The sequence below is a fragment of the Desulfovibrio sp. X2 genome, from assembly GCF_000422205.1.
Taxonomy (GTDB): domain Bacteria; phylum Desulfobacterota; class Desulfovibrionia; order Desulfovibrionales; family Desulfovibrionaceae; genus Alkalidesulfovibrio.
Genome location: NZ_ATHV01000065.1, coordinates 169,989 through 227,659 on the forward strand (window position 1 = coordinate 169,989; position 57,671 = coordinate 227,659).

The following is a 57,671-nucleotide window of genomic DNA, read 5'->3' on the forward strand; positions in this document are numbered from 1 at the left end:
GGGCTGCTTCGCGACCTCGCGTCGCAGATCACCAAGCTCGCCCTGGAGGGCGCCATGGGCGCGGCCAACGCCCGCCAGGTGAGCGCGCTGCGCGTCTTCAGGACCGAGCTGCGCGCCGCGTTCGCCGACTACTGCAGCCCGACGGTGAACATCGACGTTCTCCTGACCTGGGCCACGACCCGCTTCTCCGCCGTCCGGGTGCGCCACGAGCCGCGCAGGTTCGGCGAGTCCGGCTACACGCCCCGCAAACTCGTGCGCCACGCGCTGAACATGATGACCGGCTTCACGACGAGGCCCTTGCACATGGCGAGCATCATGGGCTTCGCCTGCTCCCTGTTCGGCCTGACGGTCCTCGCATACGTTCTGCTCCGCTGGCTGGTACAGGGAAGCACAGTTCCGGGTTTCGCCTTCCTGGCCTCGATCATCGCCGTCTTCTCGGGCGCACAGCTCCTTGCCTTGGGCAATCATCGGCGAATACCTTGCACGGATGCACTTCAGGACCATGGAGCGTCCGCCGTATGTCGTCCGCGAGCACCTGTCCACGGACCGCTGAACGGCCGCCGCTCCGATGCGGCCATCTGGGAGGAAAAGGAAAGAAGATGAGCGAACATATCAAGGACTACTGGGAATCCCAGGGGAAATCCCACGGCGCGTCGCACTGGGCGTCATGGGGCGACAACTGGATGATCGACCTCGAGATCGAGACCATCGGCGCGCATATCAAACCCGGCGACACGGTGATCGACGTGGGCTGCGCGAATGGCTACTCCACGTTCCGCCAGTTAGACGAGCGGAAGCCTGCTGCCATTGTCGGCGTGGATTTCGCCCAGAACATGATCGATGCCGCACGTGGCGTGCTGGCCACTCGTGCATCCACGGAGAACGTCTCCTTCCAGGTCGGGGACGTACGCGATCTTTGCTTCGAGGACGGACGGTTCGACGTCGCATACACGACGCGAGTCCTTATCAATCTGCCGACCTGGGAAGAACAGAAGAAGGGAATCCGGGAATGCCTGCGTATCCTGCGTCCGGGAGGAAAGCTGGTGCTTTCCGAGGGCTTCTGGGAGCCGCTCTGCCTGCTGAATGCGATGCGCCAGCTAAAGAGCCTGCCTCCCCTTGTTGAGCACGATTTCAACAGGTATCTCAAAAAATCGAATGTCGAAAAATTTCTGGATGATCTCGGGGCCTCTTTCGAGTTCGAGGATTTCTCGTCCATCTATTATCTCGGATCTCGATTCCTGCGTGAGCTCGTCACGGACCCTTCGCAGTATGAAGGATTCACGAATCCCATCAACAAGATATTCTTCGAGATAGAAAGACAGTATTCCGGAGGTGGTTTCGGCATCCAGCAGGCCGTGGTGATCACCAAATAACTGGCAGGCCACGGCACGCCGTGCGCTTCTTTCTCCGAGGGGCAGCAATGTGCAACGATGAAGTGATTCCGTTCAACCGGCCCTACATGACAGGCCGAGAGCTCTACTACATCGCTCAGGCGAACTTCGGCCACATGCTCGCAGGCGATGGACCGTACACAAAACGTTGCCACAAGTGGCTCGAGCAGCGAAGCGGCAGCGGCAAGGCCCTGCTGACCCACTCCTGCACTGCTGCCCTGGACATGGCGGCGATGTTGCTGGACATACGGCCAGGCGACGAGGTCATCCTGCCCTCCTACACATTCGTCTCCACGGCCAACGCCTTCGCGCTGCGGGGCGGGGTGCCGGTCTTCTTGGACATCCGCCAGGACACCCTGAACATGGACGAGCGGCTGATCGAAGACGCCATCACGCCGCGCACCAGGGCAATAGCTCCCGTGCATTATGCCGGCGTGGGCTGCGAGATGGACACGATCATCGACATCGCTCGACGCCATGGCATCAAGGTCGTGGAGGACGCGGCCCAGGGAGTGATGGCCACCTACAAGGGTCGCGCCCTCGGCAGCATAGGCGATCTCGGCGCGTACAGCTTCCATGAAACCAAGAACGTCATTTCCGGCGAGGGGGGCGCGCTCCTGGTCAACGATCCCGAACTGTCGCTGCGCGCGGAGATCATCCGCGAGAAAGGCACGGACCGCAGCCGCTTCTTCCGGGGCGAGGTGGACAAATACACCTGGCAGGAGGTGGGCTCATCCTTCCTCCCCGGAGAGTTGATCGCGGCCTTCCTCTGGGCGCAGCTCGAGGAGGCGGAGCCGATCACCGCACACCGCATGGCGAGCTGGGATTACTACCACGCAGCGCTCGCGTCCCTGGAGGAGAAGGGTTTGCTGCGCCGCCCCATCGTCCCTCCAGAATGCCTGCACAACGCGCACATGTACTACGTGCTCCTCGCACCGGGCATCGACCGCCAGACAGTGCTCGACACCCTGAAGCGGAACAACGTGCATTCCGTCTTCCACTACGTGCCGCTCCATTCCTCGCCGGCAGGAACGCGCTACGGCAGGGTCCACGGCGACATGCACGTGACGGACGCTATAGCACAACGGCTTATTCGACTTCCGCTTTGGGTCGGCTTGACAGAAAAACATCAAGATAAAGTCATCGCTGTGCTCTCAAAAGCAGTCAGCACATTTCAAAAAAGATCGACATAATTCGCTAATGAATCATCAATTTCTATCTAAGGCCCTATTCTCTTGCCATACAAAAAAACAGCAATGAAACAGAACTGTAACTCGCAGCTGAATTCCTACCGCATGAAGGATCCTAGGAACTTTTACAAGTTCGTATTTCTTTTTTTCGCTGCTGGCTACATAGCAATATACTATATACTTGGGGAAAACACCCGCATCACGATGTGGGACGGACTGGACTTTCTCAATCTCCCTACCCTCGTGGCATCGGGAAAACTTTTCGCTAGCAATAGCGTGCGGGTTGAACAATTTTTTAATGGCATCCCGAGAAGCTGTTTTCCCTCTGAACTTTTCATACCTACATTGCTATTTGAAATAGCAAGTCCGTATTACGCAATCGCTATCAATAAAACCATTGCAGTCTCCATAGCATTCCTCGGCATGTACTGCCTCCTCACTCGCCACATTTTGGACGATCAAGATCAAGAATGGATATCCATCGGGGTGGCCGCCAGCTTTGCGACTCTGCCCCTTTTTTTCTGTGATATTTCCAGTTCCACAGTACCGCTTCTCATATATGTAATCCTCAATATACGATCTGATGAAGGGTCATACAGAGATTGGCTTATCGTGGGACTGACTCCCTTCCTCGCTTCATTTGTCTTAATGGGTTTTTTCTTCATTCTGACAATGGGCGTTCTTTTTGTGTTCGATCTCATTGAAACACGCCGGGTTAAATGGAAATTCTTATTTTCGATTTTTCTTTATACGGGGATATCGCTCGTCTGTGAATATAGGACGCTGCTTCAACTTTTTGAGAAACATGCCTTCATTTCCCATAGAACTGAATTTGTATTGCCGACGGAGAAATCGCTCCTCAGAGTTGTTTATTATTCCGCGCGATCTTTCATTATTGGAAATAACAATTTACCGACATTGCAAGGTACTATTGTAGTTCCTACCATTATAGCAGCATATTTTTTAAGAAAAAGATCCCAAAAGTTAATTGCAATTTTAACAAAATTACTTGGCTACATTGCCGCTACAACTCTCCTTGAAGGACTTCTCACCTGGAAACCGATTGCGCATACTTGCATCGCATTCTTTTCCAAGTTTCCCCTTCAACTCCGATTTTATTGGCTCTATGGCGCGTTCTGGTTCATCGCATTTGCAATTGCATTGTCTATAATTTCAAGGACGAACAAGAGAACACATTTTCTTATTTTTATTGTTATTACAGCTCAATTGTTGATCAATTTTAGGCATCATGAAGAATTCAGAAACACCAGCACCCCAACATTCAAGGAATTTTTTGCTGAAAAACAATTTTCAAAAATTCGCTCCTTCATTGCCCTGCCACAGTCGGAATACCGCGTTGTCAGTGTGGGCATATTCCCATCGGTCGCCTCGTATAATGGATTCTATACTCTCGATGGTTATTTTCCCAACTATCCGTTGTCATACAAACATCGATTTCGCAGAATAATTTCCCCCGAGCTAGACAAATCAGCACGGGCAGCGGCTTACTTTGACGACTGGGGTTCCAGGGTCTATATTTTTTCTTCTGAAATCTACGATGAAACAATAACGCCGAGATATGCACAAGAAAAAACTATTCATCTCGATCTAAACTATTCAGTACTTTACAACATGGGTTGTCGCTATATTATTTCAGCAACTCCAATATATGTCGCGCAAAACAAAAATTTAGTCTTTTTACATCAATTTAACGACCCAGATTCCTTTTGGAATATCTTTCTTTACAAGATTATCCCCAGTAATTAACTATTCAATTTTTATAATATTTAAAAAATTAACGTTACTCGTCGCCATCTATAAAAAGTTACATTAATATCTAGAGAGGAGCACTATTTGCTTGCCTTGGCATCTCGAGCTTGCTCCCCTTTCCCAAGAAGCCGAGCATATAAATCTGTCTCTTTCCTGATCACTGCGCTCAATGAATAGTTGTTTACCATATCATTTGTTGCGTTGAGCCCCAATTCCTTCAAATCGGATTCCGAACGCAGACGGCGCAGACCTTCCGCCAGCGCCTCGGCAGAGGTATCCCGCGCAAGCACGCCGTTCTCGCCGTCGCGGATGACCTCGGAAATCCCGGGGACATTCGTGCCTAGACAGGCGCATCCGCAGGCCATGGCCTCGAGAAGGGCCTTGGGCATGCCCTCGAACAGGGAAGGAAGCGCGAATATTCGGTAGCGGTTGAGAACCCCGGGCAATTCGGCATTCGGGACAGTGCCCAGGAAACGGACATCCGCCGCCAACCGCGCCGAGAGGTCACGCAGACTCGCTTCCTCCGGGCCGACGCCGTAAAGATCGAGCCCCATGCCTGCCTGCGCGGCGCAGGCAACGAGCGCGGGCAAGTTCTTCTGCGGGTGCAGACGGCCGATGAAGACCATGCGGTCGTCCTGGCGGGGCCCCCCCAGGGGGCGGAAGAGCGAGACGTCGATGAAGTTCGGCACCACATCCACATTCCGGGCACCCAGGACCGTCTCCAGGTAGCGTCGGTCGTGCTGGCTGGCCACTGTCGCGGCATCGGCGAAACGGTAGCAGAGACGCTCGATACAGCGGAAAAGGCGGATGCGCAGCTGGCTGGCCTTGCCTCCGTTCGCCTCGAACTGCGAAAGCGTGAAGCCGGTGCGCACGAGAAGGGGGCGGCGCAGGAGAGCCTTGCCCACGAGCGCGGTCCACGCGCCGTCCATCTGGTTGGTCTTGAGGATGTCGGCGCGGCGCAGATCGCGCCAATGCACAAGGGGCGCGACAAGGGACCAGAGCATGCGCCCGGGGTAGGAGGCGAGGAGGCGAGGCATGCCGAGTACGCGTATCCCGAGGGGGAGCTCGCCCGAAGCGTGCAGGCGCGCGGCGAGCTCCTCGTCCTTGTCGCCATACGTCACCCAGACGATCTCGTCGCAAATTCCGCGTTTGAGCAGCTCCCCGTAGAGCAGCTTTTCGCGGCCGAGGAGTCCGCCCTCGACCCAGGCCGCCAGCGAGACGCCCCGGGTGAAGAACAGGGCGAGCCTCATGCGCTCTCTCCCGAGGTCCCCGCAAGAGGCGCGATCTCGGCGAGTTCGCCGAGGCGGACCTCGGGTCCGCGCACGAAGGCGAAACCGGCGGCGGCAAGCTCTTCCTCAAGCCCGGCCCGGGTGTATTCCACGAAGTGCGTCGGATCGAGCCGCCGTTCCACGCCGATCTTCTCCTTATACAGGGCGGGCAATCCGCGGCCGATCATGGGCGCGCGAAGGAGCAGACGCGGCGGCGCGCCGTTGCAGCAGCCGATGTCCAGGCCCTTGGCTCCCTCCGGCGGCCAGTCGAGAAGCCATTCCTGGTTGCGCCGCCCCCTGTGCCTCGAGAGCAGGACGTCCGGCTCCACGCGAGGCGCGCGACTGCCGGGCCCACGGAGGGAGAAGTCAGGAGGGCACGGGGCCAGACGATACGGACGCCTGGCGACGCTCCTGTCGGCGCCCGGGGGACGCAGAATGCTCATGGCCATCGACATGGGATATCCATTTTCGTTAGTGCAGCAGGACGCTGGGTTCTCTTGCCGCATCTTCGACGCCGACGTCAACGAGCGAACGGACGACCACCACCTCCGCGACGTATCGCCGGACAGGGAGCGTCCGGACAGCGCGGGGCAGGAGAGATTGCGCCCCACAAGGCAGCTTCCGCACGGTGCCGTGGCGAGGGAATCAGCATCGTGGCGCGCATTCAAGCCTGGACGGGCGAACTGGGAGCGTGTATCTGTGGCCACATTTACGACTCTGGACTCCCCTTTCGCATGGAATCCGGCAAAGCAGCAGCGAGTGGTCGCAGAAAAGCAATGACAAGATATACCTTGGAGACTGTTCCTTGCCTGCTGTGTGGAAGCACGCAACATTCCTTGTACATACAAGACGCTGAAGAACTCTACAACGGCACGAAAGAAAAATTCAACGTCGTGCGCTGTGACGAATGCGGACTAGTTTACACGAATCCACGGCCCACCGCTACGTCGATCTCTTTTTTCTATCCAGACAGCGCGGGATATTACATCCCTGTACGTCAGCAGTCGAGCACGGGGGGCATGGACCGGATGAGGAGCCAGCTCCTGCACCGTCATCTGGGATACCCTCTGCCGCCGCATGCGACAGACATTTCCGCCCCCCTGCTCGCGGCAATGTGGGTGCTGTTTCGCAGACAGATATTCCGCCAACACATCCCCCCCTTCATTCCGGGTGGAAAGCTTCTGGACATCGGCGCGTCCTGGGGATGCTACATGGCGCAGATGCGCGATCTGGGATGGGAGGTGCACGGCGTCGAACTCAATCCGGCGGCCGTCGAGCATGGACGTTCACAGCTCGGACTGGACAGGTTGCAGCAAGGTTTCCTCGATTCCGTCGACCTGGAGGAAGGGACCTTCGACGTCGTCCGTATGGGGATGGTCCTCGAGCACATGCACGATCCCCTGGCGACCCTGCGTCGTGTCGCGACCCTGCTGCGCCCCGGAGGACGCCTCCTCCTCTCGGTGCCGGACATCACGGGGCTCGAGGCCAGGCTCTACGGCCGCCATGCATACACGCTGCAGGTCCCGCAGCATCTGGTCCACTTCTCGCCGCGCACCCTTTCGACGATGCTGCGCAAGGCCGGATTCAAAGACATCCGCACCGTCCATCATGCCTTCGACCGCGACATGGTCTCCTCCGCCGAATATCTGCCCGGCAAGCGCCTGAGCCGGATCCTCCACAATCCGATGATCCGCAGATGCCTCGTCCGCCCCTTCATCCGCGGGCTCGCCCTGGCCGGAAAGACAAGCCGCATGTCTGCGAGCGCAATAAAACCGACAGACGCGCCCTCGTGAACACGCAATGCGCCCTGGCCGTGGAGCTGACGAACCGCCGGTCACGACTCTTGCATCCCTGCGGCCAGATCCGTATGTATAGCCTGCTTCGACGGCGAACACGCCGCCTCGACGGGGCCTCCCGTTCAGGATGGCGGCGCGGCGATTTTTCCGGACCGGACACTCGACCGGTCGCGCTTTGAGCACGACAAACCCCAGTGGATTTTTCCCTCGGCATGAAAGAAGCCCTGAACACCGTCGTCACGGTGAACTACAACACCGCCGATTTCGTGGAGCTGATTCTCTTCAGCGCTGCCAGCCTGTGCGCCCACCCCACACGCTTCGTAATCGTGGACAACGGATCGTGCACCTCCGATCTGGCGCGCCTGATGCGAGCCGCAGCGTCCCACGACAACGTCACTGTCCTCCCCAGGCAGCAGAAGGACACGCCGAGCCTCTCCCACGGCAAGGCCCTCGACTACGCCTTTCAGTACGTCCAGACGCCTTACGTGACCGTCATAGATTCGGACGCTGTCTTCCTGTGCAACCACTGGGACGTCATGCTGATGAACGCCATGACCGATCGGGTGAGGGCTGTCGGCACGCCTCCGACAGCGCATCCCCAGGGTCGCAAGCCGAGGGATTTTCCGCTGATGTTCGCCTGCATGTACGACGCGCACGCCATCCGTGAGCTTGGATGCAGCTTCCTGCCCGTCGAGGGCGCCGAGGCTTTGGGCAAGGACACCGGCTGGGAGATCCGGGAGGCCTTCCTCGCGCGGGGATACGAGGGCGCCGTCTTCGAGCTGCGATCCACGCGGTGCTACAAGGAAGGACACTTCGCGCCGGTCATCTGCGACGAATATTACAACGGCTCCGAGCTCGTGGTCAGCCATTTCGGCCGCGGAGCGACCTTCGGGTCCTGCAAGTACTTCGGGCGCTGGCAGACCTTTCTTCCCATGGCCTCCAAAGTCTACCGCCGTTTGCGTGGGCTGACCGAGAAGCGGCGCTGGATCGGCCTCGCGCGGGCGTACATGGAACGGCAGGCCGCGGAGAACGCCCTTCTGCGCCGCGGGTGATGCAGGCGAATCGATCACACACAGCGTGATGCGCGGCAACGGCGGTACGATCACGAACGCATGGCCGAACGCCAAGCCGGCGAGTCATCTCAAGAACAGCAGGAAGCCCAGGTGAAGATCGCGTTTCATATAGGCAGGGCGAACTATTTCCGTCCTCTCGGCCCCCTCATCGATGCAGCGCTGCACGACCATGAGGTCGAGCTCTGGGTCAACGAAACCAGAGATGCCCAAATCCTCAAGGGCAACCCCCCCCTGTCCAGGGAGAGCGTCCCCATCACCGGCGGGCAGTTCGCCTACCGCCCCTACTGTGACAAGGCAACCCTGCGCGACATCCTGGAGAGCAGTCCCGGAACCGCGATCGTGGACATAGCCCCGCTGCCCTACGGTCTCAGGAAGCATGTCCCGGCATCGAGCACCTTCTGCTATCTGCAGTGCGGCATGGACATCATTCCTGATATCATGCGCCCGGACTTCGAAAACCTGAATCCCGACCTGATCCTCTTCTACTCCAAGCATTGGCAGGATACGCTGACCAGTATCCTGCACGATCGTCGCTACGGCAATTTCTCGGACACTCTGGCCATGCTGACGTGCTCCAGTGCCTGCGTCGGTTGGGGACAGATGGATCAGGTGGTCTCCTTCGACAGGGAGCGCATCCTGGAGAAGTACGACCTGCCGAAGGACAAACCGATCGTCGTCCTGGCGGCCTATCCATACGCCAGCAACCCGAGGACCGCCTGGGACTTCTGCTACAAGCACGACAACCAGCTCATAAGACACCTGTGGGGCCTTGCCCATGGCCGACTCGGCCGCGTCCTGGCCCATCCGGACCAAACGACGGACCGACGTGTCGCGGCGGCTCTACGCGCGTTCTGCGCCCGTAACGACGCGGTGCTGATCATCAAATATCGCACGAAGGACCCCGTTCCCGGATACTTCGCCGAGGTAGCGCACCGCTTGATAGGTGACGAATCGCATTACCCCTCCAATTTCATGGAAGTGCTCTCGGTCGCCGACCTCTCGCTGTCCTTCTGCAGCACGAGCGTTCTGGAGTCCTCGGCCTGCGGCTGTCCGCACATCTGCCTCGACATCTCCGAGGACCCGGAATTGCGCGCGAGGGTCCCGTTCTTCGAGTCCTTCTGGCCACGATCGGACTCCCAAGGCATCTTCAATTTTCCCGGAGTCTGCTACGCCATGAATATCCGCGATGCCGTCACCGAGCTTCCGCACAAATCGCTCGACGACTTCCCGCTGCTTTCACGCCAGCATGAGCAATACTGCCGCGACTATCTCGGATCGACAGACGGCGGGAATTGCGCGCGCATCCTCGAGGCGATCCGACTCCACAGGGAGAGAACTTTGCCCAGAGATGCCGAGTCTTCGGGCGAGGCCTGATCCCGGTTTCGCACTTCCGGATGCTCGGTGCGCCTCGAGCACCGCGTGACGATAGGCATGGCATATCTTCGTTGCGTGAGCGCCTGAATGGAGGCATGGTATTGCACCGCCTCGGCTGCTATCGTGCCGTCAAGAAAGTTGTAGCTCCCCGGTAAGTCGAAGGTTCCCCCGTATGGACGCTCCGAGGGCGGTGAACCAGAGGGAGCGGGAGCAACGGATCTCATCACGTCGACAGGGGCCGCGGAGACGATGGATCATTCGCCACGCCATCCGTTCCTTGACGAGGATGCTGAGGATTCGCTAGACAACGCTTCCGCCCAGTGTTCCTGATACCACGCGCAGTAGAAGAAAGGCGACGACACATGGATGTCTTGCGCCACGGCACGGCGCAGACCTCTTTCATTTTGGCAAGCACACCGACACGACTCGAACAGAGAGCTGAGAATGGGAATTTTTGACGGAAAATCTGTCCTGATCACCGGCGGAACCGGGTCATTCGGCAAGAAGTGCGTCGAAGTGATCCTGCGTGACCATTCGCCCAAGCGACTCATCGTCTTCTCGCGCGACGAACTGAAGCAGTTCGAGATGGCGCAGCGTTTTTCCGACACGGACCATCCCTGCATGCGCTACTTCATCGGCGACGTGCGGGACAAGGAACGCCTCTACCGTGCCTTCCGGGGGGTGGACTACGTCATCCACGCCGCCGCCATGAAGCAGGTTCCCACGGCGGAATACAATCCGACCGAGTGCATCCGCACCAACATCAGCGGCGCGGAGAACATCATCAACGTCGCCGCCGACGTCGGCGTTTCCCGCGTGGTCGCCCTGTCCACGGACAAGGCCGTGAACCCCATCAACCTTTACGGAGCGACTAAGCTCTGTTCGGACAAGCTCTTCGTGGCCGCCAACGCATACACCGGCAGCCAGACCATCTTCTCCGTGGTCCGCTACGGCAATGTCATGGGAAGCCGGGGGAGCGTCATTCCGTTCTTCATCAAAAAGCGGACCGAAGGCGAGATTCCCGTCACCGATCCCCGCATGACGCGCTTCTGGATCACGTTGGAAGAGGGTGTGGAGTTGGTGCTTCGCGCCTTTGAACTTTCCGGAGGAGGCGAGATCTTCGTCCCCAAGATCCCGAGCATGAACATCATGGACCTCGCCGCCGCCATCGCTCCGGGCGTGCCCACCAAGGTGGTCGGCATTCGTCCCGGCGAGAAGCTCCACGAGATGATGATCACGTCGGAGGACTCCCGCAACACCATGGACGTGGGCGATTACTACATCATAAAGCCCGACTCCCTCGTGCTCAAGTACAAGGGCACGCTGGACGGTATCCCCGTGCCGGAAAACTTCGCGTACTCCTCGGACACGAACTCCTCCTGGCTCTCCGTGGACGAGTTGCGCGCGACGCTCAAGGCCCAGGGCTTCGACGTGCCGTGACCCTCGTCCTCGGCACCGTCCAACTGGGCATGCCCTACGGCATAGCCAACACGCAAGGACAGCCGGACCAGGCCGCAGCGACGCGCATCGTGAGCGCCGCGCTCGCGGGCGGCATTGTCCTTTTCGACACCGCGCAAGGGTACGGCGAGAGCGAGACAGTGCTCGGCCGGGCCTTGGCCGCCTGCAGCGCAACGAACGTCGAAGTCGTCTCCAAGCTCTCGCCGTCTCTCGCCGAGGACGATGCGCCATTCCTCGAGAATTCGGTGCGCGACTCACTCAAGCGTCTCGACGTCCCGACCCTCACCTGCCTCATGCTGCACCGCGAGGAGCATCTGAGGCTTCTCGACGGAGCGCTGGGGGCCGCTCTTTCGGCCATCCGGGACAAGGGCCTTGCCGCCCGCCTCGGCGTCTCGGTCTACACGCCCGAGGCAGCGCTCTCCGCATTGCGCCACCCCCTTCTCTCCGTCGTCCAGATTCCCACAAGCCTCTTTGACCGTCGCTTCCTGAACTCAGGAGTGATGAGGGTTGCCCGCGAGATGGGCAAGGAACTCCACATCCGCTCCGCCCTCCTGCAGGGCGTGCTCTGCATGGAGCCGGCCGACCTTCCGGCCTGTCTCGACCCGCTGGCTCCGGCTCTTGCCGCCTTCCGCGCCGCCTGCGCCCGTTTCGGCGCCTCTCCGGCCGGCGCGGCCCTCGGCTGGGCGGCACGCGCGTGCCCTGACGCGGGCATCCTCTTCGGGGCGGAAACCGTGGAGCAGGTGCAGGAAAATCTGGATTTCCAGGCCCAAAGGCATACCCTGCTCCCTGCGCTCTGGGAGGAACTGGACGGGATCGTGCCGCCTCAGCTTCCGGAGTTGCTCAATCCTTCCTTGTGGAAAAGGTGAACCGTGATCAATAAATCCCTCGCCATGCAGGAGCGCGGCAGAAAGCGCATCCCCGGGCTCACACAGCTGCTCTCGAAGCGGCCGGACATGTTCACCCTCGGCGCCTGGCCCGCCTACTACAGCAAGGCCAATGGCGCCCGGGTGTGGGACCTGGACGGACGCGAGTACCTCGACATGTCCATCGGCGGCATCGGCGCGTGCGTCCTCGGCTACGCGGATGAGGAAGTCGACGACGCCGTGGTGCGCGCCATTCACGATGGCGTCGCCTCCTCGCTCAACTGCCCGGAGGAGGTGGAGTTGGCGGAGACGCTCTGCTCGCTGCACCCCTGGGCCGACATGGCCCGATTCGCGCGCGGCGGCGGCGAGGCCATGAGCATCGCCGTACGCCTGGCCCGGGCCCACACCGGGCGGGACGTGGTGGCCTTCTGCGGCTACCACGGCTGGAGCGACTGGTACCTGGCCGCCAACCTCGGCGAGACCACGGCGCTCGACGGACACCTCATCCCCGGTCTGGCCCCGGCCGGCGTGCCGCGCGGCCTCGCCGGCACCGCCCTGCCCTTCCGCTACAACCACCCTGAGGAGCTCGAGGCCATCGTCGCCCGCCACGGCGGCTCCCTCGCCGCCGTGGTCATGGAGCCGCTGCGCTCCGAGATGCCGGAGCCGGGCTTCGTCGAGGCGGTGCGAGCTCTGGCGGACAAGTGCGGCGCGGTGCTGATCATCGACGAGATATCCGCCGGCTTCCGCTACTGCACGGGCGGCGCCCACCTCGTGCTGCATCCGGTCGCCCCGGACATGGCCGTCTTCTCCAAGGCGCTCGGCAACGGATACGCGATCTCCGCCATCATCGGACGCCAAGAGGTCATGCAGAGCGCGCAGAAGACCTTCCTCTCCTCGACCAACTGGACCGAGCGCGTCGGCCCCACGGCCGCCCTGGCCACCATCGCCAAGCACGGCCGAGAGAAGGCCCACGAGCAGTTCATCCGCCACGGCCAGCGCATCAAGCAGGGCTGGCTCGAGATCGGCGAGCGCCACGGCTTCTCCATGCACGTCGCCGGCATGGACGCCATGGCCCACTTCTCCTTCGAGTCGCCGGACTTCCTGGCCTACAAGGCCTACTTCGTGCAATGCATGCTCGAGCAGGACATTCTGGCCTCGAACCTGTGCTACCTCATGCTGGCCCACACCGATGCAGACGTGGAGCGCTACCTCACGGCCTGCGACGCCGCCTTCACGCGCCTGGCCGAGGCCCGTGACGCGGGAGACCTCGCACAGCGCCTGCAGGGGGCGCCTGCAGTGTCGGGTTTCAAGCGCTTCGCCTGAGGACGGATCATGCGCAGCATCGCCATCATCACCGCGCGAGGCGGCTCAAAACGCATCCCGCGCAAGAATATTCGCGAATTCCGCGGCCGCCCCATGATCGCCTGGCCCATCGCGGCTGCCCTCGAATCCGGGGTCTTCGACCACGTCCTCGTCTCCACGGACGACGCCGAGATCGCCGAGGTGGCACGGGCGTGTGGAGCCGAAGCCCCCTTCCTGCGCCCGGCCGCGCTCGCGGACGACTTCGCCCACGCCCACAAAGCCGCTCGCCACGCGCTCGAATGGGCCATTGAGCACTTGGCCTCGTCCGAGCGGCCCGTCGAGGCCTTCTGCCATCTCTACCCCACGGCGCCCCTCCTCTCGGCGGCGACCGTCCGCGAGGGGCTGCGCGTCCTGTCCCGGAAGGGCGTGACCAACGTCTACGCCGCGCAACGCGTGCCCTTCCCCATCTACCAGGTGGTGGAGCGACGCGCGGACGGCGGACTCCGGCCCCTCTTCCCGCCCGAGAAGTTCATGATGCGCTCCCAGGACATGCCGGCCTGCTTCATCGACGTGGGACAGATGTACTGGTTCCGCACGGCCCACTTCCTGGAGCACGAGACGCGGATCGGCTCGGACACGGCGCTGGTGGAGGTGCCCCAGGAGACGGCCCTCGACATCGACACCGAGGACGACTGGAAATTCGCCGAGAAGCTGGCCGCATTGGCGCGACCGAGAGGATGACACTCCCCATGTCCCAGGACGAAAAGGCCCCCTTCCTGCCCTACGGGCGGCAAATCATCGACGACGACGACATCGCCGCCGTGGTGCGGGTGCTGCGCTCGGACTGGCTGACCACCGGCCCGAACGTGGAGCGCTTCGAGGCAGATGTCTGCGCCTTCACCGGGGCAAATCACGGCGTGGCCGTGTGCAACGGTACGGCCGCCCTGCACGCAGCCGTTCACGCCCTAGGCATCGGACCGGGCGACGAGGTCGTGGTCCCCCCCATGACCTTCGCCGCCTCGGCGAACTGCGTGCTCTACTGCGGCGCGACACCGGTCTTCGCGGACGTTGACGCGGGCACACTGCTGCTCGACCCGGCCGCGGCCGAGGCGGCGATCACGCCGCGCACGCGGGCGATCATCGCCGTGGACTACGCCGGGCAGCCCTGTGACTGGGACGCCCTGCGGGCCCTGGCAGACCGCCACGGGCTGGCCCTAGTGGCGGACGCCTGCCACAGCATCGGCGGCACGGACAAAGGCCGCAAAGTGGGCACCCTGGCCGACGTCACCGTCTTCAGCTTTCATCCGGTCAAGCACGTCACCACGGGCGAGGGCGGCATGTGCCTGACCGACGACGCGGAGCTCGCGCATCGGATGAGGACCTTTCGCAACCACGGCATCACCACGGACGCGCGCCAGCGCGAGAAGGCCGGCGGCTGGTTCTACGAGATGACCGATCTTGGATTCAATTACCGCATCACGGACATCCAGTGCGCGCTCGGCTCCTCGCAACTCGGCAAGCTGCCCGGCTGGCTTGCGAGGCGCAGAGAGCTCGCGGCGGCCTACGACGCGGCCCTGACCGGTTCGTCGGCCCGCCCCCTGGCGCGTCGCGCGGACACGGAGCACGCCTACCACCTCTACGTCGTGCGCCATCCCGTGCGGGACGAGGCGTTCAAGCGGCTTCGCGGAAACGGTGTCGGGGCAAACGTCCACTACGTTCCCGTGCACCTGCACCCCTACTACCGGGAGCGGCTCGGCACGCATGAGGGGCTCTGCCCCGCGGCCGAGGCCGCCTATCGCGAAATCCTGAGCCTGCCGCTGTGGCCGGGCATGAGCAGGACGGACGTGGGGCGCGTGGCGCGCCTTCTCGACTGAGGCCGAGCGGAGCCGGAACGGAGATGCCCCCCCGTCGGCACATAGTCATCCGCGCCGATGCTGCGCCGCGCATGGGCACGGGCCACGTGATGCGCTGCATGGCTCTGGCGCGGGCGGCAAGGGAGCGTGGCCTGGACGTCCTCATCGCCACGCGGACGACCGTGCCCTGGCTCAGACAACGGCTGGCGCGCGAGGGTGTCGCGTTCTATGAACTCGAGGGAAATGCGCCGGAACGCGAAAAACCCGGCGCCCTGCTCGCCCAGATCGCGACCTGCGACCCCGACGGCAGCGCGGCATGGTGCATCCTGGACGGCTACCACTTCACGCCCGAATGCCACCGCGCTGTGCGCGCCGAGGGCTATCACCTCCTGGTCGTCGACGATTACGCCCACCTGTCCGAATACCACGCGGACATCCTGCTGAACCAGAACATCGGCGCTGAAAGCCTCTCCTACCAGGGAGAGATCGGCTGCCGCCTGCTCGGTCCGAGGCATGCGCTGCTGCGCGCGGAGTTTCGTCTTGCGCGCGACGCTGCCCGGAAGCGCAATCTGGCACCACATCTCGAAAATCTCCTGCTCACTCTGGGGGGGGGCGACTTCTCCGGCCATCTCACGCGCATCGCCCCGTTTTTCGCCCAGGAGGAACTGCGAGGTGTCGAACTTCGCGTCATTGCCGGAAGCATGGCACACGACCGGATACGGGCGGCACTGGCCGACACGCCCGCGCGGCTCGAGATACTCTCCGGCGTGAACGACATGCCGGGACTCCTTCTGCAAACCGACTTGGCCGTGAGCGCCGGGGGCTCCACCTGCTGGGAACTCTGCTGCCTCGGCGTGCCCTTCCTGACCACGGTGGTGGCAGAAAATCAGGTAGGAATCGCCACGGGCTTGGCCACGCTCGGCGTGGCGGACGAATTGAATCACGAGACGCTCCGCCGCATGATCGTGAATGCCGCCGCCCGCGCCGGGGCGAGCGAGGCCGGGCGCCGGTTGGTCGATGGAGACGGCGCGGCGCGGGTCATCGACCAGCTCATGCGCAAGACCTTTCGCCTGCGTCCGGCCCGTCCATCCGACAGTCGCGCGATCCTCGACATCGCCAACGATGCGGGCGTGCGCCGCTGGTCGTTCTCGCCCGATCCCATCGCCCCCTCCGACCACGAGGCGTGGTTCGCCGACAGACTGGCCGGGGAACGGGGGCCGTTCTACGTCGCCGAGACGGAGGACGCGGACGGTCCCGCGGGATATGTTCGTTTCGATCGCGCGGGGGAGGACGCGGCCGTCATCTCGGTCGCCTTGTCTTCTCCGCAGCGCGGCAAGGGGCTCGGCGCGCTTCTCATCCGCGAATCGTGCCGCCTGGCCTTTTGCGGCACGCCCGGACTGCGGCGAGTGACGGCCTGGATATTGCCCGAGAACGTCGCCTCGCTGCGCGCCTTCGCCGGGGCGGGGTTCACTCCCGAGGGAACGGGCGAATACAAGGGGAGGAGCGCGCTCCGTTTCGCGTTCGAGCGCGCTCCGGACGGGTCTCGCACGGCCATCACCACCAGGGAGGGAGACGAGTCATGAGCGCATCCATCGAACTTTCTTCCGTGCACGGCCCGCGCACCATCGGACGCGGCGGGCCCTGCTACGTGATCGCGGAGATGAGCGCCAACCACAACCACGACATCGAGCGCGCGGAGCGGATCGTCCGCGCCGCCGCCGAGGCGGGCGCGGATGCGATCAAGCTGCAGACCTATACCGCGGACACGCTGACCATCCCCTGCGACAACGAGTATTTCCGCATCAAGGGGACACTGTGGGAAGGCAGGACGCTGCACGACCTCTACCAGGAGGCCTACACTCCCTGGGAGTGGCAACCGCGCCTGAAGGCCCTGGCCAACGACCTCGGGATGGACTGCTTCTCCACCCCCTTCGACGCCTCGGCAGTCGACTTTCTCGAGGAGATGGGCGTCCCCTGCCACAAGGTCGCGAGCTTCGAGAACGGGGACATCCCGCTTCTCGAGAAGATCGCCTCCACCGGCAAGCCGGTCATCCTGTCCACGGGCATGGCCACGCTCGCGGACATCGACGAGGCCGTGCGGACCTTGCGCGTGAACGGCTCGGGCGGCGTCGCGCTTCTCAAGTGCACCTCGGCCTACCCAGCCCCTCCGGAGGAGGCCAACCTGCGCACCATCCCCCACATGGCCGAGGCGTTCGACTGCCCGGCCGGACTTTCGGACCACACCATGGGCAGCGCCGTGGCCGTCGCCGCCGTGGCCCTCGGCGCATGCATCATTGAGAAGCACTTCACCCTGTCCCGGGCGGACGGCGGGCCGGACAGCGAGTTCTCCATGGAGCCGTACGAGTTCGGCCAGATGGTGCGAGACATCCGCTCGGCCGAAGTCGCCCTGGGCCGGGTCTGCTACGAGCAGACGCCGAAACAACGGGCGTCAGCGGTCTTCAAACGCTCGCTCTTCGCCGTTGCGGACATCAAGGACGGCGAGCCGTTCACACCAGACAACGTGCGCTCCATTCGCCCGGGATACGGCCTGCACCCGCGTCATCTGGCCATGGTGCTCAGCCGTCGCGCGGCCGCTGATATCGCCAAAGGAACACCCCTGACGTTCGAATTGCTGAAGTGAGTCCGAGGCTCTCGCGGCATGGAAGTGATTCGACGACGATGCGTCATTGCGCACCACAGTCCTCGAACGCATGTCAATTTCTTCCGCTACGGACTGCCGCGCCGCTTTCCTGTTTTCATGACGGAACGTCTCGCGCGCGCCGCTGCTGACGCACCAGGCCGCACTGGGCTCCGCAACATACATCGACATTCATACCAACGCCGCAACATGATTGACAGATTCAGAAATAAAGACTACTCGCAGGCAAATAGACCAGTCCGTGCGGGTTCACTTTCCGTTCAAGCTGTCTCCCGTGTTGGAATCGGCATGCCGCACCGCCCGATCCGTCGAGATGCTTCCATGAAGGCAGACTGGCTCTTCGTCCAGAACCTTATCCAGACCAGGAATTCAGAGCGTACATGAACATGAGGTACCCAACGTCCGACCTCGGGCGTGTCGCATGGCTGTTCCGGAAGTACGCCCGCCCGCTCTGGAAGATTCTCCTCTGGCTGCTTCTGTGCAACTTTCTTGTCCTGGTCGCCTCCGCGGCGATGCCCGCGATCATCGCGCCGATCATCGACCTGGCGGTCAAGGGCAAGGTGGCCTTCGCAGGCGCGGTCTCCTCTGGCGGCTCGTTCAGCCTGAAGGATCTCAGCAAACCGCTCCTGCGCCTGCTCGGCGGCGACATGAGCGTCATGCGGTGCATCCTGCTCCTGGGTGCCGGCTACATCCTGGTCGCCCTGTTCAAGGGGCTGTGCGCCTTCGGCAGCTACATGCTGGCCCTGCGCCTGCGCGTGACGACTGCGGCCTACATCCAGCTGGACGTCTTCCGCCACATTCTCGGGCAGCCCCTGGGCTTCTTCGCCGACCAGCGAGCGGGCGAGCTCATCTCGCGCCTCGACACCGACGTCAACTCGGCGACCTACGGCTTCGAGGGACTCGTCATCCCCCTGTTCGTCGCTCCGCCGCTCATCGCGTTCTACGGCACCCTGCTCTTCCGGGCCAGCCCCTCCCTCGTGACGGCCGGTCTCGCCGCCTTCGGCATGCACTATCTCCTCTCCAAGGTCCTCATGGGCCGCATCCGCCGCAACCTGCGCCAGCAGTTCACGATCCTCGGCGACTTCAAGGCCAAGCTGCACGAGATCATCGTCGGGATCAGGGTGGTGAAGTCCTTCACCGCGGAAGACGTCGAGCAGAGAAGGATCCGCGGCCTGATCGACCGGGTCATTCCGGCCCAGATGGCCTTCGGCAAATGGAAGAACATCGAGACGCCATTCAGGGAAGTGCTCAACAACGGCCTCGAGATAGCCTTCCTCGTCATCGCGGCCGTGGCAATGCAGAACAAGACCATGGATGCGGCGACGTTCCTGCTCTTCATCTTCGTCGGCAAGGCGATGATGACCCCGCTCGGCCAGATGGCCGGCACCGTCACCACGGTGCAGAACATGATGGCCAGCATGGAGCGCATCTTCGAGCTCCTGAGCGTGAAGCCGCGCGTCGTGGACGGGGTCCGCACCGCCCCTCATCTGGAAAAGACGCTCGCGCTTCAAGACGTCGAATTCGGCTACGACACGGCCACTCCGGTGATCCGAGACTTCTCCCTGACCATCCACAAGGGCGAAATGGTCGCCCTGGTCGGCCCGAGCGGCGGAGGGAAATCCACCCTCGCGGACATTTTCCTGCGCTTCATGGACCCGGGCAAGGGAGCCGTGCTGCTCGACGGGATGGACGTGAGGGAGTTCACGCAGAAGAGTTATCGCGATCTCTTCGGCGTGGTTCCACAGGAACCCCTTCTCTTCAACTGCTCCATCGAGGAAAACATCACCTACGGCCGCGAGGGGCTGTCGCGGGAGGACGTCGAGCGAGCCGCGAAGATCGCCAACGCGCACGGCTTCATTTCCGAGCTGTCCGAGGGATACGACACGGTCGTGGGAGAGCGCGGCGTGATGCTGTCCGGCGGGCAGCGGCAGCGCATCTGCATCGCGCGCGCCGTCGCGGGGCGGCCAGACATCCTGATCCTCGACGAGGCCACGAGCTCGCTCGACTCGGAGTCCGAGATCCAGGTCCAGCAGGCGCTCGAGTCGTCCATCCAGGGCAACACGGCGATCGTCATCGCGCACCGCCTGTCCACGATCCTCAAGGCCGACCGCATCGTCGTCGTAACGGGCGGCATCATCGAGGCCATCGGCAGCTGCGACGAACTCCTGAGGAAGAGCGTGACGTTCAAGAAGCTGTATGACATGCAGTTCACGCGATGACAGCTGCGCCACGTCGCCAGCGCGAAGGACAGATCTGATGGGCATCGGCAAGGATATCGAGACGCGGGGGCACATCGTCGGCTTCCGGGAGGAGATCGCGAGCGCGGCCGAGGCCGGGCAGGACGACTTCTTCGGGTGGTTCAACAACGATGCCGACATGGAAAGCTCGATGGTACGGGCGAAGTGGGACTTCGCGTACCATGTCGCGCGTCATCTCCTGCCGCGCATGCGCGAACCGCACACGCAGCGAGTCCTGGAAATCGGCTGCGGCGGGGGCCGTCTGCTGAGCGCGGCAGCAGGCTATTTCGGGCGGGCAGCCGGCACGGACATCCACGACCAGCTGCCCCGCGTGAAGGAGATCCTCGCACGGCGATGCGCGGCAGGGGTCGAACTCCGCCGCACGGACGGCAGTTCCATCCCGTTTGAGGACGCGTCGTTCGATGCGGTGTACTCCTTCATCGTTCTCCAGCACGTCGAGCGCATAGAAATCATGAAGCGGTATTTCGCCGAGACATTCCGCGTCCTGCGCCCCGGGGGCCTCGCGATGCTTTACGTCGGGCGGCACTGCAGGCTGTCCGCGAACCGCTCTTCCAGGCTCCTCCTCGCGGCGGACATGGCCATGGAGCGCCTTTCCCTGCGCGGGGGATACAAGGAGCTCGCCGCCAAGGTGAATGAGACCAACCTCCGCGTGACGCTTCCGTTCGCGCGCAAGATCGCCAGGGAGACGGGTTTCGCCCTGCTCTCCTGGACCGTATCGCGCAAGAATCTTCCGGACGGTTATGCCCGCTTCGGCGGACAGTACGGCCTGCTGCTCGAGAAGGGAGGCGGCGATGGGAGATAGATGCCCGAGGCTCCCGGGAGGCAACGACTACGAGGATATCCGGATCGACCTGCCGGCCGCGTACGCGCTCCAGGACGCTTGGCTCCAGACGGTCCAGAAACGATCCCGCCGCCGACTCGCCGCGACGAACTTCCTCCGCTTCTGGACCACGGCCCTGCTGCAGAAGAGCAAGCGGCTCGAGGCAGCGGCCATGACCGGACTCGCGCGTGGCTGGTTCGACGAATTCAACGCTTACTGGGAACACTGTCTCGGTGCTCGGCCGCTCTGCGTGGCGGACTTCCATGCCCTGCGCCATGCCTACCGTGTCCGTTTCCAGCACCACGGAGACCTCGAATGGAGCGATGCCAGGCGCCACGTCGCGAACTGGCAGACCCCGCGCAACCTCTTCTCGACGTTTTCTTACGTGTACGGCATAGCCGTGCGGCCGTTGCGCGGCCATCACCTGCTGCGCAGGCTGAAGCCCGGCATGCGGGTCCTGGAATACGGCTGTTCCCTCGCCCCGTACTACCGCAACTGGCGGGACTGCTTCAGCCATGTCCGAGCCTCGTGGGTGCTCACGGACATCCCGAACTTTCCCTTCCACTTCGCCAGGTACACTTACGCCGGCGACGCGGCCGTGGAAAGCATGCCCGTCATCTCCCCGGACAGGCTCGACGCTCCCTTGGAGGGGATGGGAAAATTCGACGCCATCGTGATCACGACAGTCTTCGAACATCTGCACAAGCCGCTGACGGTCGCGAAGCATCTGCTCGACCATCTGAACGAAGGTGGTCTGTTCGCGTTCGACTACATCCTTTCGGACGCCGAGGAACTCGACACGCCCGCCGGCTTGGCGGAGCGCGACGAGACGCTCGCGTATCTCGAGAACGCCCTGCGCATCGAGCACGGAGACATGAGCCGTCCCGCGGAGTCCATCGGACTGTGCATCGGACGGAAAAGGTAATCCGGCCACCATGAGAAATCCCGCCAAGGCGTGGGACACCCTCCAGGACGGCGCCCGCATCTCGGCTTCTTTTCCAGGACGGTCCTCATGAGCACGGAAAAAATCTTCGCCCTGCGCATGGACGATGTGGGAGCCGCCTCGAAGCGCAACGAGGTCTACTCGAACTGGCGGCTGCGCGTGGCCGGACAGCCGGTCGTCTCGGGCAACTGGCTCTTCGCGAAGTATCTTCCCGGCCTGCGCGCCTGGGGGCGATACCGGGAGCTTGATGCGGCGGACTGGGACCGGATATTCCGTCTTCTGGAACTGCGGGAGGCACGCTGCACCGTCGCGGTGACTGCCTGCTGGGTGGAGGACGACGGGCGGCTGGTCCCCTACCCCGAAAAATTTCCCGAGGCGGCCAGGCGGCTGCGCGAGGGGGCCCGGGCCGGACTGGTGGAGATAGCCAACCACGGTCTGACGCACTGCATCCTCAAGGACCGGCTGTTCCGGCCCCGGCTCCTGCGGGGCAACAGGGAATTCCACCGTGAGTTCACTCCGCTCCTGCCCCTCGCCGAGCATGAGGAGCACATCGCGCGGGCTCAACGGATCCTTCAGGACTGGCTGGGCGATGAAGTCGTGACCTTCGTGCCGCCGGGAAACACCTTCCTGCCGCAGACCCTGCCCATGGCGGCTCGTCATGGACTGCGTTACGTTTCGTGTGCCACGTCCCCACGCGACGAGGCAGGGCTCCATATCGTCGGCAACAGGGGCGTGCTGGCATTTCATGACCGGGAGGTGGCCCGGGAGGGCACGGCATGGGTCGAGCGCCTGCTCGACGACAACGGCCCGGCCCGTTTCGTGACCGTGCGGCGGCTGGCCGAAAACAGGAGTGGTGGGCCCGGGGAGGATTCGAGGCCATGATGCAGTGGGCGCACGCATTTTCCCGCTGGCTGCAGACTTCGGTGCGGCGGGCGCATCTGGACCGGGATCTCATGTCCGTACGCGCGGACATGCGGGGCCGGGTGCTCGAGATCGGCGCGGGGCGCGGTGGCCGACGCGGCACCTTCGTGCCCCCGGTGAGCGAGGCGGCCTTCTGGCATTACCTCGACATTTCCCCCCACCGCAGCCCCCACATCTGCGCCAACGCCGAGGCACTGCCCTTCGCGGACGCGAGCTACGACACCGTCCTCTGCCTTGAGGTCGCCGAATACATCCCCGATCCTGCCCAAGCCCTGCGGGAGATGCTGCGCGTGCTTCGCCCGGGCGGCAGCCTGATCTTCAGCATGCCGTTCATCCACCGCCAGGACTGTCCCTACGACTGCTGGCGCTGGTCCCCCGCCGGGATCAGGACGATGCTCGGCCGGGCCGGATTTCGAGTCGAGCAGTTGTGCGTTCAGGCGCACGGTTTCGGCGTGGCGGCAAACATCATCAAGTACCTCGCGGACATTCAGCCCGGTCGCACGCGGCGGATCTGTGCCGGACTGGCGCTCGCCCCGCTCGTCTGTCTCCTGTGGCGTCTGGACGAGCCCACGGCCCGCCTCTTCCCGAAACTTGCGGATTTCACGACCGGTTCGCTCGCCCTGGCGCGGCGGACGGACACGGACGACGCATGAGCGGCATTTACTTCATCGTTCCCGACCTGCGCGCCACAGGGGGCGGCGGTGCGAAATTCCTGCAGGTGCTGCACGACGAATTCGCGCGGCGCGGCCTGCTGGCCAGCGAGCCCGGCGCAGCGGATGTCTTCCTGTGCAACAGCCATCATGCCGTGGCCGAGCTGGCGAGGCTCCGCCGCGAATTCCCCCGCACCCCGTGCGCGCACCGCATCGACGGCCCCATCCGCGCCTACAACGTCCGCCACGATCCCCGGCATACGATCGCCAATCTCGTCAACAAATACTATGCCGACGCCACTATCTTCCAATCGCTCTGGAGCCGGGCGAGCAACGCCCGCCACGGACTGCGTACAGGACCGCTCACGGCCGTCATCCATAACGCCCCGGATCCCGCCCTGTTCCACCCCGCCAGGGGCCTCATCCCTGCGGCCGAAGACGGCAAGATGCGCATCGTGAGCACGGCCTGGTCGGTCAACCCACAGAAAGGACTGTCCTCCCTCGTCTGGATGGACGAACACCTCGATTTCGCGCGCTACGAGGTGACCCTCATCGGGAACGCGCGACACGAATTCAGGAACATCAGACGCCTCCCCCTCCTTGGGCACTCGGAGCTCGGCGAAGAGCTGCGCCGCCACCACGTCTTCTTCTTCCCCTCCAGGGTCGAGTGCTGTTCCAACGCCCTGCTCGAAGGGCTGCACAGCGGCCTGCCTGTCCTGGCTTTCGCAGGATCGTCGAACCCTGAGCTGGTGGGAGAAGGCGGCAGAATGTTCACGCGCGACGAGGAGATCCCCGAGCTGCTCGGCGACCTTGCCGCCCGACTGGCCGAGTACCGGGCCCGCATCGCGGTCGCGCCGCTCGCGGAGATCGCGGACGCCTATGCGCGCTTCCTGCTCGAAACGGTGCCTGAGGCCGTGCGCGGACAGCGCCTCAAGAGGGTCGGCCGGACCACTCGAGCACTGTTTGCGAGCCGCGTCTTCCTGGCCAGGGCAAGAGCGAAGCTTTCCTAAATCGCAACGCCGGACCATGCTCCGTCAACAGGGGCATCTCTCCGCGCGCACCTCCTCATAGACGCTCCGAATCTTTTCCGCCATGAGCGCGACGTCGTACAGGCGCGCGCACTCCTGACTCGCGTTCCGGGAAAACGCGACCCACAGGGTCGGGGCGTCCCGAAGCGTCAGGAGTGCCTCGGCCGCCTGGCGCGGCGAATCGAGGGGATAGAGGAAGCCGACTTTGCCCGGTCGGACGCAGTCCCTGTTGCCGACCACGTCGCTCGCCACCACGGGAAGCCCTTCGGCCAGGGATTCCAGGACGGACAGGGGCAGCCCCTCCCAGCGTGAGGTAGACAGGTAGCAGAACGCTTCGCGCAGGAACGGCCGCACGTCCTCGACCATCCCCTTGAAAACGAAACGGTGCGCCACTCCAGCCGCCTCGGCGGCCTGCCGCACCTCTTCCCTGCCATTCCCGTCCCCGAGCAGCGTGAAGACGAAGTCGTCCAGGCGGCCGAAGTCCCGCAAGGCGCGGGCGACATCCACGAGCAGCCCGCTGTTCTTCGCATAGTCGAAGCGTGTGGCCTGCACTACAGAGCACGGCCGAGCCTCTGGAAAAACCGCCTCGCGCGGAGAAGAGGAGAGGGCAACGCCGTTCTCGATCAGACGAAGCGACGAGGAGGGAGCGAAGCCCAGGGACAGGGCCTGGTCGCGCTCGCCCCGCGAAACCGCGATGCAGCGCGCTGTCCGGCGCCCCAGGAAGGTTTCGAGCCGGAGGTAGGCGGCCCGGCCGATTCGGCCCATGCCGCCGATGTGGATACCATGGAAGGTATGCACGCATGGGATGCCAGTGAGCAGGGAGGCCAGGCGGCCATAGAGCCCGGCACCCTTGCCGTGAGAATGCAAGATGTCGACATGACGCGCGCGGGCAAATCGGGCCAGCGCGAGCAGGGCCCCTGGGCGGAACCTCCGGTGCGGAAGCTGGAGCATCTTCGACGCTCCCACGCGTGCCGCGTAGCGCTCCCAGTAGGGATAGTCCCGGGGGGCGGCCACGAGCGTCTCCACGTCAGAGGGAAGATTCCGCAGAAGCTGATCCACATGCTCCGGACCGCCGCCGATGGCGGCGCTCAGTGTGATTTCCAGGACCCGGAGTCCCATGCGCATCAATCCCCGGAAGTCTTCAGGTCGCGCAGTCCGGCCGCGGCCAGCCGGGCACGGGTGCGCAGCGGCGGTGGCAGGCAGACCACAGCGAGATCCTTCACAAGATAACGCACGGGCCGCCAGAATCCTTTCCAGCTGCGCAGGTGCAGGAGTTTCGCGCGCAGCGCGTAGCGACGTTGGCGCGCCTCGCGACTGCGCGAGAGCATGCCCGGCGAGTCCCTGCGCCAGGTCAGCACGTCGGGCAGGTTCCCTCCCTCCGCCCGCTCCAGAAAACGAAACCAGCACTCATAGTCCTGGGCCAGGGCGAAGCGCTCGTCGTACGAGCCGCACACTGTCACGAGCTTGCGCCGGAACATGACGGAGGAATGGGAAAAGGGATTGAAGCAGATCATGGCCCGCCGGATCGCCGCGTCATCCACGAGGAGCGGGACCGTATCGTCCGGTGTAGGCTCCCCGGCTTCGTCGATCGTCCGGTAGGCGGTCCCCAGCAGGCCGAGCCGCGGATTGGCCTCGAAGGCCGCAACCTGCAGCGCGAGTTTTTCCGGCAGCCAGACGTCGTCCGCGTCGATGCGCGCCACATACTCGCCTCGAGCCAGCTCCAGGGCGGTGTTGAGCGCTCGGGTCAGGCCGGTGTTCTCTTGACGGATGATACGGATGCGGGAATCACGCGCGGCAAATTCCTCAAGGATGGAACGGGTCTCATCCCGTGAGCCGTCGTCAACGATGAGGAATTCAAACTCCCCGAGACTCTGCCCGAGCACGGAGCGCAGGCAATCAGCCAGATGGCGCTCGCCGTTGTATACGCTCATCACGACCGAGACGAGCGGCTGGCGCGGATCCATTTCCTTCGGTTCCCCCTTCCCGGAATCAACACAAACGATGCAGCGGGGCTCCCCCCAGGTTGTCCTGGAACGGTCTTCGCCGCAGCGGCCCAACAAGAACGGAATTTCCTCACCCTTGTCAAACGACCGTCGCACCGTGGCGGAACATATTCCGGGCCGTTCCCACGAAGCGCCGCTGATCCCGAAGAATGCATCAATCCTCGGAAAAGAAGTGCTTCCAGGCTTCCACCTGACTATCATACGAATTGTTCTGCGCAGTATGCAGACCTTCAGCCACGAGCGTCTCGCGCAGGGAACCGTCCAGCAAGGCGCTACGGCACAGCTCCGCCAATTCTTCCGGGGAAAATCCCTCGGCGAGCAGGCCGTTTCGCCCGTGCTGCACGAGTTCGGTGGCCTGCCCCACCGGCGTGGTCACGAGCGGAATGCCGGAGGCCATGCTCTCGAGCACCGCCTTTGGCCCCCCCTCCTCCCGCGAACTGACGAGATAAGCGTCCAGGGCATGGTACACGGCAGGAAGCTCCATGTAGTCCTGGAGATAGACATGGGTGAAGGGAATCTCAGCGGCGGCGAGGCCAGCCTTGACATATCCGCGGGCCGGACCGGTCAGCAGCACGTGGAGTTCGGGTATGTCGGCCTTCAGGCAGCGCATGGTTTCGACGAAGATGTCCGGCCCCTTGATGGACTTCGCGACGTTCCCCTCGCCCCAGCCCTCGCCGTCCTTCTGGAAGGAGCCGACGACCACGGCGTCCCGAGGCACCCCCAAGGACCGCCGAGCCATATCGCGGGATTCCGAGGTGGCCGGAGTAAAAGTCGAGGTATCCACAGCAATATATATGCGATGGATCTTATCAGCCGCCATGCCCGTCTCGAGCAGACAATCATGCATCCTCGCGTGCGTGACCTGGATCCTCGATATTCTATGATGATATCGTCTTACAGCTGCATAACAGCGGTCGGACATCTCGGATCCGGTGCCAGGATATCCGTGGTAATAGGCAAGCGTCACCCTGTTCAAGCCATGCAGATGCAACTTCGGCTTGAGCAGAATATATCTACTCACATGAAAAATCTTTTGACCAATAATTCCTGGCCAGTTTCTGATGGTCGGATTCAATCCGGCAGCGGACAAGATCCTCTCTAGATAGACTACGTCCCAATGCAATGACCATCTGTCGCCATCGTTTGCGATGACGATCTTCGAAAAAGGCCTGCTCGTCGCGGACAGCAAAATATTGCCGATATATGGGTGCACTAATGAATCGCCCAAAAGACTTCCGAAATTGTTTTCAACATACCCACGTTGTAACGGACTGCTCTAGACGACTTCGTATCTTCACAACTGGATATCCAGCGTTTTAATACATTGAGTTGTAATTTTACCGCCATTCCTCATGACTAGCAAGCCTTTGGCCATACGGATTTGGAGCAGATTGGAGCTTCCTCATGGCTGTCAACTATGCCGGAGATGAAGCTGCGCTGAAAACCGGACTCCATGTCCATCCCAAAGGTGCTCGGCCGGCGGCCTTGCAAGCGGCGGGATCAGGAGTCGTGGCCCGGACCGACGTCTTCTGCGAGACCTTCTGTGAACGAAGGAGCTGACCGCGGAGTTTGTAGCGTCTTCATGCGCGGAATCCACAACTTCACCTAGCAGCCAATCTGAGCTATCCACACCACAAAAGCCTGCCCCAGGCGCATCACTTTTCCCTGAAGATCCGGCAAATGGCGGACACGCGGGTCAAAATTCGATCATTTTCAGCTCCTCCTTTCACGACAAGGAACGACCTCCGATCAGCAGCAAGCCGCTCGGGTGCTTTCGCTGGCACCCGTAGAGCGGCCGACGTGCATGCTTGCGCGTCTTTCGGCGAAGCGATAGAAGCCTGCCATGAATAAGGAAATCACCGTTCTGCTGGTCGACGCCTTCACCGCCGTGCCCGGCAAGGGGAACCGCGCCGGGGTGGTGCTGGACGCCTTGGGGCTGGATGCGCGGGAGATGCAGGCCGTGGCCGCGCTGGTGAACGTGTCCGAGACGGCGTTCATGCTCCCCGTGGCGCAGCCTGCCGAATACGAGCTTCGGGTGCGCTACTTCACGCCCACGACCGAGGTGCCCAGCTGCGGACACGCGACCATCGCCTCGCACTTCGCGCGCTCCGAGGCCCTGGGCATCGAAAGCGGCCGGGTGGTGGCCAAGATCGGCGCGGGCATCCTGCCCGTGGACATCACGGGCACAAACGGCAGGAAGAAGATCGTCATGACCCAGGGGGCCGTCGCCTTCACGCCCCCGTACGACTCCCCGACCAGGGCCGCGATCCTCGCGGCGCTCGGCCTTCGCGAGGACGATCTCGTCCCGGACCTGCCCGTGCAGGAGGTCTCCACCGGCCATTCCAAGGTCATGGTCCCCATCCGCTCGGTACGGACGCTCGACGCGCTGGCGCCGGACATGGCGGCGCTCGTGGCCGTCAGCCGAAAGACGGGGTGCAACGGCTATTTCGTCTTCGCCATGAACGGCCCGGACGACCCGTGCCTGACGAGCGGCCGGATGTTCGCGCCGATCTCCGGGATCGACGAGGATCCGGTCACGGGCAACGGCAACGGCCCCTGCGGCGCCTACCTCTCCCGCTACGGCATCCTGCCGGATGCGCCGCGGACGGCCTACTGCGGTCGGCAGGGCGTGGCCATGGGCAAAGAAGGCGTGGTCGAGGTCGTGGTGCACCGCGCGGACGGGCGCCCGGTGACGATCCAGGTCGCGGGCACCGCGGTGAAGGCCGGAGAGATGCGCGTGCGTCTCTCGCACGACGCGCAGGGCGCCGTCCGCGCCGAGACCTGCTGAACGTCCCCCGAGGCCATCCCCTTATCAACCGCCAGGAGCTCCACGTGCGCATCCGCATTTTGCTGCGTCTCGCCGTCGCCTGCCTCTGTCTCGGCCTCTGCCTCGGCCTCGGCGCCGTGCTTCCCGCCGCACGGGCCTTCGCCCTGGAGAGCACTGCCAGCGCAGATACCATGGACACCGCGCGGCTCGCCGAAGCCGTGCAAAATGAGGAGGCGGCACTGCACGCCAGGATCGGCATGGCGGTCAGCGACACGAACGGCGGCGACGTCTGGCAGTACAGGGGCGACGAGCGCTTCCCGCTGAACAGCACGCACAAGGTCTTCGCGTGCGCGGCGCTGCTCGCGCGGGTCGACGCCGGAGTCCTCGCGCCGGACCGGCGCGTCTCGATCACCGAGTCCATGCTGGTGGTCTACTCGCCGATCACGAAAAAGCACCTCGCGCCGGAGACCATGACGCTGTCAGAGGTCTGCCGCGCCTCGGTCAGCTACAGCGACAACACGGCGGGCAACGTGGTCGTGGATGCGGCCGGGGGCCCGGCCGCGGTCACGGCCTTCATGCGCTCCATCGGGGACGGCGTGACCCGGCTCGACCGCGCCGAGCCCGAGCTGAACGAGGCCGCGCCGGGCGACCCGCGCGACACGACGACACCCGCGGCCGCCGCCGCGAGCCTTGCCCGGGTCGTGCTCGGCGACGCGCTCGCGCCCTCCTCCCGCGCCGCGCTCACGGACTGGATGCTGCACGACCAGGTGGCGGACGGCCTGCTGCGGGCCGCCCTGCCGCCGGATTGGCGGATCGCGGACAAGACCGGCTCCGGCGGCCACGGCTCGCGCTCCATCCTCGCCGTGGTCTGGCCTCCAAAGCGAAGCCCCCTCGTCGTCGCCATCTACATCACCCAGACCGAAGCCTCCGTGCAGGACGCCAACCTGGCCATCGCCCGCATCGGCCGGGTGCTCAGGGAGGCCGTGGGCCGCTAGATTTCCGCCTTTCCCCCTCTCCCCAGCCGCCCTTGATGCCCGGCATGTGTCGGCGGTCATCGTCTTCTCGCCCAGCGTGCCCGCCTCGTCCGCGACAACGAAGAAGCCGCCGCCCGGTGAGTCCGGACGGCGGCTTCTTCGTTCGGGGACCGGCCCCTTGCGCGCAGGAACGGGTTCCGTGCCCTAGATTCCCCCGCGCTGAATGATTTCCTGGACGGTCTTGGCCAGAATCCAGATGTCCATCCAGACCGACCAGTTCCGCGCGTAGTAGACGTCCATCCCTACACGGCGCTCGTAGCTCGTGCGGTTGCGCCCCGAGACCTGCCACAGACCGGAGATGCCCGGCTTGAGACGCTTGTAGACAACGAATTCCTTGCCGTATTTCTCGATTTCACCCGCGACGATGGGACGTGGCCCGACAAGGCTCATCTCTCCCCGGATCACGTTGAAGAACTGCGGCAGTTCGTCGAGGCTCGTGCAGCGCAGGAAGCGGCCCACCCGCGTGATGCGCGGGTCGCGCTCGAGCTTCTGGTTCTTTTTCCATTCCGCAGCCAGTTCCGGATCCTCGGCCAGCATCGAGTCGAGGCAGGCCTGCGCATCGCAACGCATGGTGCGGAACTTGAAAATCTGGAATTCCTTTCCGCCCTGCCCCAGCCGCGTCTGGCGGAAAAAGACCGGGCCGGGACTGTCGAGCTTGATGCACAGGGCGATGAGCCCGGTCACGGGCAGGGCGACGATGCTCCCGAACGCGCACAGCACGATGTCGAAGAGGCGCTTGAGCCGCATCCTGTTGGGATCGAGAAGCTTGAAATAGGTCTTGAGAAACGTTCCCCCGCCCACGTCCACGCCCCTGACCCAGAGCGAGAGCTGGCTCACCTTGGCCGAGGAAAGCAGGACGTGCTTGAAGTGGAAGCTGAGCTGCTCGATGACGTCCGGTTCGGGGCTGTCCCGTTCCGTGGAAAAGATGAGAATCGCGTGGCAGTGCGGATGGTCTGCGGCGATCAGCGGAAGGGCCTCGAAAGACACAGCCGGAAGGTGTTCCTCGCCGGAAACGGGCGCGCCGGTCTCGGTCATCACGGCCAGGGGCCACAGCCCTTGGCGACGGTCGCGCCTGATGTTCTCGAGCACGCAGCCCACTCCCTCGCTCCCGCCTATGAGCACGCAGGGGTACCCCCAGGAGAAATACCTGCCGAACCAGCGTCTGGCCAGGATGCGGGCCGAGGGCACGGTCACGAGCGCAAGCAGCCAGGAGCACAGGAATATCAAACGCGAGTACTGGTCGGCGCCGCGCGAAAGGAACGTCAGGGAGCTGATGATGAGGAAGAACAGGGAGGTCGACCAGCTCAGGAGCTTGAGTTCCTCGGGCGGCGTGCGCAGATAGCCGGGATAGACCCCCATGGAGCCGGCGATGCAGGAATAGAGGAGGAACATCCAGGAGAGGCCCAGATAGAGGTGGAGAGAGAACCCCCCGCCGAAAACATAGCGCAGCGTCACGACGCAGGCGGCTGAGACGGCGAGCACGCAGATGTCGAGGAGGATCAGGGCCAGGAGCGAGGCCCTGGGACCGAATATTCTTTTCCCGTCATGCATGGTCGGACAGCCTGCGCTCCAGCATTGCTGCGAATTTTCGTTTGAAGACGGCGGTATCGAAGGATGCCGCGTGCTCGGCGATACGCTGCGCGTCCCACTCCACTCCCTGCGACTCGAAACGCCGCACTGCAGCCGTCAGCCCTTCGACCGTGCCGTCCGGGTAGAGGATCCCCGTTCTCCCGTCGAGCACCGTCTCCGTGGCTCCTCCCCGGCCGAATGCGATGACCGGAGCTCCTGAGGCCATGGCCTCCACCGGCACCAGCCCGAAGTCCTCCTCCCCGGGAAAGACCAGGGCACGACAGGTGGCAAGATGCTCGCGCAGGACCGGGAAGGGCTGGCGCCCCAGGATTTCGACGTTCGGGCCCGCCATGCGCCTGAGGTCTTTGAGCATGGCCCCTCCGCCGATGACAGTCAGCGGCAGGCCGAGCGCATTGAAGGCCTTCACGGCCACATCCGCCTGCTTGTACCCCACGAGCTGGCCGATGAACAGGTAACGCTCTCCGCGCGGCCGGAACGGATCGAAGGCCGAGGTTTCCACCGGCGGATGAATGACTTCCGTATCCGGTCGGCCGTACCAGCGGCGGATTCTCCGCGCCACGTGCGCCGAGTTGGCGGCGAAGGCGTCGACCCTGGCAGCGGCCGAGACGTCCCAGATGCGCAGATAGTGGCTCAGCAGGGGCATGTTCAGACGGGCCAGAAACCCGGCCCTGGCGCGGTACTCGTGGTACATGTCCCAGACGTAGCGCATGGGCGTGTGGCAGTAGCAGACGTGCAGCGCGTTCGACGGCGCGAGGACGCCCTTTGCCGGTCCGGACTCGCACGAGATGACCAGGTCGTAGCCGCTGAGGTCCAGGGCCTCCAAGGCCAAGGGCATGAGCGGCAGGTAGTGCTTGTAGAGCTTCGCGGCAAAGGGAAGACGGGCGATGAAGGTCGTGCGGACCGTGTGCGCACGGATCTTCTCCGAGACTGCCCGCGGATCGTAGACGTGGGTGTAGATGTCCGCCCCGGGATAGAGATCGAGCAGCGCCTCGAGCACGCGCTCCCCCCCCCGCATGCCGACCAGCCAGTAATGGACGACGGCGACTTTCATCGCTCTGCCGACTCCCCGGGCGAGGCGAAGTGGGGCCGCGACGAGGCGGCGCAGTAGCCGAGGGTCAGCCCCAGCAGGAGCGTGGCCGTGCCCAGCCACCAGTTGCGGAAAAAGCTGTGGCCGCTGACCGCCGTGCCGAGATATCCGACGTAGGAGGCCACGAACAGCGCGGCAACCCTCCACCAGCGCAATCCGGCGCGGGCCTGGGGAACGATGCGCCGCAGCGCATGGCGCAGGAACAGGAAGACGAGAACGGCGAACAGGACGAGGCCGATCACGCCGGTCTCGCAGAGAAGCTGCAGATAGATGTTGTGTGGGTGCGGGATGTCGATGTGTTCGAACATCGGCCGCAGTCCGAGGCTGCGGAAAGCGGCGTTGTACGTGTTGATGCCCGAACCGAGAAACGGCCAGTGGGCGAAAACCCGCAAGGCGAACGGCCAGAGTTCCCGGATGCGGTCGTCTTGCAGCACGCCTTCCACGGTGAAGCGGTGCGGGCCGAGGAACATCACTCCGGCGCACACGACGGCCACGAGAAGGATGCCTTTCCACCAGGAACGCTTCATGATGGCCCAGGACACCATCAAGGCCACGGCGGTACCGACGACGGCGCTGCGTGTCCGGGCTCCAATGAGCAGAAAGAGGGGGGGAAGCAGGAGCGCCACGGTGAGCAGCAGACGCCTCGAGGCCGCGATCCGCTTGGGAAGCGCCCAGAAAAGTCCAGCCATGGGGGGCAGGTACAGTGAGATCAGGTTGCCGACGCGATAGGTGGAAAAGGAGCCCGTGAGGCGCTTGCCTCCCATGGGCGCCGTCCCATGGATGAGATCTTTTCCGGAGATCGCCTGCCAGACGCCGTCCAGTCCCTGCATGAAGCCGCACACGACCATGGCGTAGACGGGAAGCCGGATGTCGCGTTCCGTGCGCACGAACTCGAGTCCTGCGAAGAAGAGGCCGAAGCCCATGTGGAGGTTGCTTCTGAGGACGTACCAGCTGCTGCCGGGGCTGATCGAGTCCACGGACTTGAAGGCGAGAAAGGCCCAGAAGGCCGGGAATATCCAGAACAGCCGTCCCAGCATCCGTGCATTGGAGGAGCGGAAATCCAACATGTAGAACAGCAGCACGCCTATGGTGGCTGTCCAGCCGCCGATCTCGCGCAGGCTCATGCCGAACGGGAAAAGGGCGAGATAGAAGAGCAGGCCGATGCGGGAAACGCGCGCAAGCTCCCGGGACAGGCGGGGTTTCCAACCGGAAAAACGGGGCTCCACCGTGCCCGATGCGTCAGTGTCCATCGATCCCCAACTGCAATTCATGTCATTAAAGATTTCTGGTTCCCGGCCCGATGCGACATGGGAAGCAGACTGTATTCCTGATCTTTTTTCATCAAGGATGGCGCATTTACCCCAGAACGGATGGGCTGTAAAGCGCAACCGACATCCAGCCTCATGTCAAACCGGCAGACATGAAAATCAAGGACATGGTTCATCTCGAAGCGACGCAAAGAACATGGCACCCATCGCCTACGGACGCAGTCCCCTTCATGAAAACTGATGAAGGGTAGGCTCTCTCGCCTGTTCTTCCATCCAGGGACCGTCAATCCAGTCCATTCGGCAGAGAGTCTGCGATTACAAATCAATACACCCGTTCGTTTTATTTTGATAGCCCCCAGGCGGTCTCTGAAAAAATCAGGAGCCGCCTGCAAATTCCAGGGTGAGGCGGAAACCGCACGTCATGCAAGGCCACCGGGTTCCTCGGCGGCAATGTTTCGATGCACTCTTCGCCCCATGCAGTAGGGAGGAGTACCGGAGCTGGGGATTGCAGCAACTTTCCGACTTCTTCAGCGGTGCCGACCTCGCCGCCCGCTTCCGTGCCCCGCCCATCCCTGGCCGCGACCGGCCCGGCGCCTGAGCGCACGCCAAAGCCCTGCGCCGCATAGGTCCGCCCAGTCGTGGGGAGGGACAAAGGACCGGCAAGAATGCCCGGCGCTTGCCTGGGAAGTGGGGTTCCCCTATGGTGCGGGCACTGCAAAACAGGAGCCGACGATGAAACGCGCGCTCATCACGGGCATCACCGGGCAGGACGGCGCATATCTCGCCGAAATGCTGCTCAAGAAGGGATACGAGGTCCACGGCATCAAGCGCCGCGCCTCCCTGTTCAACACCGACCGCATCGACCACCTCTACCAGGATCCGCACGAGCTGGGCCGCAGGCTGATTCTCCACTACGGGGACATGAGCGACGCCTGCAACCTGATCCGGGTGGTGCAGGAGGTGCAGCCGGACGAGGTCTACAACCTCGCGGCGCAGAGCCACGTCAAGGTCTCCTTCGAGTCGCCCGAGTACACGGCCAACGTGGACGCCCTGGGCGCCCTGCGCCTGCTCGAGGCCATCCGCATCCTCGGGCTCGAGAAGACGGCCCGCTTCTACCAGGCCTCCACCTCCGAACTCTACGGCCTGGTGCAGGAGACGCCGCAGACCGAGAAGACGCCCTTCTACCCCCGGTCGCCGTACGCCTGCGCCAAGCTCTACGCCTACTGGATCACCGTGAACTACCGCGAGGCGTACGGCATGTATGCCTGCAACGGCATCCTCTTCAACCACGAGTCCCCGGTGCGCGGCGAGACCTTCGTCACCCGCAAGATCACCCGCGGCCTGGCGCGCCGGGCCCTCGGCCTCTCGAACGGCCTCTTCCTGGGCAACCTGAACGCCCTGCGCGACTGGGGACACGCCAAGGACTACGTGGAGATGCAGTGGCTCATGCTGCAGCAGGAAACGCCCGAGGACTTCGTCATCGCCACCGGCAGGCAGCATTCCGTGCGCGACTTCGTCGACGCCGCCGCAGCGGAGCTCGGCCTGACCCTCGAATGGAAGGGCAAGGACCTGGACGAGCAGGGGATCGTGGCCGCGGTGGACCAGAGCCGTTTCGCCGAGGCAGCGGGCCGGGGCGGCATGACCTGCGACCTCAAGCCCGGGGATGTCCTGGTCTGCGTGGACCCGCGCTACTTCCGGCCCACCGAGGTGGAGACGCTGCTCGGCGATCCCTCGCGGGCGGCCGAGCGCCTGGGCTGGACGCCCAGGATCGGCTTCGCGGAGATGGTCGCGGAGATGGTCCGCGAGGACATGAGCCTGGCCATGCGCGATGCGGTCTGCAAGGTGGCGGGCTTCAAGTCCTTCGCCTACAACGAATAGGCCAGCCGGAGCGAAAGCCCAGATCATGGAACAAGACGCCCGCATCTTCGTCGCCGGACACCGCGGCCTGGTCGGCGGGGCCATTGCCCGCTGCCTGCGCCGCAACGGCTTCACGAACATCGTCACGCGCACGAGCGCCGAGCTCGACCTGAGAAGACAGGCCCCGGTGGAGGACTTCTTCGCCGCCGAGCGGCCCGACTACGTCTTCCTGGCCGCGGCCAAGGTCGGCGGCATCCACGCCAACGCCGCCTACCCCGCTGACTTCATCCGCGACAACCTGCAGATCCAGACCAACGTCATCGACGCGGCCTGGAGGAGCGGGACGCGAAAGCTGCTCTTCCTCGGCTCCTCGTGCATCTACCCCAAGTTCGCGCCCCAGCCCATCCGCGAGGACGCCCTGCTGACAGGGCCGCTGGAGCCGACCAACGAGAGCTACGCCCTGGCCAAGATCGCGGGCATCCGCATGTGCCAGGCCTACCGCAGGCAGTACGGCTTCGACGCCGTCTCGGCCATGCCCACCAACCTCTACGGCCCGGGTGACAACTTCCACCCCGAGAACAGCCACGTCATCCCGGCGCTCATGCGCCGCTTCCACGAGGCCAGGCTGTCGCAGGCGCCGTCCGTGACCATCTGGGGCACGGGCAGCCCCCTGCGCGAGTTCCTGCACGTGGACGACATGGCCGAGGCCTGCCTGTTCCTCATGCAGAACTACTCCGACTACGAGCACGTGAACGTCGGCTGCGGCGAGGACCTCTCCATACTGGAGCTGGCGCGCCTGATGGCCAGGGTCACCGGCTATGCGGGCGAGATCCTGACCGACCCGGAAAAGCCGGACGGCACGCCGCGCAAGCTCATGGACAACGCCAAGCTGGCCGCCATGGGCTGGCGGCCGCGCATTCCTCTCGAAGAAGGGCTGGCCGGGACGTACGCGTGGTTTTGCGACCACGCGGCCGAGATCAGGGGCTGAGGGCCCCCGGAGGGAAGGCGCAGGGGGGCCTCACCCCGCCCCTGCAAGGAGGCGCTACTCCCCGACGCTCTGCCAGGGCCTGGGCGACATGCCTGCCGCGAATTCCCTGGCCAGCCGCACGAGCTTGACCGAATCCCCCATCTGACGGGACTCCTTTTCCGGAGAGTGGTTGCCCACCTTGCGGTCCTTCTCGTGGATGCGGACGTTGGCCAGGATCTTCGGCACGTGCACGAACCTGGCCCCGCCCATGGCGAAGCGCAGGAACATCTCGTGGTCCTGCGACACGCACGAAAGATCGTAGTAGCCGAGCCTTTCGTGCAGCTCGCGCTTGTAGAGCTTGCAGATCCCGCAGAGATACCAGCGGCAGAAGGCGTCCTCGAAGGTGTAGTCCGGGAGCGAGAAGCGGCGCATGACGCGGCCGTTGTCGTCCACGACGTGCATGTCCGCGTAGGCGAAATCAGCGGCGTTCGCGTCGAGCGCGGCCGCGAGCTCCGAGGCCATGGAGGGGAGCAGGATGTCGTCCGAGGCGATGAAGGTGCAATACTCGCCTCGGGCGGCCTGAAAGCCCGTGTTCAGGGCCGCGCTCAGCCCCTTGTTCGTCTCGTGGCGCAGGAGCACGAGGCTGCGGCCCTCGGGCGGGTAGCGCAGGTGCCATTGCCGCTCGATGGTTCCGGTCCCCTCGTCGTAGTTCGAGGCGAAGGAGGTCCGCTCGGAGGAGACGGCGGCCGCGTACTGCGCCAGCACCTCCGCCGTCCCGTCGTTCGAGGCGTCGTCCACGACCACGATCTCCACGTCCGGGTAGTCCTGGAACCAGACGGAATCGAGGCAGGTCGGCAGATACGCGGCCTGGTTGTACGTCGGAACAACGACAGTGACCTTGTGCATGTGACGCTCCTTTCCCGGATGTTGTCCTGCGGCTGCCGCGGTGTCTCCGCGCGTCAACCGTGCAGCATGTCGTACGCCACGTGGACGTCGGAGGCCGTGGCCCCCATGGCCGAGGCCTCGGCCCAGAAGCCGGGCATGGCCGCGGCGTAGTCCTCGTCCCTGGCCGCGATCACCAGCCGGGGCAGCCGCCCGAATTCGTCGAAATTGTCCCGCACGAGCCGGTAGAGCCCGGGCCAGAAGCCGGTGGCGAAACGCTCCACGATGCCGAGGATCTCCTCGGTGCGGCGCGCGGCACCGGACGTGGTCTTGTTGCCGCCGTGGTAGCGGAAGAGCGAGTAGGCGCGGGGCCTGAACGTGAACGGCACGATCCGCGCCGCGCGCAGGAACCACTCCCAGTCGAAGGCGTAGTGCAGGGAGGCGTCCAGGGGACCGGCGGCGTTCCACAGCGCCCTGGTCCAGAACGAACTCGGCTGGATGATGTAGGCCTGCCGCGCGAGCCTGTCCCGGTCGAAGGCTCCGCCCGCAAAGGGAAATGCGTCCAGCCCCCTCTCCGTCTCGCGAAAGCCGATGCAGGTCCCGTAGCAGAAGCCGGGCTCGGCAGGTTCCGGAAAGGCGGCCGCCACGTCGAGCAGCGCCCCGGGCATGAGCAGGTCGTCGGAATTGATCCAGCACAGGATGTCGCCCGTGGCCCTGGCCATGCCCTCGTTGATGGCCTCGGCCTGCCCGGAGTCCTTGCGGCTGCGCCAGAACGCCAGCCGGTCCTCGTAGGCGCGCAGGATGTCCACGCTGCCGTCGCTGCTGCCGCCGTCCAGGACCAGCACCTCCAGGCCGGGACAGCCCTGGCCGAGCACGCTCAAGAGGGTCTGCTCCAGGTACTGCGCCTGGTTGAAGGACGGTATGATCACCGAAAATGTGGGCAGCATGCGCTCCTCGCCTCGCCCGGCAGGGTTCTGATTCTCCACGCCTTCCATCCCGGCCTAGTCCGCCCCGTCCGTGCCCGTGTTCGCGCCCATGCCCGCGGCCAGCTCCGTGCCCGCCTCCAGGGCCTCGCGGGTCGCCTCGAGCCAGGCCCGGCCGTGGACCGCGTCCGGCTCCAGATGGTTGCCCTCGCCCCACTCGTTCCAGGCGGTCACGAAGACCAGCCGCTCCCCGTCCCGGTTGCGCCGGATGGTCTGGGCCACGGTGGCGGCCAGCCAATCCCGGTAGCGCCCGGGCGTGGCCCCGGTGAAGACCGTGGCCCCCTCCTTGCGGCGCGGGCTGTTGTCCCAACTGGGGAACACGCAGCGGAACCAGGGATGGTCGGGCAGCGGCTTGGCCATCATGGCCTCGGCCATGCGCCTGTAGTCGTAGCGCCTGTACTCCCCGGCCGCGGCGGCCCTGGAGCGCGGCCGCACGAGGCAATGGTCCAGGAAGCGCCAGTCCGGCGCGAACTCCACCGCGGCGTCGAAGCCGATGGAGGCGGGCGCCACGCCGGAGCAGAAGCTCTCCACGCGGGCCAGATAGATCTCCCCTACCCCGGCCCGCAACGCCTCCTCGCGCCAGATGTCCGCGGTGCGCGCGGGATCGGGCAGGTGGTCGGTGCGGTAGACCAGAAACAGCGGGCGGCCGCCGACACGGATGCAGCGCGGGTCGGCCAGGGACGGCATGAGGTGGCGGATGTGCGCGCGGTCGTCCTCCGCGCTGTAGGTCTGAGGGACGATGATGTCCTGCTCGTGCCCGTCCCAGCGCCGGGTCCAGGGCTCGTTGGCCCAGACCAGGCAGAAGGGCATGTCCGGCTCCCCGGAGTCCATCACGTCCTGGAACGGCCGCCAGAGCATCCGCTTCCCGTGGAACCAGTAGTGGTAGTAGGCGAAGCCGTGGATGCCGTGGGCCTGGGCCAGCGCGGCCTGCTCCCGGCGCGTCTCGGGCACGCGCAGGTCGTAGAACCCCATCTCGCCCGGCAGGTGCGGCTGGTAGTGCCCGCGGAAACGCGGCCTGGCGCGGCTCACGCAGGTCCACTCCGTGTAGCCGGGCCCCCAGAAGCAGTCGTTCTCCGGCGTGCGGTGGAACTGCGGCAGGTAGAAGGCGATGAGCTTCACGTCGTCGCTGGTCATGTCTCGTGTTCCTTGCATCCTCAGCCCTCTGGGCAGAATTCGGCCAGGGTCGCGGCCCGGCGCAGCATGGCCTCGGCCTGCCGCGGCTCGGCCAGGGCCTCGGCGTATCCGCGGTAGGCGCGCGCGAGCCCGGTAAAGGGCGTGGTGTCCGGGCAGCGCCGCAGGATCTCCTCCAGAAGGATGGGCGCGGGCGCGGGCACGTCGTCCGGCCGCACGGCCCGGGCCAGGTCGGCCTCGCGGGCCACGACCGCGGCGGCCTCGGCGTCGTAGGCGTCCATGGCCAGGCTGGTCTTGGAGTTTCTCTGCAGCCTGAACCCGCCCACCAGGGCGTCCGCCACGAAGAGCTTCTCGCGCCGGAAGAACCGGCTCCACAGCTCCATGTCCCCGGCATAGCCCATGGCCGTGTCGAGGCGGCCGCCCGCCTCGTCCCACAGGCTGCGGCGCCAGAAGGTGGACTCCTGCTGGACGTGGGGCGGGCCGATCTCGCCGCGCAGATACCTGCGCCGGTCCCAGAGCGGCAAGGGCTCGAGGAGCATCGTGAGCGCGCCCTGCTCGTCCCAGACCGTTGGGCAGGCCATGAGCCAGCGCACCTCGGGGAAGCAGGTGAAGATCGCGGCCAGCACGAACAGGGAGGCCGGGTGGTGCTTGTCGTCGGAGTTGAGCCAGCCCATGCACTCGCCCGTGCAGAGCCCGAGCCCCTCGTTCACGGCCCAGTACTGCCCCTGGTCCGGCCCGCTGCGCCAGTGCGCCAGATGTTTGGCGCGGCGCTTGATGATCTCGACCGAGCCGTCGCTGCTGCCGCCGTCCATGACGATGTACTCGAGGTTGGGATAGCCCTGCGAGAGCAGGGAATCCATGCACTCCTCGAGATACTCCCCCTGGTTGAAGGAAGGGGTGACCACGCTGATGCGCGGCAGCTCGAGGCCGCAGCCGCGGGAAGTGCGGCCGGAGCGGAGCGCGGGGGCCTGCGACTGAGGCTGCGGCTGGGGCTGCGGCTTGCGCCAGAGCACGTTGCAGCTCGTGGGCCTGCCGAAGGAGTCGTAGGGCTGTCCGGTGATGGCCTGCCAGCCCGCCTCGTAGGCCTGCCGGGTCATGCAGTAGACCTCGGGGTCGCCGAGGAGCGGTGCAAGGGGCGTCCAGGCGTGCAGCACCGGCCGGGTCTCGTGGATGCGGGGCAGGATGCGGTTGGTCCAGACCTCGTCCGCCTTGAGCAGGACGTCCAGGCAGTGCAGGCTGAGCCCGCCGGGCCTGAGCACCCGGTCCATGTCCTCGATCACCCGGTCGAGCCCAGCGGTCTCGGCGTCGGGCACGTGCTCCAGGGTGGAGATGGAGAAGACCAGGTCGAAATATCCGTCGGCCAGCTCGGGCGAGAAGTTGCCGATGTAGTCCCTGACGATGGCGTACCCGGCTTCTTGGGCCTCAAGCGGCCCGTTGCCCACGCCCTCGAACTTGTCGATGTTCCAGCACTCGTAGCTGTCCGCGAGATGGGCCAGGACCCGGGAGTTGCCGCCGCCGATCTCGAGAAGGCGCGAACCCGGAGGCAGGTTGTCCCTGATGAAGGCCAGGACCAGCAGGTCCTGGTAGGGCTTGAGATCGCAGAGATCGGGATCCACGGCGTGGCCGTAGAGCCCGGGCGCGAGTGCCCCGAGCCGCTCCCAGTGGGAGCGGCGGGCCACGGCGAAGGGTCCGAAATCGCCCCAGGCCGGAGAAAGTGCAAATGCGGCCGTCATCGCGCCGCCTCCGTGCGGCTGGGAATCGACGCTTTGCGAGGGCGCTTCGGGCCTTCCAGCGGCATGACGGACTGCGGATTGCAAACGTACAACTTGCCGTCACGCACATCCGGCGAATGGAAGGAACAGAACGTACACCGATGTGCCGCACATGTTGCCCACGGCGATGGTAGCCCAGTTCGGTGAACAACTGGCAAGCCCAGCATGCAGATGCTCGGCAGCGTAGCGCTCGACATCCTTGGCCATAAGTTCCTCTCGACCATCGGCATGCCGCTTTCCCGCTAGGAGCGTTTCTCGCCCAGGATGGAGATGGCCCCGAACAAACGCTCTTCGCACGTGGTGCCGTCGTCGTCGTCGCGCAGCACCGACACTCCTGCCTTGGCGAAGGCTTCGCGCATCTCCTCATGGGTCAGCTTGGCCGCGACGGGCGCCGCGTACCAGTCGAAAATGTCGTAGCGCTGGGGAAAGATGTTGATGTGTCGCGCCACCTGCCAGTAGAGCCCCTTGCGCCAGAGGAACATGGTCAGGTTGTGCATGAGATCCGTGAACTCGTGCAGCTCCTCGATGCTGAAGGTGGTGGTGACGGCGCGGATGGCGGCATCGTTCTCTTCCAGGCGGGGGTTGGCGCGGCGGTAGGTGCGCACGGAGAGCAGCCCGCCCGGCCGCACAAGCCCGGCCAGCTCGGCGGTGGCCTCCAGCGGCGCGCCGGTGTGCTGGATCACGCCGATGGAAAACACCACGTCGAGGACACCCGGCTTGAAGGGCGGGTGCAGGATGTCCCCCTGCACCACCTGGGCGTCCAGGCCTGCTCCCTTGAGGTTGGAGTAGGCGACGGGCGCCGCGCAGGTCAGGTCCATGGAGACCACCCGCGCCCCGGCGGCGAAAGCCGCGCGCGAGAAGCGGCCATTGCCGCAGCCGGCGTCCAGCGTCAGCCGGCCCGCCACGTCGGCCTCCGCGAGCAGGCTCTTCTCGTGGAACCATTGCACGGACTCCTCGCGCGTGCTGGAGTCGAGGCCGCCCTCGCCGGTCCAGCCCAGGGTGGCGTAGTGCTGCCACTCCTTGCCGAAATTCTCCTCGGTGCGCTTCTGCAGGGCCGCAATATCCGGGGATTGGCCTTCCCAGTCATGCAGCAGGCGCTTGGGGTCCACGCCGTGGCGGGTCAGAAAGTCCGGGTCGTAGTGCAGGCTCGTGGGCACCATGCGCGGGATGCTGCCTGTGATCGGATAGACGGTGCCACAGGATTCACAGGTGAGCAGGCCCTCGTGAACCTCTCCCCCTTCCCCGGCGTAGACGGTGAGTTCGAGTTCAGCCTTGCAGGCCGGGCAGTGCAGCAGGGCTATCATGTTCGTGTGCATATGGTCCTCCAGAGGACGGCATTGTGGCTCGCTGGCCGTTTTATTTATGATCCTTCCCCGGCCAGGGTTCAGTCGGGATCGTAGGAGCAGACGAGCGTCTGGAGGTTCTCGTCCGGGCCCATGGGGGTGAGCTTTACGTCCTTGACGGTGAATCCCATTCCCTTGATGAACTGGGTGAACTCCCAGGTGTTCCATTCGCGGACGTGCTCGGCCTTCACGGAGCCATGCTGCAGATCGCCCGCGCCTGCGGAGAGGTCGCGCTCGAGGGTGGTGATGAAGATTTTGGTCGCTGGGGTGGAGTGGGCCTTCATCAGGTCGAGCATCTTCTCCGGGTGCAGCACATGCTCGATGACGTCCAGGGCGAAGATCACGTCGAACGTGTCCTCCAGCAGCGGAGAGACACGGGCGATCTCCTCGTCCGAGTCCAGGTCGCAGGCGTAGTAGGTGCCACCGGGGTTGAAGCCCCTGGCCAGTGCCGTGGCCTCCTCTGAATCCAGGCCCGTGACCTTGACGTTCTTCCTCTGGCCGAAGAACTCGGCCATCTTCTGGGAAGGACCGCAGCCGAGGTCCAGGATCGAGAGCGGCGCGCCGAGGTCGAGCTGCGTCATCGCCCACTCGAGGACGGGACGCGAGCCGTTCTCGACCTCCCCCTTGATCCGCCAGTCGGTCCAGAACCCCTCGGTGATGCAGATGGGCTGGCATTTGTACTGGTCGCCGATGAAATAATTGTCCATGCCGGGATTGACGCGAAGGCTGTCTTCTTTCATTTCAGGCTCCCCTTGCTCGTGGTCGTTTCCGTTGTTGCTCATCGTACGCCCTCGGTCGCCTCGGCGTAGAGCACGGTTTCCCATTCGTTGACGTAATGGTGGTTGAGATGGAACCGGTAGCCGAGGCCCAGGCCGTCCAGGTACTCCGGGATGGCGCAAAAATCCTCCGGCTGGTGGTAGAGGCACACGGCGAGGCGCGGACGGAAGCGGCGCAGCACGCCCTCCGCCCCGCGAAGGGCTCTCAGCTCGGCGCCCTCGATGTCCATCTTGATGAAATCGACGCGATCGAGCCCGGCTGCGGCCACGGCCGAATCCAGGGTCACGGTGCGGATCTTGACCGTGGCGCTGTTGGATTCGTCGATGCAGGAGCCGCCTCCGCCCTCGATGAATGACAGCACGGCGTCGTCCTCGTCCCACACGCCGCGCTCGACCACCTCGATCCTGGAGGCGAGCCCGGGATTGGCGGCCATGTTCGCAAAGAAGACGTCCAGGAAGAGCCGGTAGGGCTCGAAGCACAGCACGCGCCCGTCCGGCCCCGCCGCCTCGGCGAACTGCAGCGAGATGTCGCCGAAGGCCGCGCCGCAGTCGATGACCACGTCGCCGGGCCGCACGCCTATGGCTCCGCGCGGCGTGGCGCAGCGGTAGGACGGATTGTGGAAATACCTGTAGACCTCTTCACCGATGGAATAGACCTTGAGGTCGCGCCCTGCACGGCGCAGGTCGAAGAGGGAGAATCTGTCCGAGCGCCAGCGCGCGCTCACCGCATCCAGGAGCTTCGCGTCGGCCTCGTCCGCGGCCTCGGTGGCGCGCAGAAGCTCCTCGCGGCGCACGGCGTTGTCCGTTCCAAAGTAGGGAAGCCTGACCCGCAGGTGCCCGAGCACCCCGAAGGCCGCGAGCGAGACCAGCAGCGCGCGGGAATCGTCGTCGCCGAGCAGGCCGTAGAGCAGGCTCTTGTGGGCGATCTCCCGGGCGAGGGCCCCGGAGGAGAGTGCTGCCGCGCGCGCCAGATCCACCGTGGACTCGGCCGCGAGCGCCCGCAGGTCCTCCTCGCGGGCCGCCTCGTCGCCGAGCTGGTAGTAGGCCTGGCTGTTGTCGTCGTAGCGCGCCCCGGCCCCTCGGGCCAGCGCGCCGAACAGCGCGGCGGCGAACTCGCCTGCCCGCATGCCAACGTCCGTGTCATTGCATTGCGTGCCAGTCATGAATCTGCGATCCGTGCAACGTTGATGTGCCGCCCGGCATATCCGGGCCGTGCGCCTCCGGGAAATTCCGCCCGCCAGGCGGAAAAAACAGGAAGCGCCCCAGGATTTGCAAATGATGTGCCGCCACCTACAAGTCAGGCCGGCCGCCGCTTCCGGCCACCCGGCGTCTCCGGCGGGCCCTGGCGGGCGGCCGCCTACGTCAGTATTCCGTCGGTGCATCCGAGGGCGCACGGCGAAATGACGCAGCACCCCGCATCCCGGGTCCGCGGGGACGCACGGTCATACGCCTGAGGCGCGCCGCCCTCAACCGCCCGCGGGCGGGGTCCGACATGCCCCGGCGGGACGGCGGGCCGGTATTTCCTGCCTGGCATGTGTCTTGCTTTGCCGTAGGCAGGATTGCCGACGGCCGGACGCGATCTCCCCCGGGAAAATCCCGGCAGGAGACGGGAGAAGGCCCGGCGGCATGGTTCCGGCAACGCTTCCGGGCTCCGGCCCGGGCAAGCTCCGGCCGAATCCCTCCGGGACGCCCGCGTCCCCGAAGGCGGCCGACATTCCGAGATGACGCACGAAGTGAACACCGCTCTGGAACGAGTGCCCGCGGCAACCACCTGGGACGCACCGAAGGAAGAGACCCTGGCCATCATCCCGGCCAGGGGCGGCTCCAAGGGCATCCCCCGCAAGAACATCGCGCTTTTGGGCGGAAAGCCGCTCATTGCCTACAGCATCGAGGCCGCATTGCGATGTCCAGGCGTCACCCGAGTCGTCGTCAGCACGGAGGACGAGGAGATCGCCGAGATCGCCCGACACTGGGGGGCGGAGGTGCCGTTCCTGCGGCCCAGGGCCCTGGCGGGCGACGGCAGCGACCTCTCCAAGTCCTTCCAGCACATCCACGACCGCCTGAAGGAACAGGGCTACGTCCCGGACTACGTCGTCCACCTCCTGCCCACGTCCCCGTTCCGCCCCCCCTGGCTCATGGACGAACTCACGGCGCGCCTGCACCGGGGACATGCACTGGTGCACACGGTGCGGTCGTTCCCGAGCGGCAGGCGATACTTCGTGAAGGACGAAAACGGGTCGGTGAGGCCCATCGACCTGCAGTGGAAGGCCGAAAGCTGCTTCCGCAGCTACGGAATCTTCACCGGGCATGCCGTCACCCGTCCCAGGCTGCCCAACTCCGTCATGTTCGTGGACGATCCCGTCCTGTGCATCGACATCGACACGCCCGCAGACTTCAGGCTGGCGCAGGAGGCCCTGGACATGGGCCTCTTCCCCCGCGAATTCTAGCGCGGGCGGGGCCTATGCCCCGCGCTCGCACCAGAAGGCCTGCAGATTTCCCACATTGTCCAGGATCAGGGCCACGCCCGCGTCCTGCATGACGTGGATGCGCCAGGCCAGTATTTCGCCCAGGTACCGGGTCCCCTTGGGCGTGCCGTCGCGTCCCAGGCAGTGCAGCCAGTGCGGGGCGGGCTCCAGGTCCTGGAAGGACGACTTGGCGACGACGTGTATGTTCCCGGCCTGCACGTCGTAATCGAGAATGGGGGCGAACAGGGTGGACGTGTTCTGGATGTGCCGCCCGGGTCCCCCGGCGAGCGGCAGGATCGAGACCATGCTGTCGTGGTGGCTCGAGGCGAAAACCTCCGCGCCGTGGCAGACGCAGTACTGCACGAGGTCCCGGCCCGCGAAGTCATGAAAATCCCTGAACACGAAGGTCCGCTTGTCGAACTCGCACAAGAGCCTCAGATCGTAGTCCAGGAGAAAGAGGCTCGATGCGTTCCCGCTCAGCTGGTTCAGCCGACCGCGCCCGCGCAGGATCGCAGGCAGCGCCGCCGTGGCCTGCAGCCGCAGGCCGCGGTCGAAGAGGTCGATGCCCCTGGCCAGGCCGTTGTTGTCCAAAAAGAAAGCGTAGAGCAGCCCCTGGTCGCAATCGAACCAGAGGTTGCGGTAGTTCACGCCCTCTCGGCCGAACTTCCGCGTGCCACCGTTCCAGAGCTCGCTGACCTGCAGCTCCCCGGGCTGTCCCTCGCGCTGCACGCAGACGTAGACCATCTCCTTGCCGTCCGATCCCAGGCCGCAGACACTGCCCGCGAACGTCCGCCCGGGCACGTCCGCCCGCCCCGGTCCTCCCCCCGGACCTGGTCCTTCCCCCCGGCCGGAAAGACGCGTGAAATCCCGGCGCACGAGCGCCCTGACCTCGTCCTCGAACAGCTTCTTGGGCTCCTGGTCCATCTTCCGGGCGGCGAGGGTGTTGACGACCCAGAGCAGGAAGGAGTCCACATCCCCTCCCCTCCGGGGCCACTCCAGCAGCCAGCGCAGCTGTCGCCAAGTGAATGTCCGGCGCGCCATGGCGCGTCGTTTTGCGAGAAACTCCTCTGCATCGCGCGCGTCCCCCGGGAGGGTGACGGCAGCCTCGCGGCAGCCCGGCGCGGCACCGCACGGCCCGGCTGATTTCTCCCCGGCCCGGGATTCGTCCGCACCGCCTGCGAGATGCTCCGGCGCGAGGCGCACGCCCGTCTCCACGGCCAAGTGCAGGGCCGAGCTCACCTTGGCCGCCTCGCGCGGCGAGAGGTCGACGACCCGCCAGGGACAGCCGTGCTCGAGCCCCGCGAGCAGCGCTCGAGGCGGCCCGGCGAGCAGCGACCAGTCCTGCTCGCAGACCTCGGGCAGCTCCTGTCGGTTGCAGATGGTCCGGTTGGTGGCCAAGTCCTTCGGCCGCTCGAGTTCCGAGCCGAAGGTCCAAAGCCCTGTCCCATCCAGGGGGAGGGTGCAGTCGTAGTCCTCGCCCTCGGCCGGAACGAGATGGCAGACGAGCAGGCCGTCGCACTCGGGATCGACCTCGAACTCGCCGCTCCCTGCGCCGTTCTCCCGGTCGGAGCCGAGGGGAAGCCGGACCTCGACGCGTCCCCCGACGTGCCTGCCGCGCATGGGCCACAGCCGCAGCAGCCCACCCGCGCACTCCGTGGTCCATCTGAGCCTGCCGGGAATCCCCGTCGTCTCGATGCGCACCGAAATCTCCGGGAGCGGGGCGTAGGCGGCCACGGCCGCGCGCGGCGCGACCGGGCCGGAGGGCGAAGCGCAAACCCGGCGCGCGAGGCACGCAGATTCCCGAAGAAGGACCACGGCGTCCGGCGGGAGGTCCCGGGCGCCTTCGCCCAAAGGGGCCAGGGGGGCGAGGTTCAGCGCCGAGCCGCCCTCCTCCATGCGCAGGATGTACGGGTCCTGCGCCTCGTCCCATACCCCGAGCGCCTGCCAGTCGAAAAAGAAGGGGCGGCTGCGCCGGGAAAAGGGGGCGGCGCCCTGCGCCTCTGCCTCCGGAAGGACCAGATACTCGGGGCCCTTCAGGCTGAAGCGGGCGCGCAGCAGGGCGGGATGGTCCCTGGCGGGAGCGAAGCTCGAGAAGCAGCCCTCCGGCTCGGCCGACACGGCTTCCCGGAGCCTTTGCAGCGCCCCGGCGCCCAGGTGCACGTTCCGGTAGTCGACCACGACCACCGGCCCGTCCCCGGCGCCCCGTCCGCGCTCGAGCAGGAGGCCGAGCGCCCGGGCCGTGCGGGACTGCGGCGACGGCTCCTTCCCGCACGACTGCGGCGAGGAATCCTGGGGATCGAAGAGCACGTCGCGGCCCTGCGCCTCCATCTCGCGGCGCACGAGCGCATCCGTCGTGTAGACTTCGAGGGTTGCCTCCGGTAGGGAGAGTATCTCACTGACTGCGTGTGAAATGAGGATGTTACGGGCTTCAGCGGACTGCAGCAGCAGACGCTCTTCCCGTGATGCCGGGTCTATGCGGAGCAGATAGTGCATTGTCACGCCTGGGCAGTGTCCGTGTTCTGGATCAAGGTATGGGAATCATAGCCGCAAGGCGCCGGGCTGTCATCTCCGGCCCGGGCTCCGGCGGCTGGCATATATTCTGCAATTACGGCTGCCGGACATCGGAAAAATCTCCAACGACACAGGGGACGTCCCGTTTCATGCCAGCACATTCCTGCACCCCCGTCCGTCCGGATGAACGGCGCGCGCCCGCCGCATCCTCGAGCGGCGCGGACAGCCAAGCCCCGCTGATCCTCGTCTACCACCGCGTGGCCGAGCCCGGCGTGGACAACCAGCTTCTGTGCGTCTCGCCCGCGAATTTCGACGCCCAGCTCGCGGTCCTCGCGCGCACGCGCCGCCCCGTGCCGCTCATGGAGCTGCTCGACGAGGCGCGCAGCGGCAGGCTCGTGCCCGGCAGCGTGGCCGTGACCTTCGACGACGGCTATGCGGACAACTACCTGAACGCCCTGCCGCTGCTCGAAAAGCACTCCATCCCGGCCACGGTCTTCGTGACCACCGGCCGGGTCGGCACGGCCGAGGGGTTCTGGGGCGACATCCTCGAAGACATTTTTTTGACGGGCCGCCCCCTGCCGCCGCGCCTCGAGATCCCCCAGTGGGAGCGCAGCTGGCCGCTGACCACGGCGGAGGAACGGCTGCGCGCCCATGACGAGATCCGCTACGAGCTGAAGATCCGCCTGCCGCACGACGGCTTCCCGGAGATGGTCTCCTGGCTGCAGAAGACCCTGGGGATGCCGGGCGGCCACGTCTCGCCCAATCCGGTCCTCGACCAGGACGAGCTCTGCAGGCTGGCCGCCTCCCCCCTGATCACCATCGGCTCCCACGGCATCAGCCACTGCCGCCTCTCCCTGCTGGACGACGCCGCGCAGGCGCGCGAGGTCGCGGAGAGCATAGAGTGGCTCGAAGCGAGGCTTCACCGCCCGGTGGAATGCTTCGCCTACCCCTACGGCACCCCGGACTGCTACAGCGAGGAACTGCGCCGCCTCCTGCGCGAGCGGGAGATCGCGGGCATCGCCAACGTCCAGGCGAGCCTCTGCCTGCCCCTGCCCCTGCAGGACGTGCCCCGGCGCCTGGTCAGGAACTGGGACGGCCCGGCCTTCGCCGCCTGGCTCGACGCCGACGACGCGGGCCGCGACGCCCTGGAACGGAAGACCGTATCCCGGCGCGCGCCGGACATCCTGCGCGGGCTTTCGCGCCGCCTGCCCAGGCTGGCGCAAAAGGCGGACGGCAGCCCGATGCGCGTCACCCACATCACCACCCTGGTGGGCCAGGGAGGTGCGGCGAAGTCCACGCAGCGCCTGATCGCGGCCCAGCGCGCCCGGGGATACGACTCCCGGGCCATGGTGGGTCTCGTGCCGCCTCCGGGCCACGACGCCTGCCGCTTCGACCCGCAGGAGGACCCCGAGCTGGCCGAGGCCTGCCGCAGGGAAGGGCTCCTCTACTACGCCTTCCAGGGAAGCCACCGCCTGCACGCCCATCCCCTGGTCCAGGACGCGGACCTCCTGCATTTCCAGAACCTGCACGGCGGGTTCTTCAACCCCTTCTCCCTCTCCGGCCTGAGCGCGCTGAAGCCCTGCGTCTGGACGCTGCGCGACATGCAGTCGATCACCGGCGCCTGCGCCCACTCCTTTGCCTGCGAGCGCTGGAAAGAAGGCTGCGGCGACTGCCCGGACCTGGGCATCTACCCCGGCCTGCCCGTGGACAGCACCGCCCGCCTCTGGCGGGACAAGAAGCTCGTCTACGAGCACTCGCGCCTGCACATCGTGACCCCGAGCGAATGGCTCGCGCAAAAGGTGCGGCAGAGCATCCTGGGCATGCACCCGGTGACCACCATCACCAACGCCACGGACACCGACGTCTTCCGCCCCCGGGACCGCGCCGAGGCGCGCGCCAGGCTCGGGCTGCCGCAGGACGCGGTCGTGCTCGGCGCGGTGGCCCACGGCGGCCCCCTGGAGAACGCCTGGAAGGGCGGGGCCTACACCGTGGCCGCCCTTGAGGCGCTCCGTGCCGCCTGCCCGGACCTCGTCTTCGCCAACGTGGGCTGCCGCGACGACGCGCCCGTGCGCCCCGGCGTCGTGAACATCCCCCACACCGGCGACGAGGACCTGCTGGCCACCATCTACTCGGCCCTGGACCTCTTCATCTACACCTCGCTCGCGGACACCTGCCCCCTGGTGGTCATCGAGGCCCTGTCCTGCGGGCTGCCCGCGGTCTCGTTCGCCACGGGCGGAGTGCCGGAGCTCGTGCGCCACGGCACGGACGGCCTTATCACCCCGTACAAGGACGTGGACGCGCTGGTTCAGGCCGCGTCGCACCTCCTGGAACGCCCCGGGCTCCGGGCCAGGATGTCGCGCGCGGCGCGCGAGGGCGCGCTCGCGCGCTTCAGGCTCGACCATCTCGCGGCCAAGTACGAGGCAGTCTACGCCGAGGCCGTGCGGGAAGCGGCCGGGAAGGCCCGCCGCTGTCCCCCCTTCCCGCCCCACGCCGTGCCGGAGGTGATACGGACCCCGGCCTTCCTCGAGCTGGAAAAACTGAAACACTGAGAACGCCATGAGCCACCCCACCCCGCCCGAGACAGCACCCGACGCGCTGCGCACCGAGCCGGTCAGCCGGAGCTTCGGACTGGACCTCGGCACCTCCATCTGCCGATATTACCTGGAGAAGTTCCTGGCCGGACAGGCCGGGCGGATACGCGGCCGCGTGCTGGAGATAGGCGACGACGCCTACACCCGGCGTTTCGGCACGTCCGTCTCGCAAAGCGACGTGCTGCACGCCGCCCCCTCGGAGCAGGCCACCTTCGTGGGCGACCTGAGCGCGGGGGACGTCCTCCCCGCGGGCGCGTTCGACTGCATCATCCTGACCCAGACCATCCAGTGCATCTACCGTTTCAGGCACGCCCTGCGCCACGCCTACCGCGCCCTCAAGCCGGGAGGCGCCCTGCTTCTCAGCGCCTCGGGCATCAGCCAGATATCGCGCTACGACATGGACCGCTGGGGGGAGTTCTGGCGCTTCACGGACAGATCCCTCGACCTCGCGCTGCGCGAGACCTGCCCGGGGGCGGAGATACGCATCGAGACCTGGGGCAACCTCGCCTCGTCCAAGGGATACCTCGACGGCATCCCGTCGGAGTCCTTCCCGGCCGAATGCCTCGACATCAAGGACCGCGACTACCAGATGCTGCTCACGGCCTGCGCGGTCCGTCCGGCCGACGACGTGGTGCCGCTCGTGCCCAGGCCCGCGGACGACGGCTGGACAGACCTGCTGATCCCCGACGACCTCGTGGGGCTCTGCGAGTTCGCCGCAAAGAACCGCAACGGCGCCTGGCGCACGCGCATCCGCGGCCTGACCGTGCACTGCACGGACCTCCTGGCCTTCTACACCGCGGCCAAGGACATCCTCGTGAGCCGCATCTACGACTTCACGGCCGAGGTCGCCGACCCGCTGGTCATCGACGGCGGAGCGCACATCGGCCTCTTCACCCTGCGCGCCAAGCGCCTCTATCCCAAGGCGCGCGTCATCGCCTTCGAGCCGAACCCCGAGTCGCTCGCGCTGCTGCGCCTGAACATCGAGGCCAACGGGCTGGACGGGGTCGAGATCGTCGAATCCGGCCTGCTGGACCGGGAGGACACGCTGCCCTTCACGAGCAAGACCTCGGACGGCAGCACCCTCTTCTCCGGCGACCTCGGAAGCGAGATCAGCGTCACCCGCCTCTCGCCCTGGCTGGACAGGACCGTGGACATGCTCAAGCTGAACATCGAGGGCGCGGAGCATCCCGTGCTCAGGGAGTGCGGCAAACGCCTGGGCCGCGTGCGCAGGCTGGTCATGGAGTACCACGCCTTCCCCGAGCTCGGCGACCGGCTGCACGAGATCCTCGCCATCCTGCACGAGAACGGATTCCGCTACGCCGTGCACGACTTCGACTCCTGGACCAACCCCGCGACCAAGCCCCCCTTCTCCATAGACGCGGACACCCGCTACTACCTCTGCCTCTGGGGCACCAACCTGCGCCCGCGGCCGGACGAAGGCGCGGAGGCGGCACGATGAACGGGACGACTCCCTCGAACGCCGCCCTGGCCCGGGAGCTGACCGTGGTGGTGCGCAGCATCGGCGAGCGGACCACCGAGGCCTGCCTCTACCTGCTGCGGCGCGAGCTGCCCGCGGCGAACATCGAGCTGGTCAAAAACATCCCCTTCGACCAGGCCGTGCGCCGCACCTTCGAGCTCGGCCTCGCCTCCGGGCGGCCCTGGGTCCTGGCGCTCGACTCGGACATGCTGCTCAGGCCCTCGGCCCTCGCGCGCATGGTGGAGGCGGCCCGGGCGCAGCCGGAGAACGTCTTCGCCCTCTGGACCATGGCCCTGGACAAGGCCTTTCGGGTCTACCGGCCGGTGGGCATGCACCTCTACCGCGCCTCGCTCCTGGCCCGCGCGCGCGAGATGAGCGAGGGGCGCGACCTTGCAGGCAGCCTGCGGCCGGAGTCGGCAATGGTCGAGGCCATGCTGGACAGCGGCTTCCTCGCGGCGCAGACCGGCATCGTGGTCGGGCTGCACGACTACGAGCAGGCATACCGCGACCTGATCAAGAAGGCCTGCGTGCACGCCAGGAAGCACCGCGACATGGTCGGACGGCTGCGGCCCGTCTGGCGCGGCCTGGCGGAACAGGACCCGGACTTCGTGGCCCTGCTCCGGGGAGCGGACTTCGGCGAGATGTACGCCGGGGAGATCGGCATCAACCATTTCCAGCTCTCGCGGCTCACGGAAAAGGTCCTCGAGGAGTTCGGTCGGCCGGAGAAGGCGCCTTTCGAGCCCGCCGCCGACCTGCCCGAGAAGGTGGAGGCGACCCTGGCCGCGATGGACGTCCATCCCGACCGCCTGCGGCTGCAGCCGCAGATATTCCCCGAAACCATCTGGAACCGCCTGGACGGGAAAGTGGCCTGACATGTGCGGAATCGCAGGAATCATCGCTCCCCCCACCCCGGACCTCGCGCCCAGGCTCCAGGCCATGGCCGGCTCGCTGCGCCATCGCGGCCCGGACGGCGTGGGATTCTGGAGCTCGGGGCAGTGCCATCTGGCCCACACGCGCCTGGCCATCGTGGACATCGAGGGCGGCGCCCAGCCCCTGCGTTCGGCGGACGACTCGCTGGCCACGGTCTTCAACGGCGAGCTGTACGGCTACTCCGAGCTGCGCGAGCGCCTGGACTACCCCTTCCGCACCCGCTCGGACACCGAGGTCCTGCTGGCCATGTACGAGGCCTACGGCACGGACATGCTCGCCCACCTGCCGGGCATGTTCGCCTTCGCCATCTGGGACGAGCGGCGCAAACGCCTCTTCTGCGCGCGCGACCGCTTCGGCGAGAAGCCCTTCTACTACGCCACGGACAGGGACGGCCGCTTCCTGTTCGCCTCCGAGGTCAAGGCCGTGCTGGCCGCCGGGCTGCTGGACGTCTCCCTGGACGCGCAATCGCTCTGCCAGTACCTGGTCTACAGCTACCTCCCCGAGGGGCGGAGCATGTACCGCGAGATCGCGGCCCTGCCCCCGGGCTGCGCCATGACCGTGGGCCCCGAGGGAGTGAAGGCCTGGCGCTACTGGGACCTGCCCGCGCCTGCCGGGGAGATCGGCGGGGCCGAGGCCGCGGAGGAGCTGGCCCACCTGCTCGACAGCTCCGTGCAGCGCTGCCTGGTGGCCGACGTGGAGGTCGGCGTGCTGCTGAGCGGCGGGCTCGACTCCACCACCCTGGCCGTGCTCGCGGCCAGGCACCGCAGGGACATCCGCACCTTCTCCTTCGGCTTCGAGGGCTGGCGCAACGAGCTGCCCTACGCCCGGGAGGTCTCCGCGGCCCTGGGCTCGAACCATGTCGAGCTGCTCGAGTCCGACATGGACCTGCCCGCCATGATCGAGAGCCTTTCGGGCCACTACGACGAGCCCTTCGGCGACCTCTCGGCCATCCCCACCCTGTCGCTGTGCTCCCTTGTGCGCAGGCACCTGAAGGTGGCCCTGGGCGGCGACGGCGCGGACGAGCTGATGGGCGGCTACGTCTATTGGTATCTCCCCCTGGTCGAGGCGGAGCGCGCGGGCGGCGCGGCCCCCGGCTGGAGCGCCGTGGCGGAGCGCCACTGGCGCGACCAGCAGATCTACTTCGGGCCCGAGGAGCTTGCCGGATTCGGCCTGCCCCTGGTGCCCCGCCCCACGAGCCCGGACTACATCGGCTCCCTGGACGACGCCATGCGCCTGGACCTGCGCGGCTTCCTGGCCGGGGACATCCTGAAGAAGGTGGACCGCGCCTCCATGGCCCACGGCCTGGAGCTGCGCCTGCCCTTCCTCGACTGGCCCCTGGCCGAGTTCCTCGTCGCCCTGCCTTGGCGGCTGAAGCTCGACGACACCAAGGGCAAGCTCGTCCTGCGCAACGCCTTCGAGCGCCTCTGGCCCGAGAGCGTGCGCACGCGCGGCAAGCAGGGGTTCAGCGCCAACGTGGACGTCTGGCTGCAGCGCGAGGACGTCCTGCCGCTCCGCCGCAGCTTCCTCGCGGACAAGAACCTCGCGGTCCGCGGCCTGTTCCCGGATGAGCTGGTGGATGCCTGCGCGAACGACGTCGGCTACCGCGGCTGGGTCATGCTGGTCCTCTCCATGTGGCTGCAGCAGGTCACCGGGGACGGCATCCTGCACCCAAGAAAAATGTGAAACACCGGCTTCGGCAGCCACACAACGACGCACCATGGACAGCATATTCATCTTCGCCACCTGCCAGGGACTGGAGATCGCGAACATCCTGCGCCTCTCCCCGACCTTTTCCCGCCTCTTCGAGATCCGCTCCCAGTTCAACTTCCTCGCCCCCGGCGAGGCCTCCGATCCGCGCCGGTTCCTGGACGAGATCGCGGGCAGCCGCTTCTTTTTCTACCAGCGCAACGAATTCCTGGACGACGCCTTCCTGGCCTCGCTTCCCCTGACGTTGCGAGCCTCCCCCATTCCGTACGTGACCTCCAAGATCTATTGGCCCTCCATGCTCGACCAGAACACGGAGCCGCGCCTGCTGTGCTGCGAGCAGAATCCCTACGGCTACATCCCGTTCCGCTGCGGAGTGCTCGAGGAGATGATCGACTCCGGATGGGACGACGAGCGCATCGTCAGCCGCTACACGGCAGCCCGGCTGGACGAGCTGCTGGATCTGGACGAGCATTTCGAGCGCCAGATCGGACATCTGCGGAAACTCGACGGCTCCTGCGACATCAAGGTCGCCGACTTCGTGGAGTCCAGGGTACGCGAGACCATGCTCTTTCATATCTTCAACCACCCGGCCATCCCGGTCATGCGTCACATGGCCGACGGGATGCTCGACCTTCTGGGCCTGCCGCTCGACCTTCCCAGGGACGTTCCGGACAAGTTCGTGCACAGCCAGCTGCCCGTGCATCCCTCGGTGGCCCGGGCCTACGGCCTCGCCTTCGCCGCAGAGGACAGGATCTGGAACCTGGGGCCGCGCAAGGTGAATTTCGAGGAATACCTGCGCCTTTACATCTCCGACTACAGGCGGGTGGTCACGCCCGCGGCGTCCCCGCGTCCCATCGCGGCCAGGCGCCTCGCCGAGGCGGCCCCGGTCCCGTAGCGGCTTCGGCCCGCACATGCCGAACAGCCGGTGTTCCGCTCTCCCGGGAAGAGGTCTGCACCGGGCGCCGCCGCGCAGGCCGAAAAAGGGGACCGGGCCGACGGAACCGCAGGAGGTGCACCACTCCCGGCCTGCTCTTCCTATCGACCGTTTTTATTTGACAATCGTTTATCGACAACCATATCGTTCCGCTGTCGACCGTCCCTGGATGTTTCATTCCGGCCGACCCCGCACACGATCCGTCACTCAACGAGTTAACGATTTGCATGGTTCCTGCACAGCGGTGCTGTGACGTCGGTTTTTTGCCGCCTTTTCGGTAAAACCGGCGCGAAAAGGACGCAACGTGGGAAAAGAAAGCAGCCCGACAGGACAGGTCGTCTTCCTGCGCCACACAAAAGAGCACTACGCCCCGGCCGCGCAGGCGCTGCGCGAGCGGGTGCTGGCGCGCGTGCTGCCCGGGACCGGCTGGCGCGTGACCGTGGTGGACAACGCCCTGCCCGGGGATTTTCACGGCCGGACGCCGGAAGGCTGGGCGCTGCTCGGCGGCGACAACAGCCTCAAGGAGTTCTCCGGCTGGGAGAAGGCCCTGGCCGTGCTCGACGCCGGGCAATCCTGGCAGCCAGCGATCCCCGTGCTCCTGGTGAACGACACCTTCCACCGCAACTACGATACGGGCTACCTCGACAACCTGCCGCACGAGCCGGTGGCCGACTGGCTGGCCGAGGGCTCCCTGGTCGGCCACGTGGACCTCTACCCCAGGGAGATCGAGCTCTTCGGACTGCCCATGCGCCACTGGATCCGCACGAGCTTCGTGCTCGCCACCTGGGGCACCCTGTCCCGGCTGCTGCCCTTCGCCCCTCCGGGCGACCTCGCGGCCCTCTTCGGCCCCGGCGCCGACTCCTTCTTCGCCCCGGGCGGCCCGCTCGGCGAGCGCTACAAGCAGTACCTGGCCGCCTTTCTCCTGGGCAGCGAGAGCGAATACGCCTGCCGCTGGCACACGAGCGTGGACCTCGGCGAC

At 65.4% G+C, this 57,671-nt stretch carries 47 protein-coding genes and 1 pseudogene (2 of these 48 cut by a window edge); 32 read left to right on the forward strand and 16 right to left on the reverse strand.

What is annotated here, in order from left to right; genetic code table 11:
- From DSX2_RS16415 to DSX2_RS18440, 4 genes are all read left to right on the forward strand, one after another.
- A protein-coding gene (locus DSX2_RS16415; protein ID WP_201764423.1) for a glycosyltransferase family 2 protein crosses the window boundary here: on the forward strand, window positions 1-603 show its 3' portion. 456 nt of this gene lie to the left of the window's left edge; 603 of the gene's 1,059 nt are visible here — the last part of the coding sequence; the start codon falls outside the window, past its left edge; it ends in the stop codon at window positions 601-603.
- Window positions 600-1,373, forward strand: coding sequence for a class I SAM-dependent methyltransferase (locus DSX2_RS16420; protein WP_020882120.1), 774 nt, complete (start codon window positions 600-602; stop codon window positions 1,371-1,373). The genes DSX2_RS16415 and DSX2_RS16420 overlap by 4 nt, the downstream gene beginning before the upstream one ends.
- Before the next feature lie 47 nt (window positions 1,374-1,420).
- Window positions 1,421-2,584 (forward strand): dTDP-4-amino-4,6-dideoxygalactose transaminase, encoded by a 1,164-nt coding sequence (gene rffA, locus DSX2_RS16425; protein WP_020882121.1) that lies wholly within the window; start codon window positions 1,421-1,423, stop codon window positions 2,582-2,584.
- A 102-nt stretch (window positions 2,585-2,686) separates the two neighbouring features.
- On the forward strand, window positions 2,687-4,348 hold the full coding sequence (locus DSX2_RS18440) for a DUF6044 family protein (RefSeq protein ID WP_020882122.1): 1,662 nt from the start codon (window positions 2,687-2,689) through the stop codon (window positions 4,346-4,348).
- A gap of 83 nt (window positions 4,349-4,431) precedes the next feature.
- Here the strand turns inward: DSX2_RS18440 and DSX2_RS17810 are convergent, their stop codons facing one another.
- Both DSX2_RS17810 and DSX2_RS16435 read right to left on the reverse strand, forming a co-directional pair.
- On the reverse strand, window positions 4,432-5,601 hold the full coding sequence (locus tag DSX2_RS17810; protein WP_020882123.1) for a glycosyltransferase family 4 protein: 1,170 nt from the start codon (window positions 5,599-5,601) through the stop codon (window positions 4,432-4,434).
- Window positions 5,598-5,948 (reverse strand): hypothetical protein, encoded by a 351-nt coding sequence (locus DSX2_RS16435; RefSeq protein WP_035043109.1) that lies wholly within the window; start codon window positions 5,946-5,948, stop codon window positions 5,598-5,600. The genes DSX2_RS17810 and DSX2_RS16435 overlap by 4 nt, the downstream gene beginning before the upstream one ends.
- Window positions 5,949-6,060: 112 nt before the next feature.
- Here DSX2_RS16435 and DSX2_RS18655 point away from each other — a divergent pair, with 112 nt between their 5' ends.
- From DSX2_RS18655 to DSX2_RS16515, 17 genes are all read left to right on the forward strand, one after another.
- Window positions 6,061-6,399 (forward strand): hypothetical protein, encoded by a 339-nt coding sequence (locus DSX2_RS18655; protein WP_172640036.1) that lies wholly within the window; start codon window positions 6,061-6,063, stop codon window positions 6,397-6,399.
- A 56-nt stretch (window positions 6,400-6,455) separates the two neighbouring features.
- Window positions 6,456-7,412, forward strand: a complete 957-nt coding sequence (locus DSX2_RS16440; RefSeq protein ID WP_172640037.1) for a bifunctional 2-polyprenyl-6-hydroxyphenol methylase/3-demethylubiquinol 3-O-methyltransferase UbiG — start codon at window positions 6,456-6,458, stop codon at window positions 7,410-7,412.
- A gap of 215 nt (window positions 7,413-7,627) precedes the next feature.
- Entirely contained in the window at window positions 7,628-8,467 is an 840-nt protein-coding gene (locus DSX2_RS16445) for a glycosyltransferase family A protein (protein WP_020882126.1), read from the forward strand.
- Window positions 8,468-8,527: 60 nt separating this feature from the next.
- Complete coding sequence (locus tag DSX2_RS16450) at window positions 8,528-9,862, forward strand: hypothetical protein (protein WP_152512997.1); 1,335 nt, start codon at window positions 8,528-8,530, stop codon at window positions 9,860-9,862.
- Between the two features lie 450 nt (window positions 9,863-10,312).
- On the forward strand, window positions 10,313-11,302 hold the full coding sequence (pseB, locus tag DSX2_RS16455; RefSeq protein ID WP_035043252.1) for a UDP-N-acetylglucosamine 4,6-dehydratase (inverting): 990 nt from the start codon (window positions 10,313-10,315) through the stop codon (window positions 11,300-11,302).
- Window positions 11,299-12,186 carry an aldo/keto reductase gene (locus DSX2_RS16460; RefSeq protein ID WP_020882129.1) on the forward strand — a complete coding sequence of 296 codons (888 nt, stop codon included), beginning with the start codon at window positions 11,299-11,301 and terminating at the stop codon, window positions 12,184-12,186. Before pseB ends, DSX2_RS16460 begins: the two co-directional genes overlap by 4 nt.
- Window positions 12,187-12,189: 3 nt before the next feature.
- Window positions 12,190-13,506: an aminotransferase class III-fold pyridoxal phosphate-dependent enzyme gene (locus tag DSX2_RS16465; protein WP_020882130.1), complete on the forward strand. Its 1,317-nt coding sequence runs from the start codon at window positions 12,190-12,192 to the stop codon at window positions 13,504-13,506.
- Window positions 13,507-13,515: 9 nt separating this feature from the next.
- Window positions 13,516-14,226, forward strand: a complete 711-nt coding sequence (gene pseF / locus DSX2_RS16470; RefSeq protein ID WP_020882131.1) for a pseudaminic acid cytidylyltransferase — start codon at window positions 13,516-13,518, stop codon at window positions 14,224-14,226.
- A gap of 8 nt (window positions 14,227-14,234) precedes the next feature.
- Window positions 14,235-15,359: a UDP-4-amino-4,6-dideoxy-N-acetyl-beta-L-altrosamine transaminase gene (pseC, locus tag DSX2_RS16475; RefSeq protein WP_020882132.1), complete on the forward strand. Its 1,125-nt coding sequence runs from the start codon at window positions 14,235-14,237 to the stop codon at window positions 15,357-15,359.
- A gap of 23 nt (window positions 15,360-15,382) precedes the next feature.
- Complete coding sequence (pseG, locus tag DSX2_RS16480; protein WP_020882133.1) at window positions 15,383-16,921, forward strand: UDP-2,4-diacetamido-2,4,6-trideoxy-beta-L-altropyranose hydrolase; 1,539 nt, start codon at window positions 15,383-15,385, stop codon at window positions 16,919-16,921.
- The gene (gene pseI, locus DSX2_RS16485) at window positions 16,918-17,979 is read left to right on the forward strand and encodes a pseudaminic acid synthase (RefSeq protein WP_020882134.1); all 1,062 of its coding nucleotides are present in this window, start codon (window positions 16,918-16,920) and stop codon (window positions 17,977-17,979) included. Before pseG ends, pseI begins: the two co-directional genes overlap by 4 nt.
- Before the next feature lie 398 nt (window positions 17,980-18,377).
- The gene (locus DSX2_RS16490; protein ID WP_020882135.1) at window positions 18,378-20,216 is read left to right on the forward strand and encodes an ABC transporter ATP-binding protein; all 1,839 of its coding nucleotides are present in this window, start codon (window positions 18,378-18,380) and stop codon (window positions 20,214-20,216) included.
- A gap of 37 nt (window positions 20,217-20,253) precedes the next feature.
- Window positions 20,254-21,057, forward strand: coding sequence for a class I SAM-dependent methyltransferase (locus DSX2_RS17815; protein ID WP_020882136.1), 804 nt, complete (start codon window positions 20,254-20,256; stop codon window positions 21,055-21,057).
- Window positions 21,047-22,000: a methyltransferase domain-containing protein gene (locus tag DSX2_RS16500; protein ID WP_020882137.1), complete on the forward strand. Its 954-nt coding sequence runs from the start codon at window positions 21,047-21,049 to the stop codon at window positions 21,998-22,000. The genes DSX2_RS17815 and DSX2_RS16500 overlap by 11 nt, the downstream gene beginning before the upstream one ends.
- A gap of 87 nt (window positions 22,001-22,087) precedes the next feature.
- Window positions 22,088-22,900, forward strand: coding sequence for a polysaccharide deacetylase family protein (locus DSX2_RS16505; protein ID WP_020882138.1), 813 nt, complete (start codon window positions 22,088-22,090; stop codon window positions 22,898-22,900).
- On the forward strand, window positions 22,897-23,592 hold the full coding sequence (locus tag DSX2_RS17820; protein ID WP_020882139.1) for a class I SAM-dependent methyltransferase: 696 nt from the start codon (window positions 22,897-22,899) through the stop codon (window positions 23,590-23,592). Before DSX2_RS16505 ends, DSX2_RS17820 begins: the two co-directional genes overlap by 4 nt.
- On the forward strand, window positions 23,589-24,599 hold the full coding sequence (locus tag DSX2_RS16515; protein WP_020882140.1) for a glycosyltransferase: 1,011 nt from the start codon (window positions 23,589-23,591) through the stop codon (window positions 24,597-24,599). The genes DSX2_RS17820 and DSX2_RS16515 overlap by 4 nt, the downstream gene beginning before the upstream one ends.
- 24 nt (window positions 24,600-24,623) lie before the next feature.
- On the opposite strand, the gene DSX2_RS16520 is transcribed toward DSX2_RS16515, so the two are convergent.
- The 3 genes from DSX2_RS16520 to DSX2_RS16530 form a co-directional block, all read right to left on the reverse strand.
- The gene (locus DSX2_RS16520) at window positions 24,624-25,736 is read right to left on the reverse strand and encodes a glycosyltransferase (protein WP_172640039.1); all 1,113 of its coding nucleotides are present in this window, start codon (window positions 25,734-25,736) and stop codon (window positions 24,624-24,626) included.
- Window positions 25,737-25,741: 5 nt separating this feature from the next.
- Window positions 25,742-26,581, reverse strand: a complete 840-nt coding sequence (locus tag DSX2_RS17825; RefSeq protein ID WP_020882142.1) for a glycosyltransferase — start codon at window positions 26,579-26,581, stop codon at window positions 25,742-25,744.
- Window positions 26,582-26,774: 193 nt separating this feature from the next.
- Window positions 26,775-27,440, reverse strand: a complete 666-nt coding sequence (locus DSX2_RS16530; RefSeq protein WP_201764424.1) for a glycosyltransferase family 4 protein — start codon at window positions 27,438-27,440, stop codon at window positions 26,775-26,777.
- Between the two features lie 1,023 nt (window positions 27,441-28,463).
- Between DSX2_RS16530 and DSX2_RS16535 the strand changes: the two genes are divergently transcribed.
- Window positions 28,464-29,408 (forward strand): PhzF family isomerase, encoded by a 945-nt coding sequence (locus tag DSX2_RS16535; protein ID WP_020882144.1) that lies wholly within the window; start codon window positions 28,464-28,466, stop codon window positions 29,406-29,408.
- A gap of 158 nt (window positions 29,409-29,566) precedes the next feature.
- Window positions 29,567-30,382: pseudogene (gene bla / locus DSX2_RS16540) on the forward strand (class A beta-lactamase); the annotation flags it as partial.
- Window positions 30,383-30,565: 183 nt separating this feature from the next.
- Here the strand turns inward: bla and wbaP are convergent.
- The 3 genes from wbaP to DSX2_RS16555 are packed head-to-tail and all read right to left on the reverse strand — an operon-like array spanning window position 30,566 to window position 34,369.
- The gene (wbaP, locus tag DSX2_RS16545) at window positions 30,566-31,972 is read right to left on the reverse strand and encodes an undecaprenyl-phosphate galactose phosphotransferase WbaP (RefSeq protein ID WP_020882146.1); all 1,407 of its coding nucleotides are present in this window, start codon (window positions 31,970-31,972) and stop codon (window positions 30,566-30,568) included.
- Complete coding sequence (locus DSX2_RS16550; protein WP_020882147.1) at window positions 31,965-33,062, reverse strand: glycosyltransferase; 1,098 nt, start codon at window positions 33,060-33,062, stop codon at window positions 31,965-31,967. Before DSX2_RS16550 ends, wbaP begins: the two co-directional genes overlap by 8 nt.
- A complete protein-coding gene (locus DSX2_RS16555) occupies window positions 33,059-34,369 on the reverse strand; it encodes an O-antigen ligase (protein WP_084486736.1) in 1,311 nt (436 codons plus the stop codon). Before DSX2_RS16555 ends, DSX2_RS16550 begins: the two co-directional genes overlap by 4 nt.
- Before the next feature lie 729 nt (window positions 34,370-35,098).
- Between DSX2_RS16555 and gmd the strand changes: the two genes are divergently transcribed.
- Both gmd and DSX2_RS16565 read left to right on the forward strand, forming a co-directional pair.
- Window positions 35,099-36,244: a GDP-mannose 4,6-dehydratase gene (gene gmd, locus DSX2_RS16560; RefSeq protein ID WP_020882149.1), complete on the forward strand. Its 1,146-nt coding sequence runs from the start codon at window positions 35,099-35,101 to the stop codon at window positions 36,242-36,244.
- A gap of 25 nt (window positions 36,245-36,269) precedes the next feature.
- Window positions 36,270-37,211: a GDP-L-fucose synthase gene (locus DSX2_RS16565; protein ID WP_020882150.1), complete on the forward strand. Its 942-nt coding sequence runs from the start codon at window positions 36,270-36,272 to the stop codon at window positions 37,209-37,211.
- Between the two features lie 54 nt (window positions 37,212-37,265).
- Here DSX2_RS16565 and DSX2_RS16570 read toward each other — a convergent pair whose 3' ends face one another.
- The 7 genes from DSX2_RS16570 to DSX2_RS16600 all read right to left on the reverse strand — a co-directional run bounded on the left by DSX2_RS16570 (window position 37,266) and on the right by DSX2_RS16600 (window position 45,204).
- Window positions 37,266-38,096 (reverse strand): glycosyltransferase, encoded by an 831-nt coding sequence (locus tag DSX2_RS16570; RefSeq protein ID WP_020882151.1) that lies wholly within the window; start codon window positions 38,094-38,096, stop codon window positions 37,266-37,268.
- Window positions 38,097-38,149: 53 nt separating this feature from the next.
- Window positions 38,150-39,019 carry a glycosyltransferase family 2 protein gene (locus tag DSX2_RS16575; protein WP_172640040.1) on the reverse strand — a complete coding sequence of 290 codons (870 nt, stop codon included), beginning with the start codon at window positions 39,017-39,019 and terminating at the stop codon, window positions 38,150-38,152.
- A gap of 54 nt (window positions 39,020-39,073) precedes the next feature.
- Window positions 39,074-40,189 (reverse strand): glycoside hydrolase family 99-like domain-containing protein, encoded by a 1,116-nt coding sequence (locus DSX2_RS16580; protein WP_020882153.1) that lies wholly within the window; start codon window positions 40,187-40,189, stop codon window positions 39,074-39,076.
- A gap of 20 nt (window positions 40,190-40,209) precedes the next feature.
- Window positions 40,210-41,919, reverse strand: coding sequence for a glycosyltransferase (locus DSX2_RS17830; RefSeq protein ID WP_020882154.1), 1,710 nt, complete (start codon window positions 41,917-41,919; stop codon window positions 40,210-40,212).
- 281 nt (window positions 41,920-42,200) lie between these two features.
- Window positions 42,201-43,274: a methyltransferase domain-containing protein gene (locus DSX2_RS16590; protein ID WP_020882155.1), complete on the reverse strand. Its 1,074-nt coding sequence runs from the start codon at window positions 43,272-43,274 to the stop codon at window positions 42,201-42,203.
- Between the two features lie 68 nt (window positions 43,275-43,342).
- Window positions 43,343-44,041, reverse strand: coding sequence for a bifunctional 2-polyprenyl-6-hydroxyphenol methylase/3-demethylubiquinol 3-O-methyltransferase UbiG (locus DSX2_RS16595; protein ID WP_035043121.1), 699 nt, complete (start codon window positions 44,039-44,041; stop codon window positions 43,343-43,345).
- A 38-nt stretch (window positions 44,042-44,079) separates the two neighbouring features.
- Window positions 44,080-45,204 carry an FkbM family methyltransferase gene (locus DSX2_RS16600; protein WP_035043124.1) on the reverse strand — a complete coding sequence of 375 codons (1,125 nt, stop codon included), beginning with the start codon at window positions 45,202-45,204 and terminating at the stop codon, window positions 44,080-44,082.
- 594 nt (window positions 45,205-45,798) lie between these two features.
- On the opposite strand from DSX2_RS16600, the gene DSX2_RS17835 reads away from it, so the two are divergent.
- A complete protein-coding gene (locus tag DSX2_RS17835) occupies window positions 45,799-46,524 on the forward strand; it encodes an acylneuraminate cytidylyltransferase family protein (protein ID WP_020882158.1) in 726 nt (241 codons plus the stop codon).
- A gap of 12 nt (window positions 46,525-46,536) precedes the next feature.
- Here the strand turns inward: DSX2_RS17835 and DSX2_RS16610 are convergent, their stop codons facing one another.
- On the reverse strand, window positions 46,537-49,035 hold the full coding sequence (locus DSX2_RS16610) for a hypothetical protein (protein WP_020882159.1): 2,499 nt from the start codon (window positions 49,033-49,035) through the stop codon (window positions 46,537-46,539).
- 167 nt (window positions 49,036-49,202) lie between these two features.
- Here DSX2_RS16610 and DSX2_RS17840 point away from each other — a divergent pair, with 167 nt between their 5' ends.
- The 6 genes from DSX2_RS17840 to DSX2_RS16640 all read left to right on the forward strand — a co-directional run.
- Window positions 49,203-51,602: a polysaccharide deacetylase family protein gene (locus DSX2_RS17840; RefSeq protein ID WP_020882160.1), complete on the forward strand. Its 2,400-nt coding sequence runs from the start codon at window positions 49,203-49,205 to the stop codon at window positions 51,600-51,602.
- 7 nt (window positions 51,603-51,609) lie between these two features.
- Window positions 51,610-53,103 (forward strand): FkbM family methyltransferase, encoded by a 1,494-nt coding sequence (locus tag DSX2_RS18660; protein WP_020882161.1) that lies wholly within the window; start codon window positions 51,610-51,612, stop codon window positions 53,101-53,103.
- Entirely contained in the window at window positions 53,100-53,993 is an 894-nt protein-coding gene (locus tag DSX2_RS16625; protein WP_020882162.1) for a glycosyltransferase family A protein, read from the forward strand. Before DSX2_RS18660 ends, DSX2_RS16625 begins: the two co-directional genes overlap by 4 nt.
- Window position 53,994: 1 nt before the next feature.
- Window positions 53,995-55,734: an asparagine synthase (glutamine-hydrolyzing) gene (asnB, locus tag DSX2_RS16630; protein WP_020882163.1), complete on the forward strand. Its 1,740-nt coding sequence runs from the start codon at window positions 53,995-53,997 to the stop codon at window positions 55,732-55,734.
- A gap of 34 nt (window positions 55,735-55,768) precedes the next feature.
- A complete protein-coding gene (locus tag DSX2_RS16635) occupies window positions 55,769-56,653 on the forward strand; it encodes a WcbI family polysaccharide biosynthesis putative acetyltransferase (RefSeq protein ID WP_020882164.1) in 885 nt (294 codons plus the stop codon).
- Between the two features lie 343 nt (window positions 56,654-56,996).
- Window positions 56,997-57,671, forward strand: the 5' portion of a protein-coding gene (locus DSX2_RS16640) for a hypothetical protein (protein WP_020882165.1). 198 nt of this gene lie beyond the right edge of the window; the window shows 675 of its 873 coding nt (coding positions 1-675); its start codon is at window positions 56,997-56,999; the stop codon falls past the right edge of the window.

Coding starts and splice junctions, on each gene's coding strand:
- DSX2_RS16420 (WP_020882120.1), top strand. CDS start 600: ATGAGCGAACATATCAAGGACTACTGGGAATCCCAGGGGAAATCCCAC.
- rffA (WP_020882121.1), top strand. CDS start 1,421: ATGTGCAACGATGAAGTGATTCCGTTCAACCGGCCCTACATGACAGGC.
- DSX2_RS18440 (WP_020882122.1), top strand. CDS start 2,687: ATGAAGGATCCTAGGAACTTTTACAAGTTCGTATTTCTTTTTTTCGCT.
- DSX2_RS17810 (WP_020882123.1), bottom strand. CDS start 5,601: ATGAGGCTCGCCCTGTTCTTCACCCGGGGCGTCTCGCTGGCGGCCTGG.
- DSX2_RS18655 (WP_172640036.1), top strand. CDS start 6,061: ATGGCCATCGACATGGGATATCCATTTTCGTTAGTGCAGCAGGACGCT.
- DSX2_RS16445 (WP_020882126.1), top strand. CDS start 7,628: ATGAAAGAAGCCCTGAACACCGTCGTCACGGTGAACTACAACACCGCC.
- DSX2_RS16450 (WP_152512997.1), top strand. CDS start 8,528: ATGGCCGAACGCCAAGCCGGCGAGTCATCTCAAGAACAGCAGGAAGCC.
- pseF (WP_020882131.1), top strand. CDS start 13,516: ATGCGCAGCATCGCCATCATCACCGCGCGAGGCGGCTCAAAACGCATC.
- pseC (WP_020882132.1), top strand. CDS start 14,235: ATGTCCCAGGACGAAAAGGCCCCCTTCCTGCCCTACGGGCGGCAAATC.
- pseG (WP_020882133.1), top strand. CDS start 15,383: ATGCCCCCCCGTCGGCACATAGTCATCCGCGCCGATGCTGCGCCGCGC.
- pseI (WP_020882134.1), top strand. CDS start 16,918: ATGAGCGCATCCATCGAACTTTCTTCCGTGCACGGCCCGCGCACCATC.
- DSX2_RS16490 (WP_020882135.1), top strand. CDS start 18,378: ATGAACATGAGGTACCCAACGTCCGACCTCGGGCGTGTCGCATGGCTG.
- DSX2_RS17815 (WP_020882136.1), top strand. CDS start 20,254: ATGGGCATCGGCAAGGATATCGAGACGCGGGGGCACATCGTCGGCTTC.
- DSX2_RS16500 (WP_020882137.1), top strand. CDS start 21,047: ATGGGAGATAGATGCCCGAGGCTCCCGGGAGGCAACGACTACGAGGAT.
- DSX2_RS16505 (WP_020882138.1), top strand. CDS start 22,088: ATGAGCACGGAAAAAATCTTCGCCCTGCGCATGGACGATGTGGGAGCC.
- DSX2_RS17820 (WP_020882139.1), top strand. CDS start 22,897: ATGATGCAGTGGGCGCACGCATTTTCCCGCTGGCTGCAGACTTCGGTG.
- DSX2_RS16515 (WP_020882140.1), top strand. CDS start 23,589: ATGAGCGGCATTTACTTCATCGTTCCCGACCTGCGCGCCACAGGGGGC.
- DSX2_RS16520 (WP_172640039.1), bottom strand. CDS start 25,736: ATGGGACTCCGGGTCCTGGAAATCACACTGAGCGCCGCCATCGGCGGC.
- DSX2_RS17825 (WP_020882142.1), bottom strand. CDS start 26,581: ATGGATCCGCGCCAGCCGCTCGTCTCGGTCGTGATGAGCGTATACAAC.
- DSX2_RS16530 (WP_201764424.1), bottom strand. CDS start 27,440: ATGGCGGCTGATAAGATCCATCGCATATATATTGCTGTGGATACCTCG.
- DSX2_RS16535 (WP_020882144.1), top strand. CDS start 28,464: ATGAATAAGGAAATCACCGTTCTGCTGGTCGACGCCTTCACCGCCGTG.
- wbaP (WP_020882146.1), bottom strand. CDS start 31,972: ATGCATGACGGGAAAAGAATATTCGGTCCCAGGGCCTCGCTCCTGGCC.
- DSX2_RS16550 (WP_020882147.1), bottom strand. CDS start 33,062: ATGAAAGTCGCCGTCGTCCATTACTGGCTGGTCGGCATGCGGGGGGGG.
- DSX2_RS16555 (WP_084486736.1), bottom strand. CDS start 34,369: ATGAATTGCAGTTGGGGATCGATGGACACTGACGCATCGGGCACGGTG.
- gmd (WP_020882149.1), top strand. CDS start 35,099: ATGAAACGCGCGCTCATCACGGGCATCACCGGGCAGGACGGCGCATAT.
- DSX2_RS16565 (WP_020882150.1), top strand. CDS start 36,270: ATGGAACAAGACGCCCGCATCTTCGTCGCCGGACACCGCGGCCTGGTC.
- DSX2_RS16570 (WP_020882151.1), bottom strand. CDS start 38,096: ATGCACAAGGTCACTGTCGTTGTTCCGACGTACAACCAGGCCGCGTAT.
- DSX2_RS16575 (WP_172640040.1), bottom strand. CDS start 39,019: ATGCTGCCCACATTTTCGGTGATCATACCGTCCTTCAACCAGGCGCAG.
- DSX2_RS16580 (WP_020882153.1), bottom strand. CDS start 40,189: ATGACCAGCGACGACGTGAAGCTCATCGCCTTCTACCTGCCGCAGTTC.
- DSX2_RS17830 (WP_020882154.1), bottom strand. CDS start 41,919: ATGACGGCCGCATTTGCACTTTCTCCGGCCTGGGGCGATTTCGGACCC.
- DSX2_RS16590 (WP_020882155.1), bottom strand. CDS start 43,274: ATGCACACGAACATGATAGCCCTGCTGCACTGCCCGGCCTGCAAGGCT.
- DSX2_RS16595 (WP_035043121.1), bottom strand. CDS start 44,041: ATGAAAGAAGACAGCCTTCGCGTCAATCCCGGCATGGACAATTATTTC.
- DSX2_RS16600 (WP_035043124.1), bottom strand. CDS start 45,204: ATGCGGGCAGGCGAGTTCGCCGCCGCGCTGTTCGGCGCGCTGGCCCGA.
- DSX2_RS17835 (WP_020882158.1), top strand. CDS start 45,799: ATGACGCACGAAGTGAACACCGCTCTGGAACGAGTGCCCGCGGCAACC.
- DSX2_RS16610 (WP_020882159.1), bottom strand. CDS start 49,035: ATGCACTATCTGCTCCGCATAGACCCGGCATCACGGGAAGAGCGTCTG.
- DSX2_RS17840 (WP_020882160.1), top strand. CDS start 49,203: ATGCCAGCACATTCCTGCACCCCCGTCCGTCCGGATGAACGGCGCGCG.
- DSX2_RS18660 (WP_020882161.1), top strand. CDS start 51,610: ATGAGCCACCCCACCCCGCCCGAGACAGCACCCGACGCGCTGCGCACC.
- DSX2_RS16625 (WP_020882162.1), top strand. CDS start 53,100: ATGAACGGGACGACTCCCTCGAACGCCGCCCTGGCCCGGGAGCTGACC.
- asnB (WP_020882163.1), top strand. CDS start 53,995: ATGTGCGGAATCGCAGGAATCATCGCTCCCCCCACCCCGGACCTCGCG.
- DSX2_RS16635 (WP_020882164.1), top strand. CDS start 55,769: ATGGACAGCATATTCATCTTCGCCACCTGCCAGGGACTGGAGATCGCG.